The 43,186-nt window shown below is 54.5% G+C and carries 31 protein-coding genes and 15 pseudogenes; 27 read left to right on the forward strand and 19 right to left on the reverse strand.

Features of this window, described 5'->3' with window-relative positions; all coding sequences use genetic code 11:
- The first annotated feature begins 329 nt into the window (after positions 1 to 329).
- Both DJ73_RS21150 and DJ73_RS19970 read left to right on the forward strand, forming a co-directional pair.
- Positions 330 to 587 carry a VanZ family protein gene (locus DJ73_RS21150; protein WP_254921716.1) on the forward strand — a complete coding sequence of 86 codons (258 nt, stop codon included), beginning with the start codon at positions 330 to 332 and terminating at the stop codon, positions 585 to 587.
- A 122-nt stretch (positions 588 to 709) separates the two neighbouring features.
- Positions 710 to 1,657, forward strand: a complete 948-nt coding sequence (locus tag DJ73_RS19970) for a hypothetical protein (protein WP_141212996.1) — start codon at positions 710 to 712, stop codon at positions 1,655 to 1,657.
- 85 nt (positions 1,658 to 1,742) lie between these two features.
- On the opposite strand, the pseudogene DJ73_RS21155 reads toward DJ73_RS19970, so the two are convergent.
- A pseudogene (locus DJ73_RS21155) lies at positions 1,743 to 2,185 on the reverse strand (RNA-guided endonuclease TnpB family protein); the annotation flags it as partial.
- A 148-nt stretch (positions 2,186 to 2,333) separates the two neighbouring features.
- Positions 2,334 to 3,158, reverse strand: a complete 825-nt coding sequence (locus tag DJ73_RS19285) for an IS5 family transposase (protein ID WP_094558785.1) — start codon at positions 3,156 to 3,158, stop codon at positions 2,334 to 2,336.
- Between the two features lie 365 nt (positions 3,159 to 3,523).
- On the opposite strand from DJ73_RS19285, the gene DJ73_RS19290 reads away from it, so the two are divergent.
- Positions 3,524 to 6,823: a CARDB domain-containing protein gene (locus DJ73_RS19290; protein ID WP_094558786.1), complete on the forward strand. Its 3,300-nt coding sequence runs from the start codon at positions 3,524 to 3,526 to the stop codon at positions 6,821 to 6,823.
- A 504-nt stretch (positions 6,824 to 7,327) separates the two neighbouring features.
- Here the strand turns inward: DJ73_RS19290 and DJ73_RS19300 are convergent.
- Together DJ73_RS19300 and DJ73_RS19305 are read right to left on the reverse strand one after the other, a co-directional pair.
- Entirely contained in the window at positions 7,328 to 8,155 is an 828-nt protein-coding gene (locus tag DJ73_RS19300) for an undecaprenyl-diphosphate phosphatase (protein ID WP_094558787.1), read from the reverse strand.
- Between the two features lie 454 nt (positions 8,156 to 8,609).
- Positions 8,610 to 9,788, reverse strand: coding sequence for a tubulin/FtsZ family protein (locus tag DJ73_RS19305; RefSeq protein WP_094558788.1), 1,179 nt, complete (start codon positions 9,786 to 9,788; stop codon positions 8,610 to 8,612).
- Between the two features lie 295 nt (positions 9,789 to 10,083).
- Between DJ73_RS19305 and DJ73_RS19310 the strand changes: the two genes are divergently transcribed.
- Together DJ73_RS19310 and DJ73_RS21160 are read left to right on the forward strand one after the other, a co-directional pair.
- Positions 10,084 to 10,566, forward strand: a complete 483-nt coding sequence (locus DJ73_RS19310; RefSeq protein WP_094558789.1) for an aminoacyl-tRNA deacylase — start codon at positions 10,084 to 10,086, stop codon at positions 10,564 to 10,566.
- A 259-nt stretch (positions 10,567 to 10,825) separates the two neighbouring features.
- Positions 10,826 to 11,008 (forward strand): hypothetical protein, encoded by a 183-nt coding sequence (locus tag DJ73_RS21160; protein WP_254921717.1) that lies wholly within the window; start codon positions 10,826 to 10,828, stop codon positions 11,006 to 11,008.
- A gap of 42 nt (positions 11,009 to 11,050) precedes the next feature.
- On the opposite strand, the pseudogene DJ73_RS19320 reads toward DJ73_RS21160, so the two are convergent.
- The 3 genes and pseudogenes from DJ73_RS19320 to DJ73_RS19330 all read right to left on the reverse strand — a co-directional run.
- Positions 11,051 to 11,323: pseudogene (locus DJ73_RS19320) on the reverse strand (zinc ribbon domain-containing protein); the annotation flags it as partial.
- Positions 11,324 to 11,756: 433 nt separating this feature from the next.
- The gene (locus DJ73_RS19325; RefSeq protein ID WP_254921719.1) at positions 11,757 to 12,434 is read right to left on the reverse strand and encodes a hypothetical protein; all 678 of its coding nucleotides are present in this window, start codon (positions 12,432 to 12,434) and stop codon (positions 11,757 to 11,759) included.
- Positions 12,435 to 12,513: 79 nt separating this feature from the next.
- Complete coding sequence (locus tag DJ73_RS19330; RefSeq protein ID WP_094558790.1) at positions 12,514 to 13,608, reverse strand: DUF4330 domain-containing protein; 1,095 nt, start codon at positions 13,606 to 13,608, stop codon at positions 12,514 to 12,516.
- A 1,228-nt stretch (positions 13,609 to 14,836) separates the two neighbouring features.
- Here DJ73_RS19330 and DJ73_RS19340 point away from each other — a divergent pair.
- Positions 14,837 to 15,406 carry a hypothetical protein gene (locus tag DJ73_RS19340; protein ID WP_094558791.1) on the forward strand — a complete coding sequence of 190 codons (570 nt, stop codon included), beginning with the start codon at positions 14,837 to 14,839 and terminating at the stop codon, positions 15,404 to 15,406.
- Positions 15,403 to 15,849 (forward strand): hypothetical protein, encoded by a 447-nt coding sequence (locus DJ73_RS21410; RefSeq protein ID WP_094558792.1) that lies wholly within the window; start codon positions 15,403 to 15,405, stop codon positions 15,847 to 15,849. The genes DJ73_RS19340 and DJ73_RS21410 overlap by 4 nt, the downstream gene beginning before the upstream one ends.
- Positions 15,850 to 16,108: 259 nt before the next feature.
- On the opposite strand, the gene DJ73_RS19355 is transcribed toward DJ73_RS21410, so the two are convergent.
- The gene (locus tag DJ73_RS19355) at positions 16,109 to 17,515 is read right to left on the reverse strand and encodes an ATP-binding protein (protein WP_094558793.1); all 1,407 of its coding nucleotides are present in this window, start codon (positions 17,513 to 17,515) and stop codon (positions 16,109 to 16,111) included.
- Between the two features lie 154 nt (positions 17,516 to 17,669).
- On the opposite strand from DJ73_RS19355, the gene DJ73_RS19360 reads away from it, so the two are divergent.
- From DJ73_RS19360 to DJ73_RS19380, 5 genes are all read left to right on the forward strand, one after another.
- A complete protein-coding gene (locus DJ73_RS19360; RefSeq protein WP_254921718.1) occupies positions 17,670 to 17,813 on the forward strand; it encodes an NTP transferase domain-containing protein in 144 nt (47 codons plus the stop codon).
- 55 nt (positions 17,814 to 17,868) lie between these two features.
- Positions 17,869 to 18,117: a UPF0175 family protein gene (locus tag DJ73_RS19365; protein ID WP_094558794.1), complete on the forward strand. Its 249-nt coding sequence runs from the start codon at positions 17,869 to 17,871 to the stop codon at positions 18,115 to 18,117.
- Entirely contained in the window at positions 18,114 to 18,593 is a 480-nt protein-coding gene (locus DJ73_RS19370) for a DUF3368 domain-containing protein (RefSeq protein WP_094558795.1), read from the forward strand. The genes DJ73_RS19365 and DJ73_RS19370 overlap by 4 nt, the downstream gene beginning before the upstream one ends.
- Positions 18,594 to 18,668: 75 nt before the next feature.
- On the forward strand, positions 18,669 to 19,040 hold the full coding sequence (locus tag DJ73_RS19375) for an NTP transferase domain-containing protein (RefSeq protein ID WP_176451175.1): 372 nt from the start codon (positions 18,669 to 18,671) through the stop codon (positions 19,038 to 19,040).
- A 400-nt stretch (positions 19,041 to 19,440) separates the two neighbouring features.
- A complete protein-coding gene (locus DJ73_RS19380) occupies positions 19,441 to 20,058 on the forward strand; it encodes a glycosyltransferase family 2 protein (RefSeq protein ID WP_094558796.1) in 618 nt (205 codons plus the stop codon).
- A 220-nt stretch (positions 20,059 to 20,278) separates the two neighbouring features.
- Here DJ73_RS19380 and DJ73_RS19385 read toward each other — a convergent pair.
- Positions 20,279 to 20,524: pseudogene (locus DJ73_RS19385) on the reverse strand (type II toxin-antitoxin system PemK/MazF family toxin); the annotation flags it as partial.
- Positions 20,525 to 20,736: 212 nt separating this feature from the next.
- Between DJ73_RS19385 and DJ73_RS19390 the strand changes: the two are divergent.
- The gene (locus DJ73_RS19390; protein WP_094558805.1) at positions 20,737 to 21,996 is read left to right on the forward strand and encodes an RNA-guided endonuclease TnpB family protein; all 1,260 of its coding nucleotides are present in this window, start codon (positions 20,737 to 20,739) and stop codon (positions 21,994 to 21,996) included.
- 76 nt (positions 21,997 to 22,072) lie between these two features.
- On the opposite strand, the pseudogene DJ73_RS21165 reads toward DJ73_RS19390, so the two are convergent.
- From DJ73_RS21165 to DJ73_RS19405, 4 genes and pseudogenes are all read right to left on the reverse strand, one after another.
- Positions 22,073 to 22,177, reverse strand: a pseudogene (locus tag DJ73_RS21165) (type II toxin-antitoxin system PemK/MazF family toxin); the annotation flags it as partial.
- A complete protein-coding gene (locus DJ73_RS19400; protein ID WP_094558797.1) occupies positions 22,174 to 22,545 on the reverse strand; it encodes a helix-turn-helix domain-containing protein in 372 nt (123 codons plus the stop codon). The gene DJ73_RS19400 and the pseudogene DJ73_RS21165, both read right to left, overlap by 4 nt.
- A gap of 1,175 nt (positions 22,546 to 23,720) precedes the next feature.
- A complete protein-coding gene (locus DJ73_RS19980; RefSeq protein WP_141212997.1) occupies positions 23,721 to 25,715 on the reverse strand; it encodes a hypothetical protein in 1,995 nt (664 codons plus the stop codon).
- Positions 25,712 to 28,099 carry a hypothetical protein gene (locus DJ73_RS19405; protein ID WP_094558798.1) on the reverse strand — a complete coding sequence of 796 codons (2,388 nt, stop codon included), beginning with the start codon at positions 28,097 to 28,099 and terminating at the stop codon, positions 25,712 to 25,714. The genes DJ73_RS19980 and DJ73_RS19405 overlap by 4 nt, the downstream gene beginning before the upstream one ends.
- A gap of 265 nt (positions 28,100 to 28,364) precedes the next feature.
- Between DJ73_RS19405 and DJ73_RS19410 the strand changes: the two genes are divergently transcribed.
- Entirely contained in the window at positions 28,365 to 29,003 is a 639-nt protein-coding gene (locus DJ73_RS19410; RefSeq protein ID WP_094558799.1) for an IS6 family transposase, read from the forward strand.
- Positions 29,004 to 29,364: 361 nt separating this feature from the next.
- Complete coding sequence (locus DJ73_RS19420) at positions 29,365 to 31,170, forward strand: ABC transporter ATP-binding protein (protein WP_094558800.1); 1,806 nt, start codon at positions 29,365 to 29,367, stop codon at positions 31,168 to 31,170.
- A gap of 18 nt (positions 31,171 to 31,188) precedes the next feature.
- Here the strand turns inward: DJ73_RS19420 and DJ73_RS21170 are convergent.
- Together DJ73_RS21170 and DJ73_RS19425 are read right to left on the reverse strand one after the other, a co-directional pair.
- Positions 31,189 to 31,611: pseudogene (locus tag DJ73_RS21170) on the reverse strand (IS5/IS1182 family transposase); the annotation flags it as partial.
- 120 nt (positions 31,612 to 31,731) lie between these two features.
- A pseudogene (locus DJ73_RS19425) lies at positions 31,732 to 32,037 on the reverse strand (IS4 family transposase); the annotation flags it as partial.
- Positions 32,038 to 32,617: 580 nt separating this feature from the next.
- On the opposite strand from DJ73_RS19425, the pseudogene DJ73_RS19430 reads away from it, so the two are divergent.
- The 5 genes and pseudogenes from DJ73_RS19430 (at position 32,618) to DJ73_RS19445 (ending at position 36,724) form a co-directional block, all read left to right on the forward strand.
- A pseudogene (locus DJ73_RS19430) lies at positions 32,618 to 33,406 on the forward strand (IS5 family transposase).
- Positions 33,407 to 33,552: 146 nt separating this feature from the next.
- On the forward strand, positions 33,553 to 34,650 hold the full coding sequence (locus DJ73_RS19435; RefSeq protein ID WP_094558801.1) for a glycosyltransferase family 4 protein: 1,098 nt from the start codon (positions 33,553 to 33,555) through the stop codon (positions 34,648 to 34,650).
- Between the two features lie 138 nt (positions 34,651 to 34,788).
- Positions 34,789 to 35,064, forward strand: a pseudogene (locus DJ73_RS21175) (IS5/IS1182 family transposase); the annotation flags it as partial.
- A 136-nt stretch (positions 35,065 to 35,200) separates the two neighbouring features.
- The gene (locus DJ73_RS19985; RefSeq protein WP_141212998.1) at positions 35,201 to 35,500 is read left to right on the forward strand and encodes a hypothetical protein; all 300 of its coding nucleotides are present in this window, start codon (positions 35,201 to 35,203) and stop codon (positions 35,498 to 35,500) included.
- A 180-nt stretch (positions 35,501 to 35,680) separates the two neighbouring features.
- Positions 35,681 to 36,724 carry a polysaccharide pyruvyl transferase family protein gene (locus tag DJ73_RS19445; protein ID WP_217900462.1) on the forward strand — a complete coding sequence of 348 codons (1,044 nt, stop codon included), beginning with the start codon at positions 35,681 to 35,683 and terminating at the stop codon, positions 36,722 to 36,724.
- Here DJ73_RS19445 and DJ73_RS19450 read toward each other — a convergent pair.
- Positions 36,714 to 36,893: pseudogene (locus tag DJ73_RS19450) on the reverse strand (transposase); the annotation flags it as partial. The gene DJ73_RS19445 and the pseudogene DJ73_RS19450 overlap by 11 nt on opposite strands.
- Before the next feature lie 204 nt (positions 36,894 to 37,097).
- On the opposite strand from DJ73_RS19450, the gene DJ73_RS19455 reads away from it, so the two are divergent.
- Together DJ73_RS19455 and DJ73_RS21180 are read left to right on the forward strand one after the other, a co-directional pair.
- Positions 37,098 to 37,919 carry an IS5 family transposase gene (locus DJ73_RS19455; protein ID WP_094558803.1) on the forward strand — a complete coding sequence of 274 codons (822 nt, stop codon included), beginning with the start codon at positions 37,098 to 37,100 and terminating at the stop codon, positions 37,917 to 37,919.
- A pseudogene (locus DJ73_RS21180) lies at positions 37,912 to 38,462 on the forward strand (IS6 family transposase). The gene DJ73_RS19455 and the pseudogene DJ73_RS21180 overlap by 8 nt, the downstream one beginning before the upstream one ends.
- Positions 38,463 to 38,498: 36 nt before the next feature.
- Here DJ73_RS21180 and DJ73_RS19465 read toward each other — a convergent pair.
- Positions 38,499 to 38,932 (reverse strand): annotated as a pseudogene (locus tag DJ73_RS19465) (transposase); the annotation flags it as partial.
- On the opposite strand from DJ73_RS19465, the pseudogene DJ73_RS21185 reads away from it, so the two are divergent.
- Positions 38,912 to 39,025, forward strand: a pseudogene (locus tag DJ73_RS21185) (IS5/IS1182 family transposase); the annotation flags it as partial. The pseudogenes DJ73_RS19465 and DJ73_RS21185 sit on opposite strands and share 21 nt — an antisense overlap.
- Positions 39,026 to 39,136: 111 nt before the next feature.
- On the opposite strand, the gene DJ73_RS19995 reads toward DJ73_RS21185, so the two are convergent.
- On the reverse strand, positions 39,137 to 40,231 hold the full coding sequence (locus DJ73_RS19995) for a glycosyltransferase (protein WP_141212999.1): 1,095 nt from the start codon (positions 40,229 to 40,231) through the stop codon (positions 39,137 to 39,139).
- The gene (locus tag DJ73_RS20000; RefSeq protein WP_141213000.1) at positions 40,228 to 40,467 is read right to left on the reverse strand and encodes a hypothetical protein; all 240 of its coding nucleotides are present in this window, start codon (positions 40,465 to 40,467) and stop codon (positions 40,228 to 40,230) included. The genes DJ73_RS19995 and DJ73_RS20000 overlap by 4 nt, the downstream gene beginning before the upstream one ends.
- Positions 40,468 to 40,610: 143 nt before the next feature.
- Between DJ73_RS20000 and DJ73_RS19475 the strand changes: the two are divergent.
- From DJ73_RS19475 to DJ73_RS20695, 4 genes and pseudogenes are all read left to right on the forward strand, one after another.
- Positions 40,611 to 41,189, forward strand: a pseudogene (locus DJ73_RS19475) (IS6 family transposase).
- Positions 41,190 to 41,257: 68 nt separating this feature from the next.
- Positions 41,258 to 41,892, forward strand: a pseudogene (locus tag DJ73_RS19480) (IS6 family transposase).
- A 153-nt stretch (positions 41,893 to 42,045) separates the two neighbouring features.
- Positions 42,046 to 42,864, forward strand: a pseudogene (locus DJ73_RS19485) (IS5 family transposase).
- 134 nt (positions 42,865 to 42,998) lie between these two features.
- Positions 42,999 to 43,186: hypothetical protein (locus DJ73_RS20695; protein WP_217900464.1), on the forward strand; the 188-nt coding region annotated here is incomplete at its 3' end.

Here is a 43,186-nt window from a genome sequence, read left to right on the forward strand (position 1 = left end):
TTAGCGTCTAAACACAGCCTGCGGCGAGTATTTATCGAAGCTATCAGTTATACAATATGAAGTCACAGACTTGCGGCTTGTATCCTAGTGATAGCAATAAACCCCTAAATACATACGCGTACAGCCAAGACCGCTCTACAGATGCGCCGACTCCGGCTTCCATTGATTCCCAATAGCATCCGGTGGAGTGCCGTGATCGCAGTTGCGGGAACCATTCTGTATTATTCAATCCAAGCAGGGCCGGGGACCCAAACGTTCGAGACGGGACCACTTGGACTAATCCCGTACTCCGACTGGCTGCATTTTTTGCCTACGCTTGTCTGGCAGTTATGTTTGCGTATGCGCTCCATGACTCACGCCTGTCGGAGTGGCAGGTGTTCCTTCTCGTGTTTGTATGTGCGGTTAGCTATGGGATGGCGATTGAGTTGTTACAGTCACGGCTCCCTTCGCGGACATTTGCGGTTGGGGATATAGGCGTTAATGCGACCGGGGCGGCCGTGGCTGTAGTCTGCTGGCGAGGACTCGTGCGGTACGTCCAGTTTTATCAGGCAGCGCGGCCAACTGATATTGAATCGCCAGTCAGCTAGGATCGGCACAGTCCCAGAAAATCGGTAGCAACTAGATATAAGAGCCACAGCGGTGTGGCCATGTCGAAAAAGTATATATCGGTTGTCAGCGTTAGTATAAACTGAGCGAACAGAATGTACAAATGATATCCCGTCTCACAGGCACAGAGGTAGCTAACACGTGCGGTGGGTTGCTCTGTGACGCTACAGAGACGATCGTCGCTTCATTCGAGCTCGTCTGGATACTCTCTGTTGGACTCACGATGCTGCTCGCGGTTGGGTACGTACAGGACGGCATTGAAACATGTCGAGAAGAACAAAAGCGTGTGATTTCTGAGCGAGACGCTTTCCAGACGTTTTTACGTCGTGTGCGGTCAGTTGAGCCGGTTAAGACTGATTCACCAACCCCAGCGTCTGTTGACACCAGTGGGACCTCGCATATATCATGTACAAATACGGCTCCGGGAGATGCCACATTCAAACACGTTCTATCAGCGTACGAAGAGACCGTCCGGTCAGTCCCGCATCACACAGAGTATGATGAAACGCTAGCTGAAAGTCTCGCTTCTGAGCTTGGTGAAGATATTGTTACGGCACTGGCCACAAATAAGATCCTTGTGCCAGCCACGCAGCGTGCACTGATTGAGCGCAGCCAGCAGGCGATCGAGAGCCGAACAACGCTTGCAAAGGCGATCACCACCGAGATCGACGCACTCACCGACGCACGAGTAGATCTCGACGCCATCGAACGACAACGGTATAATCTCCGTGCGCATCTTGACACCGTTGAGAGAAATCGGTCGGAAGCAGCGTTTGACGTGTGGTGTACACTAAACGACCTCAAAGCCGAGGCCGATGACATTGCACAGCGGCGACAAGAGACATTACAAACCACACCGACGGGAATAACCCCAACACCAACTGACGCGAGCGATGATGTTGATTTTTATGAGTACCTTCATGGGATAGAAGGGACCCCGCGCTATCCAGTACTATCGGCTGTTGCTACACTTGGATCAGCGATTCAAGCAGACCGAAAACAGATTGCTGGATACATGTCAATGCCCCTCGAATCAACTCCCCCACGGTAAGCGCCTCGGCGGTTTGAGGGTGGGAGTTGGCCCGCCAGTTCTGCCTCGAAAACCTTTGGGTGGGCGGTGACTCTGCACTCGGCGTCACAGTTCCAGACTTCAGGGCGAGCTGATTGTCATCTTTCGATCGGCGGAAGCCGATGTGTACAACGCAGTCGCCGTCACGGGCGGTGAGCGTATTTTCCGTGAGGCCCCACCCGTCGGAATCGATGTACTGTCGTTGGTAGCCATCGTCGGCGTCGGGAAAAGCAATCGGACATCGAACGCGGCTCTCCGTTGTGGAGAGCGACAGCGTCTCGTCGTCAAACATGGTCATCGTCCGTCTATCGCACTTTACCGTCGGAGCGCTGATCGTCGGTTGCTGACTTTCTTGCCTATCGAGCAGGGTTTGAGACAGCCGGTGATGGCTTGAACTGCTTGCTAGGTGGCGAGATCAGGGTGCTGACTCCCGGAGTCAATATGTTTGCGAACGTCGCCGTAAGCGAGGGGCCGTATGTCGATTTTTACGTTACACGTCACCCACGCCATGTCGGTGACGAGCTAGCACCCACGATTTCACTCGGAGATCGGCTCTTCGAGGAGGTCGCGTTGTTCGTCCGTAACCTCAAGACAAGTGACTGCCATCTGATGCAAGTAGTCCTCTACACTGCTGTGTTGAATAGATGCTGAGTCACGGTTACAGCGGTTCACACAGCGGTTCTATGTTTGTGATGGCGAACAGCAAGACGATTTCACGGAACTGCCGGTACCAGCCGAGCGCTCGCACGGCGTCGCCGAGCGAGCGCTTCGTTGTCGAGTACGATGTTTCGGCCATCCACCGCTGAGAGTAGCCGTTTGCTCGGCTGAGCGCGTTGTTCACGGCTGCTTTGGCTGACAAACCGCGATAATGAACGAGGTAATCGATGTCGTGTGCGGCAATTTCGTACTCGGTATGCCAGTCTTGGAAGCCGTTGTCGGCGGCGACGGACTGCAGGTCGTCCGGCGAAACGCCGACGACCTGCGGTCCGGTCTTCGTATCGTGCTTCCACCGCGCTGTGATGTGAACGTCAAGCACAGCCAGCGATTCCACATCAGTCAATGTCGTCACTTTCAGCGTCTGTATCGTCCGTCCTGCCCGCTGGCGAAAGTACGAGGACGCACGTCGCCGGTCGAAGAACGTGCTATCGAGCGCAGCGTGGCCGGACTGTGGGTGCTGCTGCGCGGAAACGCGCAGCAGCGCCCGCCATACCCACATTTTCAGCCGATCAAACGATTTGTAGATCGTGCTGTAGTCTGGGAGATCGTCTCGATCTAAGCCGAGGACGTTACGAATCTCAGCCATGTACTTCAGCCGATTCGGCGTTTCACGATAGCTGTGGCCGTCTTCGAGCCGAAAACAGTGTAGCACAACGTGTTTCCAGCGGGCAAACCCGCCGCTGGCGGGTTCGCCCGCGTGCTTTCCCAACGCTTGTTTGACTAGGCGACGACACTGTTCAGCGAAGTCGAGGAGATCGACTTCCATGGACAGATTCGATTTCCCCGGCTTCGTCGTTCTACCCCGTGATACTAGTCGATTAAATCGCTATTCAACACAGCAGAACCTCTCGCTCTCAAAGAATTTCGACAGAGCCTAGAGGTTAGGAGTTACAGTTTCCTAATTGTTACTATGATCGGAATTCGTGGAACAAGTCATGAAAATAGATTGCTGACTGTGACAACTATCTGGTACGCTTCTCTCCGTCCATCTTAACCAAAGACTTGGAGTTGCGAAGAGGCACCGGTGGCGTTGTTTCGGCGTCAAGAGCTTGAACCGACGTATTCGCTGTAAGGATATCTTAATTCAGATTGGGCGGCTATTACAATCCCTCTTGATTGGGTAGGAAACCTATGTCCGGCCGCAAAGGCGCTGCCATCTTGGTCTGTGCTATAATGAGTATTTCAGCGGTGACCCTCACAGGAGGTGTCGGCATAGGACTCTCCGCTGCCGCGACTAACGCTGAGTTTCAACTGACGGACGCCTCACTTGAGCAAACGGAGATCGTCGAGGGCGAGGCCGCCACGGTCACAACGACTGTCGAGAACGTCGGCAATGAGGCGGGAACATACAGGGCTGAACTTGAAAGCGATGCGGATGGTGTCATCGACACCAAAGACGTTGAGATTGGAGCCGAAGAGATGAGGGATGTCGACTTTACTCAGTCGTTCGAGACGACGGGAACGTACAATCTCAGCGTCAACGGAGAGTTTGCAGGCGCACTCACCGTCACAGAACCTGCATCAGCAGAGTTCGAAGTGACAGGCCTGACGCTGTCTGATAGCGTGATTTCTGTGGGAGACACGGTCACTGTGACAGCAGACATTACAAACACCGGTGATGCAGAGGGCACATATACTGCTGATCTTGCCGTTGATGGAACTGTCGAGGAGTCCAATTCCGTTGACGTCGACGCTGGCAGTACAGAGACAGTCAGCTTTATCCCTTCACTCGAAACGGCCGGTGACTACACGATCAGTGTCGGTGATGGGCCAACGCGAGATCTCACCGTCGTTGAACCAGCGCCGGCAAACATCTCTATCAGATCTGCAACGCTGTCAGAGACGACCATTGATCCAGATGAGTCGGTAACGGTCACAGCAACTGTCGAAAACGAGGGTGGGACTGCAGGCGAGATCACTGTCGATCTCGAAGTTGACGGAATAACGAGTAACTCCAAGACGCGCACCGTTGATGCCGGCGAACAGACGACTATCGATTTTACCCCGAACTTTGGGGAGGCGGGAACGTACGGCATTACCGTCAACGACGAATCGGCAGGTATCCTCACAGTTGCCGAACCCGCAACGTTTGAGCTGTCAAATGCATCGCTTGGTGATAACACCATCTTAGCGGGCGACACCGCCGCCGTGTCCGCTGAGGTAACAAATGTCGGCGGCGCTGAAGGAACATTTACTGCCAAATTCCGCGCGACCGGTCAAGATGGAATCCCCGAGACGGTCGATACGCGTTCGGTGACGCTTGCAGGCGATGAATCACAAACAGTCGAACTGCGCGGGACCTTTAAGCAGTCTGGCGAGTATGACGTACAGGTCAATCAGACGACTGCTGGGACACTGACAGTCGAATCACCGGCAAATCTAACAGTCACGGACGCGGAACTTGAGGAAGACGTTGTGGATGAGGGTGAAGGGGTTACGGTGAGCGCCACCATCAAGAACACGGGCGACCGTGAGGGCACGCTATCAGTTTCGGTAGCCGCCGATAAGGACGTCAAGACTACCGAAGAGGTGACTGTCGGCCCTGGAGAAAATGAACAGGGACGACTCACCTACACAACGACAGCCGCCGGCGAGTATGAAATCACAGTCAATGGGACGAGTGCCGGAACGCTTACTGTGATCCGGCCGGCGACGTTCCGAACGACAAATCCAGATATTGAGCCAGAAAGAGTATTTGAGGGCAACTCAACTAAGGTGACCGCAACCGTCGTGAACGTCGGGACCGAGCCAGGAACACACACTGCAACCTTGGTCGTCAATGACGAGGCAGTTGAGACTCAAAAGTTCGATATCGGTCCTGGCGACGACGAGACAGTTGTATTCTCACGGGCATTCAGTGAGGCAGCCGAGTACACAATCGCTGTGAACAACGAATCGGCCGGCACGCTTAGTGTACTCAAAGCCGCAAACGTCTCGATCAGTGACACCGCCCTTTCCGCCGAGACGATTACCGCTGGTGAGTCTGTCATGGTGACCGTCGAACTTGAAAATGACGGCGACGTTGAGGGTGAGTTCACGACACAACTTCGAGACAGCAACACCACGCTCGAAACCGACACCCGGGCGGTCGGTCCCGGTGCAAATGAGAGCGTCCGGTTCAATCGGACGTTCGAGACGACTGGCAAATACAATCTCACCGTTAACGATGACGCTGTCGACACCCTAGCCGTGCTTGAACCGGCCGATATCGCACTCGGGAAAACAACGCTTACTCCCGAATCAGTGGAGGTCAACGAGTCGGTTGAACTCAGTATTGAGCTGCAGAACGACGGCGAGGCTACGGGGCAACAAGAAGTCAATATTACGATGGGTGACGGTACTACTGTCCAACGTACGACCGACGTGCCCGACAACGGAACCACACTCACAATCAGTCACCCGTACAACGCCACCGGCGAGTACAGGGTCACAATCGACGATACAGCAGTCGGTAACGTCACGGTTGTCGAAGAGCAAGATAACGACGGATCAGGTGGCGGCGGTGGCGGCGGAGGCGGGAGCAGAGGAGGGTCGTCGGGTTCAGCAGGGTCGACTACGGCGAGCAATGCGGAGCCAACCGTGGTCCGGTCAGAGTCAGAGGAAGCTGTCACTGTCAGTGTCGACGACGCACCCGACGAGCGCTACGAGATGACCGTTGATCTTGTCGGTCCCTCGGACTCGCAGCCCGCGGTGTCGGTGTCCTCGGTCGGGATAGATCCAGCGGGTGACCCGGAGATGTACGAAACGACGATTGGACGACCAACGGCCGAGCCAGACGGCCCCGACCCCGTTTCTCACGGGATCGCCCTCGGATACATGGAGTTCAATTCGTCGCTAGGTGCAGCCAGCACAAGTGCGGCGACGCTCCACTTCACTGTCGACGAGGAAGAACTCCCGGATGGACTCAGTCCAGAGAATGTCGCCGTGCTATGGTATGCCGACGACGAGTGGACGATGGCGAACGTCACGCACAACGTGGACGGAGAGACGCATAGAGCGACCCTGCCACACGCGATGCCCGTAGCGGTTGTCGCAATGGAACCCGGACGCGTCAAAATTCTCGATGGTGTGCTGCCAGCCGAACAGGTTCGCGTGGGGTATGAGACAACGCTACGTACGACGGTTGTCAACCCCGGTGACCGGCCGGCGACCCGAAATATCACCGTTAGCATGAATGGCGAAGCCGTCACGGAACGGAAAGTGACACTCGATCCGGATGAAAATACAACCGTCCAGATCGAGTTCGAGCCAGCCGAAAGTGGAGCAGTATCGCTTGAGGGGACCGAGGTGGGCGAAATCACACTGTTCGGTGACAAAGATAACGACGCGACGTCGACAGACGCTGAGACGGACGATGACATTCCGGGATTCGGTGTGCCCGTCGCGGTGCTTGCCCTCCTCGTGACTGCACTAGCTGTCCGGAGGGGATGATCGTAACTGGGAGTAGAACACTGGTCAACTACCTCTCGTACGCGGAACGAACACCGTCAGGATGAGTGAAGGAGAGTTGGGCAGTTCAATTGGATTATTTGTCGTTTGAGAAGGAACTATCCGTTTGAGTCGAAGCGGTGATCGCGGTGTTCCGCAGTTACAGAGATGAGTATCAATACGTCAAGAAGCGCTGTGGCGATCAGCTTCGAATCGCTCGAATCGAGTCGGTCCAATATCCGATGGAACCAAAAGAGATCTATCAAGAGAGGTGTGATGGAATGTCCAGAGTTGCTGTTGGAACACCGGACTCACCCAGTAGAGATCCGGAAGGATCGCCCACCCACCGCCCGCTAACGGGAGCGTCCGATAATACCGCACAGCCGGCAACACGTACGTAATCGAGAAAATCGTTATCGCTGCTCCGACTGCGGATGTTGCTTAAACTGGCAATGAAAAGGATGACCGTCCAGCCAGCAGTCTGGAAGCCAGAAGAGGCGGCGTATTTCATACAACAACCGACACAATGCCCCCACCGACGATTGCGAACCCTCCAAGCCCGAAACAGACGGCCCAAAATGGAACTCGCTCAACGACCCGCATGAGCGCGTCGATCGTGAGGTATCCCACGACGGCGCTCACAGCGAGAGCGACGGCCGCAGCTGTGGGGCTAATCCCGGGGAGGCCACCAGCGCTAAGCAGTGTAAGGGCGGCAGCACCGAGACTCGCCGGGATCGAGAGCAGAAACGAGAGTCTGAAGGCAGCCGGTGGCTCGTAGCTGCGGAACAGAAAGGCACTGGTGGTCATCCCTGACCGCGAAATACCAGGGAGAATGGCGATACCTTGCACGGCGCCGACGAGAAGCGAGTCGGTGAGTGTTGGGGCCGTGTGTCCACCCATCGAGACGGATTCAGATGCGAGTTGAAGGATGCCGGTTGCAATGAGGAGAAGACCAATGGCGGCAATGAAGACGCCACCAGTGAGTTGGCCGGCGAGATCGACGACAAAGATGTAGAGGGGTATCCCGACGACACCTGTCATGATTGAGGCGACCACGATGTACGAGGTGATCGCGTTGTCGCCCTCGTAGGCTGCTCGGGGACGCCAGCCTGGCACCGCCGCGAGTGCCGTCCAGAGTTCGGCTCGATAATACGTCGCCGCCGAGAGGGTGGTGCCGACCTGCAAAAAGAGCGCGAGTTGGAGCGCAACCGCGGGGTCGGTGCCGACCAGCGTCAACACTAACGAGAGGTTCCCCTGGCTCGAGACGGGGAGCCACTCAACGATACCCTGTACAATACCGGCTAGAATCGCAATCAGCAGATCGGAGAGCGTCACTGTCTAAATTTGATTGGGTGGGTTACTTACTTGGCTCTGTTGAAAATTATAATGAGCACGACAGACGACTTTACCGCGGCCTGTACAACTGGGTATATCTGTTCTCAACATCAGCTAGACACGTAATTGAGCAGACTCAGGAGTCCGCTGCTCCTGAGCAGAGCAATATAACGCAACACACCAGCGAATACGCCCGACCCGGCCCCTGCAAGAAGGCTGAATTGGAAGGTGTTCCCGTTCATAAAAAAATTGGCTGTAAAAATACTCAGCGTGACGGTCCCAATAAACCAGTTGTGGAAGGCTCATTCCCAATCACCGGTGGACGATGTCGGCTGCGGGCCTGTTGGATGAGGTTTCTCACAAGGAGCAAAGGCGAAGGCAACGACATCAGTCGTAGGGCAGTGGCACGATATCAGGTTATGGTCAGTCCTCACGAGCGAACGCCTAAGCCCAATTAAAACAGAGACTCTAAATCATTGTCATCGCCAAGCAGATCTCGTCGCTTCCCCTCACTTTCATCGTCAATCTCGTCCATATTCTGTTGGGCTTCGATAGCCACTTGCTGAAGTTCTTTGACGCGAGGGACATTCGTGACACCTGCAAGTAAGACAACGGTGGCGACGACGCCACTGCCTCGCCGTGGATAGTCACCACCACGGACTTCCATCGAGCCGGTCTGTTCTTCAAGCCACTTGCGGCTATGCTCGATTCCTTTCCGATTGAGCAGTGGCCCCGCACCGGCGACCACGAGCAGTGCGCGTTCGGTGCCTTGGACCTCACAGGGAAGGATGAGTCTCCCGAGCGTCGCCTTCCGAACGAGGCTGGTGATCCGATTCGTGGTATCGGTACTGTCGAACAGCTCGGCATCTTTCCCGCCACCTGAGAGCCGCGAGAGGAGCCCCTTCCGCTTGGGCTCGTCAACAGCAGATTCTGCGTAGCCAAGCGTCGAAATGCCCCCGCCAGCCAGCGTGTTGATGATCTCCGAGGAGTCGACGACGCTCTCGGCGACTTCGTTGCCGGCTTGCATCTCACCGGCGCTAAACAACAGCCCGAACCGCTGGACAATCTGCTCGTTAATCGCTGCAAATCCTTCTGTGACGGATTCAGAGGTTTGCCGCCACGCATCATTGTCGAACACTAAGAGATTATCCACCTCGCGGACGAACGTCTGCAGCGACCGAGCCGCATTGAGCGTATAGATGCCACCTTCATCACTGCCCGGGAGGATCCCAAGCCCGTAGACGGGCTCCGTGTAGATCCGCTTGAGGTATTTGGCGATCACTGGTGCGCCACCAGAGCCCGTACCGCCGCCGAGGCCGGCAACGACGAGAAACGCATCAATCTCGTGGGACGGAACCATATCAAGCGCTCCCTGTATTTCGCCCAGATCGCGTTCAATGACCTCGGCGCCGAGTTCGTTGTCGGCGCCAACGCCGTGGCCTTTCACCTCGGCCTGGCCGACGAGGATCCGCCGATTCTCGGGGATGTGTTTCAAACCACGCAAGTCTGCTCGTGCGGTGTTGACGGCGACCGCACCGCGGACGATCTCCGCGCCGTGTGTTTTGTCGTACTCGATGAATTTGTCGACGATTTTCCCGCCAGCTTGGCCGACGCCGATGAGTGCGAGTTTCATTGGAGGAATGCGTCTGACACGTTCTTTGAACCATACTAACATAAAACCGGTCCATGAACGGGCAATAGAACACGCCAGCAACGGTCTACTGTGGCCATCAGCGACTGCGCCGTGAACCGATGAATGGCTGTAAAACACTCACAGCGTCGGGAGAACGCGCCCTCGTATGGACCAGATCCGTTGCCGTCGCACGGACACGTGACGAGCCAGCGAACTTGGAGCGGTAGCCGGTCACTACAGTCGAATTTTAAGATACACTCGCATTCAAGACGACATCAGACAATTTGTGGGTACAATGAAAGATACAGCGATTACGGCGTATCTCCGTGACCAGAAGATCGACTACACCGTGTTAGAACACGATACAGATGCGTTCACCTCAGAGAGCGCCGCTACAGTCCGCAACGTTCCACTCGCAGAAATGATCAAGTCAATGGTGTTTCTCGACGATCACCGCGACGTCGTCGTGGCGCTCGTACCCGCTGAACAGAAGGTTGATCTACGCGCACTCAAAGACACGGCGAACATTAGCAGCCTCAAATTCGCCGATGAGGTGACGATCGAAGACGAGCTCGGATACACTATCGGTGCCATTCCGCCCTTTTTCCCCAAGAATGACCCGCCAATCTACGTGGACACAGCGATCCTACAGAACGACACGGTCAATTTCAGCAGCGGGCGACCGGATGCAGGTATTGAGGTGTCTGTAAGCGACTTTCGGAAGATACTCTCGGCGTTCACCACTGAGACGGCATCGATCGGAACGGCAGGTGAATGATTACAGGCCAGCGACGGATTCCCACACCGCGGCTCTAAGCAAGGATACCAGCGATAATCCCAGTGAGTGAAATGACGCGTCAACGACCCACCACTATGCGACGGTCCATTCGATTGCCCTCTCGGCGGCTGTCGGTCTTGGCGTGATGGCACTGACAGTCGTCGTCAACGGCAGTCACAACAGTCTCGTGGCGTTGATCCCGACCACATACGCGGCGACGACGGCACTTGTGCTCGATAATATTGAAACAATCTGAACCATGCACAACAAGGGCAGCTCACGGAAGATCGGGATGCTCGGTGGAGGTATCGGCGCAGGAAGTACGACCGGCCTACTCCACCAGTCGTTCGCGGTGGGCATTCTGGGCTACGGGCTATTCGTCTTCGGGATGGCACTGGTCACCGCAGAGCTCAGCAGCCAGTTGACATCCTCCTCCGCGTGAACGCGGAGGAATCCCACGGCACCGTACCGCTGGATTGGGATACTAGGATTTGCAGTCTACCACTTGATCCTGCGGTTGGAATCCGCTGGACAAGTCATGAAGGTAGACTTCAGGCTATGCCAACCAGCCGGTACTCCTATCATCACCCGAACTGAACGGAGACTCAGAGTTACTTTGGTTCATGTCGAGACGGATGTTCTCCGCCCCATTCACGTCCGCATTGAACGCCGCATCGCATTCCTCGCAGACGTGCAACCCGCGTTCAACGCGCTGACTCTTGTCTTCTCTCCCACAGACACAACACGTCTTGCTCGTGTGTATATAACCGAGTAACTCCTCGTGGTGACGAGTTCAACTGAGCATCAGAACCGGTTCCCCAGGCGTGGGATCGATCAGAGTTAGCCAAAATATACGCGTTCGTGACCGTACAACACCGTACAACGAGACCTTGTATCGATTCGCCACCAAAATTGCACTCTCGAGATTCTGTTGAAATCTTCTTCGAATATACTCTCAGCTGAAATAGCCAATGTCGACTATTGGGTCCTGATACAGAGACCGCTTTCAAGAAAGTTACTTATTTCGGAGATAGCTGGACTGGCCGTGCGTCGGAGCAGCCCTATATGCTAGTGAATCAGTTATCCAAGCATCCGAACTCCTCGTTGCGGTGAACACTACTGGGAGTCACCAGTGAGAACAGTCACGTTTCGGGATCCACGATGAATGGCTAATCGTCGTCTGGAGCCACCTATTCAGCACCGTCGGACGAATCATCTACCCGCGAGTTAGGTCCGTCGGAATCAGCAGAGGGAGGCGTCTCGTCATTCGGTTGCTGGCGAGCGTCTGACTGTGCGGTCGCATCATCACCAGCTGCAGTATCCGGCGGGTCCGGTGGTTCCAGCGCGGCAATTGTGAGTGCGACGGGGCGGGTCTCACGTAGCGTGTCCCAGTCGCGGTCGTCCTGCATGGCGACCACCCCACCGATGGCGAGGCCGACGCCGACAGCTAGCTGCGTCATCGAGACGCCACCCACAAGGCCACCTCCGGCGACAGCGAGTCCTAGTGTCGCCATCATAAGTCCGCCCACACGAAGTGGCGCTGCACACGTCGCAGTGACGCCACGCTGGGCGATCCCGACAGCGCGCGAACCACCCGCAGCATCAAAAAGTTGGTCGACGGCCCAGTCGAGTAGACGCACGAACGGCCCGACAGTCCATGTCTCGCGTAGATCGATGACGATTACTTCCGGATCGGGCTCGGCGGTGAGCCACTGATACAGCGCCGAATGTCGCACCCACAACCCAACGCATGTGGTGGCCGCGCGAACGGCCGAAACGATGCGGGAGCCGGCCAGCGTGGCTGGAAGCTCATCGTCAGCCGACGATCCAGGCGTGTTCGATGCATCGGGCCCATCTGTCGCGCGCATGGTCACTTCGCGTGCACCTCCCTCGATGGACAAGAGGAGGGCAAATGTCGGGTGGCAACGGGGCGGGCGCCGTCGATCATTATCTGATACTCACAACTTCTGTCTCGATGATGCGCGTCCCAAGGTCGAGGGTAATGTTCGTGCCACCACGAAGCGGCTCGCCCTTGAACTGGACGCCCGTCGCTGTTTCTCGGACCTGGAGTTCCGCCGTGATCGTCACATCCCGATTAACCGGGTGATCAACGACGTTGACGCTGCCGTCTTCGCCCGTCGCGATGATGAGCGACGGCTCGGTCTCGACCGCGGTGATCTCCGCAACTGGATCGGTACTCGAGCCTTCGCTCATCCCCGGGCGGATGGCGTCCGCGGTGTCGGCACGCACCTCCGTCATCCGGAGCGTGACCTGTCGCGTCGACGTCTCTCCCAGCTGGAGGTTACCGTTTACACTCTCGATCTGGCCGTCGATCGTGTAGTCGGCAGCCGGGAGGGTGAGCGACTGCCCGCGCTGGAGCGGAACTCCGCCAAAGCGGGACTGACCACCCTCTCGGTGGGTGGCAAGCGTCGCCTCAACGAGCACACGCGTCTGGTCGGGGCTGTCCGTGGCGTACGTGGCGACTTCCTCAACGGTCGCGACCGTGCGCCCGGCAAGCCGAATCTCGTCGCCCGCAGTGACTTCAGTGGCGGTTTCGGCATCAAGCGTGTCACGAAGGATTACCTGTTGGCTGTCGCCGGCCAGCGTGTCTCTATCACCGACGTCCCGCACCTGGCCGCTCACTTCATACTGTGATGTTTCAATGGCCAGCGTTCGGCCGAGCCGTGGTGGAGCGTTCGCATACGTGATGGTGTCGTCGTCGGTCTCGCCTTGGAGTTCGGCGCGGAGTGTGACACCGATCTCGGTTCCGCGAGGGGTGAGGTGGACATCGGTGACCGTGAGCGTGGAGCTGTCGTCCGGTTCGTACATGTCGCCCTCGTTGATCGCCTCCACGATGTAGGCAGGCTGTGTCCCCAGATCGAGCGTGGCGTACGTTGTGTCAGTGTCCGGTTGGGGCGCCGGATCATCTGCAAGCACGAACGCCGCGCCCGCGACAACAACAGCAAGCACCACGAGCACTACGAGTGCGTCAACCACGTTGACGGCGCCAAAGAGATTGCCGTCATCATCGATTACCTCCATTGGGGACCACCCGAGCGTCGCATTATCTCGTGCAAATTGGGCGGGGAGTAAAACGATTCCCCTTTTGAGAGTATGCGGATTCGGTCGTGCGAGCCTTCGTGGATAGGTCAATGCCGCAGATGCGTAGTTAGCAATGTGTACGGAGCGTTGAACCGGTAGTCGGCCACGACCAGAGGCGGTGTTTCAATTGACGAATCGACACAACGGAATAGTGGACATTGACACGCTGGTGTCGGCAACCACTCCCCATTTCGTCTGTTCTTTGGAGCAGTATGCAGGTGAACCTGGTGAGGCACCCGCCGAGCCAGTCGGTCGGGTCGCCGAGGGATGGTCCAGACACACCCCTCAGTTCGTCTGTTATAAACAGATGTTCGGTACGTCTTCTCTCGAAGACGGATTTCCATCGGCTCCTCGGCGATCGCGAGGTAGAGCGATATTACACCGAGGAGGATTTCGCGCTCACCGTCAAGGACGCGTGAGAATGACGGTCGTCTCGAACAAATCAAGCGTCTTTGTCGACGGTTTTAAACAGGGAATTTCGATCCAGCTCAGAAAATCGGTAGCCATCATGCTCTCGTAGCTCTTCGACGTGAGTCGACAACTCTTCAGTCGTGGCGATTACGTCGCGGTGGATCGCCGCTCGTAACAGCAGTACGAGATCACAGACCTCCACGCCGAGTTGTTGGCCACGTGTGCCGGCGTGAGAGTCATCAGTCACGAGTAGAGCTCGCGTTGGGACGCGATGGCGAGGTACCGCACATCTGTCGAAGAGAGCACGTTATCGACGATGTCATCCGCCAGCTCGATTCAGCCCCCGTCGGAGTGGCGATTTCAAGCCAGCCTTCATTGTACGATTTGACCGCGTCGATGCGAGAGACAAACTCGTAGCCGTCAACTTCAGCACGGTCGAGTTCGTCGATAACTGCGGCGGTGTCTCAACGGTCTCAAACACCGACGGTAGCAGGTCCAACCGGTCGATCTTGCCAAGCGAACCCAAAATGGTGTTGTCAACAAGCGCCGTCCGCCGACTTACTTACGGAAACTCCCCAGTAGGTCCTCTCGGGAGGAGTCGTCCAGAAAGCCAGCGTCGCGGGGCGACCCCTGCTCGCACATGTGTTTGAGACGCCGATCGACACTAGGGTCAACGAGGTAGCCGTCGTCTCCTGTACTTGAAGTGGAATAATCCGTCCAAGAAAGTTTTATCACGTTTTGAGCCGCATGGTGGGATATGGAGAATCCGGGTTCGGATATCCAAGCCGACACCGACGAACGGGCGCCGAACTTTGACGCGCTGACCCCGCCGGAAGAGGTTGTCCGTGGTGATCGAACACGGGACGACTTTTTCGATGCCGTGCTTGGACTCGACGATCCGGCGACAGCCAGCGAGGTTGCCGAGCGTGCGGGACACGGGGTCGACGCCGCACGCGAATATTTGGACTGGTTCGAACGAATGGGCATCGTCACTCAGGTCACGGAATCACCGGCCACCTACGAACGGAATCAGGAGTATCTGAACTGGCGACGCGTCCAAACGCTCCGGCGTGAATACACGACCGAGGAGTTGCTTGCCCTGCTACAGTCGGAATCAGAGCGGGCGGACGCACTCGCAGTTGAATTTGACGCCGAGTCCCCGGCGGGCGTCTCGATCACGCAGTTTGCCGCAGCAAGCGACCAGTCAATCGAGGCGGTTTGGGAGCAACTCTCGTCGTGGCAAACCGCTCTGCGTCGTGTGTCCCTCTTGGAACGTGCGCTCACTTCTACGTCCGGCGAGGCTACAGATCGCGAATCCGCGGCATGACTGCCGGCGGCGAGGATGAGACGAGAGGTTCGATTTCCGGTGGGCCGATCGATTTCGACCGGCTAGCGGTCATTCGAGAGCGTTTCGCGACAGACGATCGGTTCACCGAAGTTGATGACCAGCCTAGCTTCGCGCCCGAACGGCTGGTCTGTCAGTACAATCGGCAACTCTACCCTGAGCGGGTTCGGAGCGCCCGTCTAGAGATTGTCTGGTTCGAAAACGGAGATTTCTCGCTCCATTATCACGAAACTCACGAGACGGGGGCGTTCGATCACCGGTGGGACAGACATCCGTCTGGGCACAACACTCGTGACCACATCCATCCGGGACCGGACGCACCGACACCGGGAGACAATACGACACACCCGACCGACTGGCGTGACGTCCTCTCGACGGTGCTGTCAGAGATCGAAGCCCGCCAACGTGGCTTCTGGACCCGATAGTTCCGTCGATGGGGGTAGGTGACCGGCGTGTGGGGTCTCGCGTATGGACGCGGTGACCCCGGCTGCCGGGCGAGGCAGTCGACTCGGCGAGCTGACGACAGACCGACCGAAGGGGCTCGTCGACGTGGCGAGATGACCCGTCCTCGCGCACATCTTCGAGACGGCGGTCAACGTCGGGGGCGACGAGCTGGTCGTGATCGTCGGGCACGAGGCGGGTCGGATCGTTGACCGGTTCGGCGACGCTTTCGAGATGAAAACATCACTCAGACAGTGCGTCAACGACATCAGCAACAGTAAACAAACCGAGGTCGTCCCTCTCGTCGGCTGCTTCCTCCAGTGACGACGCGAACCCGCTTCGGCTGAATAGTGCGTACTCGTAGTTCACGTCGCCGTCGGTCGGCGACCACTCGATCTCGGGCGCCTCCTGTTCGAGCTGTGCGAGAACATCGTACCCCAGCGGTTGCTGCTGGAACTTCGCTTCCCCGACCAGTAACGTGTCGCCGTTCGTCGGGGCCACGATATCGATCTCGCGTCCGTCGGTGTCCCACCACTGACCTGGCGATTCCGTGAACGTGTACACGTCCCCGTACTCGTAGAGAACTGCCCGCTGGCAGAGGCGTTCGAATGACGAACTGACGAAGTCCGGGAGATGTGGTTCGACGAGTTCGTCGTACGCATCCGCCCCGAACACTTCGTAGCGGGACGAACGACCGTGGACGAACCGGAACCAGAACGCGAACAGTTGGTCCCGGATTCGATACCGGCTGTTCCGACTCCGGGAGGGATCAACGGTGACTGGGTACTCCTGCTCGATTATCTGGAGCTCCCGCAGGCGAGAGAGATAGTAACTCGCACTGTTGGCGTTGATGCCGGCAGCCTGAACGATCTCGTTTCGCTTGTGGTTCCCCTCCGCCATCGCTTTCAGAACGGCGAAATACCGATCCACCTCGTCCAGTTCCCGGTACAGAACGTCTTCGGGCTCCTCGTGGAGGCCGCCATCACGGAGCAGCAAGGTTTCTGTAATATTCCCTTTGAGTGACTGCGTGTCGTCTACAGCCCGGAGGTATTCCGGCGTCCCTCCGAAGATACCGTATGCGATCACCTGCTCAGCCGGCGCGTAGTTCGGGAAAAAGGTCATTGCGGCACCGAACGGTAACGGGCCGATCTCGAGTTTCCCGTTCGGTCGTTTCGAGATCCGGCCATACAGTGGTGAACTTCCGTCGATCGCGATCTCGTGTATCATCCCGATCGCCGAGCCAGTCAGCACGAAGGTCGTTCCCGTATCGGCGACGTTGTGATCCCAGAGCCGCTGGATGAGAGAGGGGAGCGCTTCGTTTCCGTCTACGAGATACGGGAACTCGTCGAGGATCACGATCGCATCCTGTTCGGCGAGATGCGTGAGAACGTTCTCCCAGTCTTTCCGAATCCGGTTGATCCCCGGAAACACCGTTGCAGCATCAGCGATAAATGAATCGAGTTGCTGCTCCGTCGTCCCGTGTACAGCCTGATGGTACACCGCGTCATCACGATCTTCGATGGATTTGACGACGAGTGCTGTCTTCCCCATCCGCCGACGTCCGTAGACGACGCTCAACTCCGCGGAATCACTTTTGTACAGCTCATGGAGTCTGTCGAGTTCCCGTTCTCGGTTGACGAACGTGGGCATATGCTCACCGTCGGCTCCCCGGTACATAAAACGCGCAGATAACGTAGTTTAGACTATCGTAGTTTGAACTACTGTAGTCTGGACTACTATAGCTGAGAATATATGATTAGGGCTGACCAACGGATTGAGATTGGTGGTGCGTGCGAGTGTTGGTATGGACGCGGTCATCCCCGCCGCAGGCCGAGGGAGTCGACCCGGCGAGCTGACGGCGGAGCGACCGAAAGGGCTCGTCGACGTGGCGGGGCGACCCGTCCTCGCGCACGTCTTCGAGACGGCGTCAGGACAACAAGCGTCGTGACCGAAACGAGTGGACGAGCGGCGTTACTAAGTAGCACGGCGCCGGATCTAAAGACATGAGCAGCATCGATCTCCCGTCGGACGTGTTGGACGCGATCGCGGCACCGCCAGAGGATCGCGAACCGATCGTCCGGCAGGAGCTCGCGGTGTCGCTGTACCGGGAGAGATATCTGTCCTTCGGAAAGGCACGAGAGCTAGCCGGTCTTTCGAAGGCGGCATTCCATCGGCTCCTCGGAGAACGCGGGGTAGAGCGACACTACACCGAGGAGGATCTCGTGATCGACGTTGAGTACGCGCGAGAATGACGGTCGTCTCGAACACGTCACCGCTGTTGAATCTAGCACTCATCGAACGCCTTCACCTGATCGACGCCCAGTTCGGTGAGGTGGTCGTTCCGGCGACGGTCTGGAACGAGCTCACAGCCGGGTTCGACGGCCACGACCGCATCGAAGCGTTCCGCGATCAGGGTGGGATTCGAGTCGTGTCGCCGGAGCCAACCGACCTCCGAATCGAGTTTGAGCGGGAACTCGATCGCGGCGAGGCCGCGGCCATCGCGTACGCCGTCGACATCGACGCGGACCGGGTACTCATCGACGAGCGTGAAGGCCGGGCGACCGCCACGCGTCACGACGTACCGGTGACCGGCGTTGTCGGGATCCTCCTCCGTGCGTCCGACCGGGGAGATGTCGACCTCGAAATGGAACTCGACGCGCTCCGCGAGGCGGGCTTTTGGATATCGGACGCGCTGTACGACCGCGCGCTCAAGATTGACACTGGGTGAGCACGGTCGCTCCCGGCTAAGACGCAGGTCGACAATAGGGACAACGTTGAAACGCCCACGCGTGGCGTCTCGCGTATGGACGCGATCATCCCCGCCGCCGAGCGCGGCAGTCGGCTCGGCAAGCTGACCGACGACCGACAGAAGGGGCTCGGCGACGTGGCGGGGCGACCCCTCCTCGCGCACGTCTTTGAGACGGCAGTCGAGGCGGGGGTCGATGAGCTGGTCGTGGTCGTCGGCTACGAGGCAGGCAAATCTTCGGCCGGTTCGGCGACGCCTTTGAGCGGACTCCTCTTACGTACGATCTACCAGCGCGAGCGGCTGGGACTCGGGCATGCGGTGTTGCCAGTTGTTCGAAACGAAGATTCTCGCAGATACGTCAAACCGGTGAACGACACCACCGATCGCTCAGATGGCTTTTTATCATACCTCATGGCGTCAGCACAGTAGCTCACAGGCCAGCCAGCAGATCGCACAAGAACCCACGAATTGAGTCGTTTGAGGGGGGGGTTTACACAGAATATCCGATTAGGGGGTCAATTAGCGGGTTGTAACGTATGTAGAACTTAGATGAGTGGGATATTGCTGAAAATCGCATGACGTAGGACCGTTACCGGGTTCAGATACGACTGATAATAGTAATAATAAGAACAACTCACGACAGTTGTGAGTACCGTATCGATACCTCCCAGCACGGAGGCGCGTCTACCCACAACCACGGTGGACAGATCAGCATACTACCACTGAGAGCTACTGCTGAGCGCTACGACTGCTCACTGCTACCGTTCCCATGGTTCGCAACTCACCGGACAGACAAAGTGCTGGGTACACCGAGCGTTGAGTAGCACCTATGCCAGCGACCCCGGTCGTCGTCCCAGCGTACAACGAGGCAGGCCGGATTGGCACGACGGTTACAGAACTCCCGGATGAGCACTCAGTGTTGGTGGTTGATGATGGCTCCACAGATGCCACTGTCTCGGAGGCTCGATCCGCAGGCGCAACTGTCGTCGAACAGCCACACAATAAGGAGTACATTGCCGCGTTAAAGCGAGGGTTTCGCGAAGCCAGCACCGACATCATCGTGACGTTCGATGCCGATGGAGAACACCGACCGAGCGACATCAAGAAACTCACCAGGCCGATCGCCGCCGACAAATTGGATCTCGTGTTGGGCGCGCGCTCGACAATCCCCCGACCGTCAGAACGACTGCTGAACAAGTTGACCCAACTCCGGCTTGACGTCCAGGATTCGGGCACTGGCCTCAGGGCGCTTCGCCGATCGCTGGCCGTGGATCTTGCACTCGACACCGCATGTACGTGTGGCACCTTCGTGTTGGAAGCCGCAGCACGCGGCGCACGAATCGGTGACGTCCCAATTAAAACGCGCTCCGTCCAGAAGCCGCGCGGGATTGCCTGGAAGCATGGGGCCCAGTTGTTTCACGTCCTTCGGTACCTGCTCTTTTCATAAACTACCTAATCAGGAGTTTGAGCTCTAGGTGGACCCCCCAGGTCGGATTCGAGACTTCCGATGGTCACTGTGTCTCTCTCAACCACCTCATCCACTGGGGACTCGCATACGGTTTCTCCTCGCCGGGCTCTGGTTCGATCGCGGCGTGGACGGAGTGATCCCTTCTGTGAACAGACTCCGTCGTTGGTAGTTGGCTCCCACCCGGTTCCCGATCGGTCGGCTACTGTAGCTCTCCGACGAGGGCGGCAACCGCTTCGTCGACACGGTCGCTCTCCACCCGGCCCTGCCAGAAGTCGATATCTTCGATGTCGATCGATTGGACGCCCCATGGAACGATTCGACTCTCGTCGGGTGTCCCACCACGCAGCCAACTCTCCTCGGGAATTTCGATCAGCCCGTCCATCCAGGATTTCGTCGTCAACGTCAGCGCGATATACTGCTCGCCGTGGAACGGACGGGTTTCGTGATAGAGATACGAGCGCATACCCCCGCCTTGCCGTGAGTGACGAGTGTTCCGACACTGTGTCGGAACCGAGGAACGAACAGGCGGGGGTCGAGCGGACATCATAGTGTGACAAGCCACCGTTCTATTGTAGTGCCGGATTTCCCACGGGTTCACTTCCACTCCGGATGGCTGAGATATATATCTGCCACAACCAAAATCTTCGTACGGCGACGATGGGCGAACTCACAAAAACCCTCGAACTGAAGCTTGTGGACCCGAACCTCCATAAGCGACAGAAACTTCGTGAGACACGCGATGCCTATCAACGGGCGCTTCAGGCCGCCTTTGACACTGGTTGTGACACGCAGTCAGCAACCAACGATGTGGTTGTCGAGTACGACCTGAGCGGCTACGCGAAAAATGCCCTCAAGAAGTACGTCCCACAACTCTGTGGGAACAGCTACGACGCCAACGAGATCCACGACGACCACCCGGTGCGGTTCACAAACGAGGGCCTACAACTCGACCACCAGCCACAGAACGCTATCGAGTGGTACGTCAAAATCCCGCACCACAAGGATTACCACCTCTGGATACCGGCACGCGCCAATCCCGACCAGCGGGATTGGATTGAAGCGTTGTACGCAGACGACGCCGAGATGGGTGAAAGTCGGCTGTTTGAGCGGGACGGAACGTGGTATCTCCACGTCACCGTTACCTGCGACGTGGAGGACGAATCTGAAGCGTCCGCCGACAAGTGGACGCCGATTGGTGTGGACCTCGGAGAAGCGAGCCTCGTCACGGTGTGTCACCGCGACGGCTCCGGTTCTCCGGTTCGCCCCCGCCTGTGGGCCGCCGACGGCAAAGCCGTTCGTCGGCTCCGAAAAACCTACTTCACCGCCACAAGACGGCTTCAGAAGCGTGGTAGTGAGCGAATCGCAGAGTCCTACGGTGACGCACTGTGGGACCAGATTGACGACGTTTTTCACCGTGTGACCAGCGAGGTCGTGGACTACGCCGAGTCCGTCGACAACCCAGTGTTGGTGCTGGAAGACCTGAGGTACATCCGCGAGAACATGGACAACGGTGAGTACATGAATCGGCGGTTACACGGGTGGGGCTTTGCCAAGCTCCACGCACAGATTCGCTACAAAGCCGCCGAGAAGGGGGTTCCCGTTGAGACGGTGAATCCCCGGAACACGTCGAAAGCGTGCCACGCCTGCGGTGAACACGGCTACCGGCCACGACAGGCGACGTTTAGATGCTCGAACGACGGCTGTTGGGTCGGTGAGTATCAAGCCGACGTGAACGGGGCGATAAACATTGCAGACCGCTACCGTAGTGGAGAGAGTCACCGCCGAAGCGACCGGACTTCCCGGCAGAAGCCTGGTGACGATGACTCGGCTACGGGTGGGGCCTCTTTGACCGGGCCACAAGACAGCCAAGCCGATGCTGAAACCCAGCAGACGACGCTTGGAACGTATGCGTCTTGAAACCAACAGGCCGCTTCGCTCGGCCTGAAATCCCGTGGTGGGATTCCTCCGCGTTCACGCGGAGGAGGAGGTCAATGGAGAGAATGAGCCACGGTCGGGCATCATCCTCGTCTTTGAACGGGTCATCACCGTAGACTACGTCGCCCCGCTCAAAAATTGGGGTTGCGTTCTCGTCAGTCACTGCTCGCTTTCCACACTCGGATGTGGCTCGTTGGGGGCGTGTTCGCGCCACGACTCCTTGTCTTCGTCACCGAGTTGCTCGTTGAACAGAGCGGTCGCCCGTTCGTAGCCGCTATACCCGCCTAGTCGATCGTTGTCGTCAGTTACGGCCCAGTACGTTGCCTTGTGGTCGACCAAATCCCGATCCTTCAGCCGCGAGAGCGCAGTGCTGACAGCGCCTTCGTCAATGCCGATCTGGGAGGCGATTTCCTGCGCTTTGAACGCACGATCGTCGTGGGCAGCGAGAAACCCGAGAACCTGATCCGGGACAGAAAGGTCTTCGAGTTCATCCTCGCTCGTGTTCTCGAAGGTGTCTCGGTCGATGGACATCTTAGACTAAGATACGCCACCCACTGTGAAGAGTGTTAAGACTGAAAGCATTGAAGCCTTCGAAGACAATGATACAACACTGTCAGCGAGTAGAATTGACTTCATCCCACGCGTTAAGATGCGGGTATACAGTTGAACCATATATCACCGAAGTGTTTCGCCTGTGTGTGCCGGTCTGCTCAACAGAGATACACCAACGTCTCCAAGTTGATTTTGGAAGGTGGATTGGAGTGGATGCTGGTAGTTAGTTAGGCCGGTGGAGAGGTAACCAAGCAGGTGGCTACCTCAGTATAATGAACAGGAGTCAGTAGAAGACTCGGTAGCGGTTCACGGACGCTGCTAGTTATAAAAAGAACTCTGACATATTTTGCGAGCAGGTGAGGGTAGCCTGTTCACAGCAGAAAGTGGATCTACTCACCATGGCTCCGCCCCGAAGGTGGTTCCGCTGGTCTCTCAACTCCCGTCAGTGGGAGGGTTATTATTACTATTATCAGTCGGACTCGTGGCCCCATCATGGCCGCGACGTCTTGTGATTAGCCCCCTCATTAGCCCCCTGATACCCCTCATTCACGACCTGGCCCACTCATCTGACCCACTCATTCACAAAATCCGCTCGAAAGCGGCGACGTCTGCGACAACAAACACACCAATCGACTTGTTGAGCGCCGATCGGAGATGACCAAATATATACAACTAATCAGACATATCGGCGGCAACGCCTCTGGGTTGTGGAGGGGACACTATCCATCATGTAGGGGCTACATCACCCGCCGCGTGGAGGTCACACCATCCGCCGCGTGGAGGAGACACTACCCGCCACGCGGAGGTCACACCATCCGCCGCGTAGAGGCCACACCACCCGTCGCATGGATGGTCCACCACTCGCCACGTAGAGGTCACACCACCTGCCGCATGGATGGTCCACCACTCGCCACGTAGAGGTCACACCACCTGCCGCATGGATGTTCCACCACCCGCTACGTAGAATTCACACCACCCGCCGCATGGATGGTCCACCACCCGCCACGTGGAAGTCACACTCCCCGTCGCATGGATGGTCCACCACCCGCTACGTAGAAGTCACACTCCCCGTCGCATGGATGGTCCACCACCTGCTACGTAGAAGGTACACTACCCGTCGCAAAGACGGGCCACTCTCAGCACATGAAATCACACTATCCTTGTGCGGGTTCAGATGGATACCGCCACGCCCGTTTTTGGAGGTCGTCGCTGTGCCTGCTTGGGAGTGTTCCAGGGAACGCAGACTTCAGACTCACAGAAAAATTACCGTGGATTGGCTCCTCGGTTTGGTGACGAAGCCATGAGATAAACGCAGTTTCGACATCAGCGTAGGTGAGCGAGCGATCGGGATCTGCAACGGTGTACGTCGCAAAAAATTCGGTCGCAGCCACCCGATCGCGAGTCGTGAGCTGGGGAGTATCCCACTGAGCGTTGGGCTGGTATTCAGAGACGGTGTCGCCGTCTTGTAGCAGAACCGTAGCGAACGCAAGCCCGTCTACAAGCCACGATGGCACAGCTGGCGGGTAGACAAACTCGAACTCTTCGAAACACGATTCATTCGTTTTGTAGATTCGCTGGGCGCCATCGGACGGCTTTGTGACAGTGAAGAGGCCATCACGATGAGAGACCTGCGGGAACCCGGCCGTGATCGTCTCGAAGGTCTCGTCGGGGCTTGCGCGGGCACTGACTGTCCCGCCCTGATGGTATTCCAAGTCGCCTGTGGGCGTGAGTATCCACTCGCTCGTTGCTGGGAGTCGATGGACTGGCGCGTCAAGCGTCTTCGGTAGTCGCATCGATTTGGTGTACAGTCGCGTCTTCCCGTCGTCGGTCCGGATGAACGGGCGTTGGAGACAGTTCCGTGCCCGAGACGCAACGTCAGTTGTGTCTGTGAACACTGTGAGCCGATCAATTGTGGATGACTGATGGATGTCTGTGGCGACCGAAACCAAGTCGCCACGGATGAACGCTGGGTCCGTCAGGATGACACAGTGATGTGTCTGGTTTGGGTACGCCGCCGTGAACTCTTCGAACGGACTAGCGTAGTCGTCGGTGACGTTCGCGCCCTGTTCGCGGGCCCACTTGAGGGCGGTTTGACCGAACGACGATTCAATCTCGAGTTCCCCAGCAGTCGGACTGGGATCCGATGGCGGCGGCGAGGCTGCCGGTGGCTTTGGCTCTCGCAATGTGTACTGCGGGGTGATTCGTGGTGGTGCGCGACCAAAGTGTTTCCACGGCGAGACATGATACGTGTGGGCTCGCAGTCCACAGAACGCTGGCAAGAGTTCGACATCGAGGCGAACCCATGGAAGCACCCTATGTTGGGCGTACGTCGGTGTGAGTGGGGCCGCAGGTGGGTCTTCAGAGAACAACGCGGTATACTCTGTTGGGGTCCGTGAAAGGTCGCGAGCAGACGCAAGTGTTGGGACCTTCACAACCGCGCCGTGTTCGCGTGTCACCATCGGAACGGGTGGCCCAGACAGGCGGGTTTCTGTGTGCTGTTGCCAGCCGTGATCGAAGATGAACGCACGGTTTGTCGTGAGATTGAATGCCTCAAAGGGAGCAGCTATATCGGGCGCATGCTGGTGATAGTGGGCATCACCGACAGCCGTGTGGGTAGCCACCGCAGGTGAGAAATCTGCGACGCGGAGGCTCACTTCAACGGACTCACCCTCGAATCGACTGACGATGAGTTGGATCGCATGTGGGCGCATACTGGTCGCAATCTTGAGGAGTTGTTCGAATGGAGTCGGCGTCGATATCTGCGCGCGCGTGACTGGGTGATCGCGTGTTGTGAGCAGTCGGTGGACGGGCACAGGGGTGACACCGAGCGGTGCTGGATCAACTTCGACCATCGTGATGCCGACCTCAAGTGGGAGTTGGTCGTTGGCAATACTGGCAAGTTTCTCGGTACGCTTTCTGGAGTGTGTGGTCGATCGTGACCGGAGCAGGTACCGCTCACGGTGGTGTCCAGACACCGCGAGCAACGTGACCGCGGTGAACCCCTCGTCGAAAAGCGCCCGATAGATCACCCGCGCGAGGAGTCGTGAGACGGGCGTGTCATGGTAGTCAGTTGGTGACTTGCTGGTGGTGACGAACTCAACAGCAGACCACGGCGAAGCGGGATGGCTCCCCGTTGTAATGTGTTTCATTCCGCCTCGTCGGTGTCAATCTCGACGTCGGCCACCGACGTCTCTGTGAGCGTTTCGGTGAGGTCGGTAAGTCCTTCTTCAACGCCGGGGCGATGCGGCGTGTCGATCTCTGGGGGGATGACCCAGTCGTATCCCGGGTAATGCGGATTGCGGTTGTTGGTGCCGCCTTTCTTTGCGTCTTTGATTTCCTCGGGGAGTGCTTGGACGATGATCGATCCCGGTGGCGTGTCGTGGGCTGAGGCGGCGGTGTAGTAGTGTTGCGCCCACGTTTGGAGTGCTCCTGACGAGATGCGCGCGTCATCGCGTTCACAGATGAGTTGATCCGTGAACCTTTCGAGACAGCCACGATGTCGCTTCATTTTGCCGGCGCTGTCAGGCGTATCCCAGCCCGGGGGATCAGAGTAGACGTCAATGCCACCTTCTCCGGTGCGGTACGCAACCGTTGCAAAATGAAGGTAGTTCCCACAGATGGGAATGTGTGGGAGTGGAATCTTTGTCCATTCTGAGGTGAACGTCTCTTGTTCGTTGTACGTCTCAATGACCGCTCCGTCTGTATCCTCAACGCGGTGGACGCCGTCGACCTCCTGATAGAAGTGGGTGTCCCACGAGAACTCACCGACATCGCCGCCGGGTGTGCCGCCTGCGATACGCTCACCGTTGACGCGAGCGACAATCCGATCGCGACCAAACAGTTCCCAGGTGGTTGTGGTACTGCCTTTCATCACCGGAATGCGGTCGTCGGGACACCGCACTGGCTTTGTGCGGTTGTATAGCCGAACACCGCCATCATCTCGGTCTGAGAGGTTGTCGTTGTACGGCTGGCTGAGATGGGTATATCCTCGTTTTGCACTTTTCCGTGAGCCATAGACGAAGATGACGTGGCGACCCATGGCGTAGGCGCGATCAGCGTTGACGAGTGTGGTCGACGCTTTTGTCGTGTTCTTATGTTCAGCTTCAACAGAGACGTATGAGGCGTCAACAGTCAGCGGGATTGTACTAATCTCACCGCTCTCTGTGTGGAGTTCGATATCCGGCAGCGACTTGCTGTTCTGGGTGATTTCGTAAATCTCATCGCCGCCTTCGGTGAAGATGTCAATGATCGACTGGACGTGTCCTTGGTGTCCAGGGCTGCCCGTGTTTTCTACTGTCTCGTCGGGGACGTGGATGAACTCATCATTGTCGCCATAGTTTGGCGCCGTTGAGCCGTATGTGTTGAGTATCTCTTCAGTGTGGAACGTAGGCGCGTCACGTCCCGGAACGACCGCCCACGGGTTGGTCTTCCAGCGTAATCGGACAAGGCCCGTGAGTTGTGGTAAGAACGGTCCTGAGATCGTGAATCGCGCATAGCGGTTGAGTTCGTCTTCGAGCAGTGAGTCCCACGTTGCGTTCGCAGACACCATATGCCAGTAATCGGATTTGCCAAGCACGATGTCTTTCACTTTGTTTGCCTCACGCCGCGTTTGCGCTTTTGATCTGTACGGTGTGACTTTCTCGTCAGTGTAGCTTGCGCTAGCTACGGGCTCACCGTTGATTTTCTCGGTGTACTCAGTCTCCCAGTACTGCTCAGTGAGTCCGCGAAAGTTGGACGTGAAGTTGTACTTGCTAAACGTCGTCGCCAGATCAAATGGGTGGCCGCGTTCAGCGATCTCAGCGAAGCCCTCTCGACCGGTAAAGACGAACTGAGGTGGATACGTCGCAAGTCGAACAGTGGCAGTGTACTGGTCGTTCTTTGCCGGCGTAAAGAGTGTTTGATATAAGAATGCTACTGAGTGCTCACGAAGCGTCTCAAACGTCGTCGCCAGCACGTCGACACCGCTCGTGCCAACGGGATTGGCCACGTGGGTATTCTTGAGATGAAGCCGAGACGCGTTGACCGGGGTGTTACCGAGTGTGGAGAGGTCAAGGGTCCCACGTTCGACAGTACATTCTTCAGGAACGTATTTTTGAATCGCTTTGGTAATTTTGTTGACGCCAGGCAGATGGGTCTTGTCTATGAAATCGTCGATCGTGCTCTGGTTGATGCTTCGGCCGTCGTTCCGTTTTGGCTCAATGCTCAAGATGAGTTCCAAGCCAACTGGGCCGGGGAACTGGAGCACTTCGAACTGTTTGATTCCACCGGCGGTTTCCTTGCGCGCTTCTTCGATGACTTGGGTGATACACCCACGGATGTAATCGGGAAGCGTTTCGAATTCGTCTTTGATGATGGGGAGTCGAATCCGAAAGGCAGAGCGTCGTTGAGGCTTGTCTTCAGATGGCTCGAATCGAGCGCGTGTGCTGGGTCCGAACTTCTCGTCCGGCAGGGTGTCTGCGGTTGTGGAGTCGTCTTGGTCGTCTTCAGTACGGTCGTTGTCGTCGGTTTGGTGAGATTCTGGGGTTGCGGCCATTTAGCGCGGGAGGGTGTGGTCGCTTGAGGTGGCAGTTCGAGATGTGGAGTGTGGGTTTTGTCGTGTGTAGCTCACGGTGAGTCTGTGTTGGGTGGTCAGCGGAGTCGGTGCGGTTTGTGTGTTCGTGTCGAATGAGGAATGTAAATTAATTGTTGCTCTCAAAATATCGGGGGTGAGAAACGGGGAGGGGGTTGGGTGATAATGGTGGAGATTCTGGGGGGCGATGTTAACTTAAGAATGAGGCGGTCGGTGTTTCGAATGGTCAATGTCCGAATCCAACCGCCTCAACGGCTTTACTGAGTGGATAGACTTGGAGTTTGTGGAGCGAGAGCGGACACCCCACGAGATCATTGAAACCGGTATTCAGCTCCACCTTGCTGGCCTGTCACTTTCGAATACCAAACAGTATCTTGAGAGGTTGGGTGTCAAACGGAGTCGAAAAGCAATTCACAACTGGATTCAAAAGGCCGATCTACAGCCATCCGACGGTGTAAGCCCGAATCGCGTTGCGGTCGATGAGACTGCGATTCAGATCGACTCAGACAGATTCTGGCTGTACGCCGCTGTGGATCCTCAAACAAACGAGTTCCTCCACGTGGACGTATTTCCCGTCCAAAACCAACAATTCACCCTGGTGTTTCTCCGCGATCTCAGAGAAAAACACCACGTTGACGATGCGCTGTTTCTCGTTGATGCTGGCGGACATCTCACAGCTGCGCTCTCACGTACCTCGCTCCGATTTCAAATCACTCGTCATGGAAATCGGAATGCTGTCGAACGTGTCTTTAGAGAAGTAAAACGACGAACCTCTTCATTTTCAAATACGTTCAGAAACGCGGAGCCAGCGGCGGCAGAATCATGGCTCCGAGCCTTCGCCGTCTGCTGGAACCGATGCTTAAGTTAACACGACCGCTCTGGGGATGTATCGATGGTACCCTGGAGTACAGCTTACAGAGGGCGGCTCGTTCAGTGAACAGGGCAAGTTCCATGCCTGTGCGTTGCTCCGGCCGTCGGCCGAAGGCGAGTATCAGCTGAGCGAGGCGATGAGCCTGTGATGCGGGCGGGCTACGAGGTGGCGACGGTTCGCGTCGGTAGACGTGTGAACGTGAACACGCCCGCGGACGTGGAACGGGCGAGCGAGTTGGTTGGTAGGGAGTAAGAGCTGGCAGTGGGTGTTGGGTGAATGTACGCGGATCGTGAGGAGATTGTGAGACGAGACCGACGACATTATTCGGGTCGCCGCCAGAAATCGGACAACTCCCTGTATGTCATCGTCAGATCCCGAACCGGTCTCCAGACGCGAGAAACTCGACGCCCTCCGCGACGTCGCGCGGTACAATCCGAAATATACGGCGGCAGTCGTCGTACTCGGGATCGTCGCCGCGGTGCTTGAGGGCGTGGGACTGAGCTTCATTCTCCCAATCGTCGAACTCGTCCAACTCCAGGATCCTGCCGCGGAGGCGGATGGGGTACTCGCGGTGTTCGTGACCGTGTATCAGGCGTTCGGGATTCCGTTCACGCTGGGGTATGTCGTGGTCGGCGTGTCGGCCGTGATGGTCGCGCGGTACACGACCAGTTTCGCGGTCGCGTGGTTCCGAGAGGCACTACGGACCTACTACATTCGGGATCTCCAGACACGGGCGTTTCGAAACGCGCTGAACGCGCGCGTGGAGTACTTTGACAAGGAAGGATCTGATGATATTTTGAACGCAATCGTCACGCAGACGTACTACGCTGGGCGAGTAATTTCACGTGGGATCAAGTTTTCCCAGCAACTCTTTTTGGCAGGTGTCTACTTCCTCGTTGCGTTGATCATCGCGCCTGTGCTGACGGTGATTACTGGAATCGTTCTGGGTGGTTTCTCAGTCTTCTTTCGGCGTGTACTTGATTCAGGATACGATGTCGGAGATCAAGTCGCCGAGGCGAACGAGATGCGCCAAGAAGCAGCCCAGGCTGGGACGCAGGGCATTCGGGATGTCCGAATCTTTGGGCTCGCAGACGAACTCTTCGAGGACTTCTCAGAGGCAGTCAAACGGTACACAGACTCCCGTATTACTCTACGTAGGAATGAGACCGCGATCAACAACTTCTACAACCTCGTCGTTGCCGTATCGGTGTTTGTATTAATATACTTGGCGTTGACATTCGCCTCGCTCTCTGTCGGTGAATTGGGTGTCTTTCTTTTCGCAATGTTCCGACTTGGACCGCGGGCGAGTCAGGTGAACACGCTATACTACCAAGTAGAGAATGATTTACCGCACTTGGTACGAACCCAAGAATTCATCAAGGAGCTAAAGGCGTATGAGGAGCCGAACGACTCAACCCAAGAAGTTCCTGAGGAGGTTCGCGAGATTGAATTCGATGATGTTTACTTTTCATATGACGGCGAGGAGAAGGTCCTTTCTGGGATCAATTTTAGAATTAAAAAAGGCGAATTCGTCGGGTTTGTCGGGCAATCGGGCGCAGGAAAATCGACAATTGTCTCACTGCTCGCTCGGTTGTACCCGGTGGATGATGGCGAGATCAGAGCAAACGGTCTCCCGATCGATGAGATGGATATTGCTGAGTGGCGTGACCGAATCTCGATGGTTAGACAGGATCCATTTATATTTAATGACACGCTACGATACAATCTGACACTCGGCAACCGCGACGTGGCCGATGAAGAACTCGATCGGGTGTGTTCTATCGCGAAGGTTAACGAGTTTGTCGACGAGTTACCAGACGGCTATGACTCATTGTTAGGTGACGACGGGGTTCGACTGTCAGGTGGCCAGCAACAGCGCGTTGCGCTTGCGCGAGCACTTATTGAAGAAGCTGATGTTTTGATCTTTGACGAGGCGACGAGCGATCTTGACTCGAATCTAGAAAGGCAAGTACAAAAAGCGATCGAGGAGATGGAACGCGACTATGCAATTATTACTATTGCACATCGGTTGTCAACAGTGAAGAATGCGGATCGCATATATACTATTGAAGAGGGCCGAGTTACCGAGACAGGCCGACATGACGAACTTGTTGAGGAAGATGGCAAGTACGCAGAATTACACGAAATCCAGGCAGACAAATAAGACAAATAAGTACTAACCTTTGATCTGCTGAATCGAGTGTTCAGCTCGTTTCGTGTAATGTTTCGAGGCGTAACTGCGGTTGAATCCTGCTACATTAATTCCAACGCCGCCAAGTGTCGGGAGTAGCCGTGAGAGTTAACATGACACCTTATACGGACATATCAAGCCGATCAATCACTCTACAGAGCGTTGATCGCGTAGGAGGTTCGGCAAATCCGAGAGCACGACGAATGTGTGGCATCTCGATCAACTCGTCAAGCAGACAATCATAGTCGTGTTCTTTCGAACTTTGAAACACAGCAGAACAACGTGCCGTGAAAGTGCGTAGCGTTGTTCGGAGAATTACAAGGCATATCGGGAGCCCACTCGGCGTGCCAGATGGACCGTTTTTTCAGTAAAGCGGAAAATATGCGAATTTGGGAGGACATCATTTGGTGGAATTACTGGACGGATTTGTAACTCTTTGACGATTTCAGCAGAGCTATCAGAGCCACTAATTTGTGTACCAGGCCCATCGGTGTTCGGTTTAGCATTAGACGGCCTCATAAAGGCTTCAGCCACTCATTTGCCTAGTAAGAAGCGTGGTTTCTCTGGTTGGCGGGCATCACAGAACATTAATTAAGCTAAGTTCGGTGGCGGGTACCCGAGCGACAGGGGTAGATCTTTAAGGATGAACTGGGCGACAGATCGAAAGGTCTTCGCTCAGCGTTCTCGCGGAAACACCGTTTCAGGAAACCGCTCTTGAAACATACCCAGCAAGGCTCTGCTGACCATCAGCGTCAGCAGAGCCGCCACTACCAGCAGCTCCACGATTGCTGGGTCGCTTTTCTGGAACTTATCAAGGTCGTACAGCGATTTTAACTTTCGGATGCTCTGTTGACTCGATGGAAACGCTGCTATCCCTGGAGAACGTGAACCAAGATATGGGGCGCAAGAGACCGATAAGGATTCCGTGCCATCGAGCACGTTCTGTTGACTGGTCCATGCGCGAAAGAAGTCGAGCCATGGGCGCTACAGCCCGGATGCCGCGCCCCGCGGCATCCGGGAAAGCCCGAATAGGTGAATCTCTACTTCACGTGCTGGCGTCCCGAGTCACACGATCGCCTCTCCGAACGATGATGACCACTGGCCGGGCAGACAGACGAGGGAGCTGAGGGCAGCCAAACCGGCGGCCCTCAGCGGTCGGTCGGAGCCTTTCTTTAGCATCTGCTATCGCTAGGCAGCGACCGCACCGCACACACGTTTTGACCGCCTACCGGCTGTGAAACGAACAGATCCCCGGACAGCGTAATCATTTTGTCGCTAGACGTGGTTTGATCGGCTAGCAGCGTTTCCATAGGTGAATCCGCAGAAGGCGGCGGGATAGCGTCGCTCTGAAGGTGGAAGCGAAGCGGAAGAGCCGAATGTGCCTAAACTACTCTTCCGCTTCGTTAAGTAAGCCGCGTCGCTGGCTCAAAAGCGCTGTGCCGCCAGTCCAACGGCGGTGAGTGATCCGACTGGCAACGGATTTCCCGGCTGGAAGCATGTTACGCTCCACTTTTTGTAGGTTCATATGGATGCGACGTACCGCGAGATTGTTGACTGGGCGAGTGAAATGGATCGGGTTCGTGGGCTGTTACAGCCCGCTCGAACGGCATTTCCCGCACCCTCAACACTGTACCGGTCGTTTGAGAGGGTGCCCATGTCTGTGTGGCGCGGCTTCCTTCGTGGGTCCGCGACCATCTGCGATCCGGGCTCGCACGGTGCCATCGATGCCACATTCTTCGACCGCGAAATGGCGTCGAGACACTACCAACACCGCTCGGATCGCCACATACGCACGCTCAAAACGACGGCACTCATCGATACAGACTCGTGTGCCATCCTCGATCTTCACTGCTCGGCACACTGGCCCCACGACACCAAAACTGGCCGTCGAGTTGCCCTTCGTAACACCGAGAAAAATCGAGAGTCTCGCCGGCGACAAAGGCTATGACGACCAATCTCGCCGGGACGCCCTCCGTTCAGAGGGCGTCCGGCCCTTGTTGCGGCACCGGCTGTTCGCGGCGTACGATCACGCGCACAACGCACGGTTGGACAGCGAGCTATACGGCCAGCGGTGGATGGCCGAGACCGCCTTTTCGGCCATCAAGCGTCGGTTCGGCACCGCTGTCCACCCTCGCGCTTGGTACCGCGAATTCCGCGAACTTGTGTTGACCGCCCGGTCTACAACCTCGAACAAGCGCTCAAACAGTGATCCCAACGCCGTCATCGGGTTCAACAAAGCATACCGGACAGAAGCAACTCAACTTAATCATCCTTCTTAAATTTAAAAATGTAAAAGTGACATCAGAATTATATAAGAGCGAATGATTGATACAGGGTCGTTACGAACATCAAAGTATGAGAATTCACCTGATTACAAGTAATTTTCCGCCTGAAGTTGGTGGGATTGAAACACATGTATACCAACTCGCAAAAAATCTGGCAAAAGATCATGATGTGGAGGTATTGTGGATAACTGAAAGTAATAACACACCACAACATGAAGAATTATCAGTTCAAAAAATACCTCCATACACATATACAAAACGTACAATACCAAACGTAATGTTACGTGGAAAGAAAATATTAGAAAATATTAATACGTTTGATCCAGATATAATTCATAGTCACAATATCGGGCATAATATTTCGATCTCTCTTATTAACCCAGATGTGCCAGTCGTGTTTACTAATCACTCTTCTCAGTTTCTGAGTGAATTCTATAGAGGTAGATATAGGGATATGTTAAAATTCAAATTATCTTTTGGATATGCCGACTACTGTATTACACCTTCAGAAGAATTGCGAAAGGCAACGAGAAAAATTACAGAAACACCAGTCATAGAGATACCAAATGGTGTTAATATAGAAAGATTCCATCCCAAAGCCGAAGAAGCGAAAATACCGGAGTATAGTACCGAGGATTTCATAGTACTGACGACTAGGAGATTCGAGAGAAAGAACGGAATGAGGTACTTAGCAGAAGCTATTCCTAGAACTAATAAGCAGATTAAGTACGTATTGCTAGGTGATGGAGCAGAAAGAGAAAAAGTCCAACAATCTATTGAGTCAAATAATGCAATGTATAGAGTTTCTATGCCGGGAACAGTACCGAACGAGCAGATTCATAAATATTATTCTAGGGCAGATGTTTGTATAATGCCATCATTAAAAGAGGCAGTCTCAATATCTGCCTTGGAGTCTATGGCTACAGGTACCCCATTAATTGGGACAAAAGTTGGCGGTCTTCCTGAGATTATTTCCGATGGTGAGAATGGATTATTAGTACCACCAAAGGATCCTGAAGCGATTTCCAAGGCAATTAATGAGTTATATTCGTCACCAAATATATTGGACCGAATGAGCAGAAACGCCAGAGATACTGTCAGAAAAAGATATTCTTGGGAGACAATCACCAAAAATACTATTGAAATTTATGAGAATGTATTACAGTAAGTTCTGTAGCACCCCAGACATATTAGATCATATATAAATATGATTATAACTACTACATTATATATTGCTCTGTTGAATCCGCAGAAGGCGGCGGGATAGCGTCGTTCTGAAGGTGGAAGCGAAACGGAAGAGCCGAATGTGCCTAAACTACTCTTCCGCTTCGTTAAGCAAGCCGCGTCGCTGGCTCAAAAGCGCTGTGCCGCCAGTCCAACGGCAGTGAGTGATCCGACTGGCAACGGATTCCCCGGCTGGAAGCATGTCACGCTCCACTTTTTGCGGGTTCATATGGATGCGACGTACCGCGAGATCGTCGATTGGGCGAGTGAGATGGATCGCGTTCGTGGTCTGTTACAGCTCGCTCGAACGGCATTTCCCGCACCCTCAACGCTGTACCGGTCGTTTGAGAGGGTGAGCCACATTACAGACTGAAAACTCGTCTACTGTGGCGATATTAACATCAGATCAAACATTGCCAAATGATACGTTTACTAAAGTCCAATTTGATGGGACGGAGATCAATCAAATCGGGTTTGATAGTTCGAATAATCATGTGCCGGTGCCCGAAACGGGGACCTACTCAATATCATTACAAATAAGAATTGAGGACGGAGTAATTGATGAGGAACTCACATCACGGATTTTAGTGAATGGTAGTGCCATCGGCGAGAGTCGAGTCGATGGGACAGATTTGGAGACGCCTTACACCCAAGGCACGCCGACAGTAGATGTCGAGCTTGACAGTGGAGACAAGATTACAGCAGACGTGAGGCAGGTCAACAGCAATAACGCTGATAGGCAGATTCGCGGAGTAGATCTGTTTTACACTTTCCTGCGGGTGAGGCGTGTCTGATCGAGTTGTATATGACGGGAAATGTGGCATACTTCGCTGTATACCCAGAGTGGGTTGATGGCGAATATCTAGACAGTTATATAACCGCTTTCTCGGCTAGTGGTGAACTGAAGTGTGAAGTGTGTCTAAAACAGGTTATCAAGCGGTAGTTTTATCGACAATCTGTTTCAGGATGTTGGTATGCCTGTTAATCCTCTCTCAAAAATATATAACATGGTTCAATATCCCCACCGGGCACGAATAGCTCTCGGTAAGCGGATGTGTGATTATAAAACCAATCTTCCACATGATGTCGGTGTCAAAGGCTCGTACTACACCGGGAATATCGGCGACCGCGCGATCGGGGAGATAATCAAACAAGAGTTGGCAAACAGGGGGTATCGATCTCAGTTACTCTCCCGCGGCAGTTTTGATAAACAGTCAACACACAACATCCTCGGCGGTGGAGGAGTCATTCACGACTGGCAGGATCTTGAAAAATTACACGCCCGACTCGACTTTTTATCATCAGGTGATATGATTTTAGGGGTAGGCGCGCCAGGGCTACAATCGGATACAGCTCGCCAGCTGGTTCAAGACTGTCTCAGCGACTTGAGCCTTATTACTGTGCGAGATGAGCGCTCAAAACGCGTTCTAAACGATGTTACCGATGCTGAGATACATACCACAGCGTGTCCGGCTTGGTTGTACACTGATCCAAATGAGAAAACTAAACAACTCACAGGCGTCAATTTCCGTCCCTGGTTCGACATGTCTAATGACCTGTTATCTGGATATTTCGGATATAAGAAGGGAATTGACACAAATAGATCTAAAGAGGCCTATTTAGACAATATTCATCAGATTGTGGATGGAGTGGATAACCCTGTTTTTATCCCATTTAAGCAACAGGACGAGGAGTTTGCGAAAAAACACCTAGATATAGACATCTTTGAGTATGAATTCTCAGTTTCGAAAACACTCAAAAAGGTTAGTCAGGTTGACCAGATGGTCTGTACCAGATATCATTCGCTTATTTTCGCAAGTCTGTGTTCTAAACCAGTCCTCCCTATTGCATACGCGCCTAAGGTATCCTCATTGACAGACCGTCTTGAACTTCCGGCGTATAAACCGCACAAAGACATCCCAGTCGAGTTTACAACCCCAGATCATGTGAATGAGATGAGATTGCAAGCGCGGCGCAATTTCGATCTCATGGACGATGTTGTCAATACTGATCGTTGAACGTGCGGTCGCAATCCTTACACAGATACCGCTGAAACACGTGATAGCTGCCGTGCCGAATCACAGATTCGCCACGGCAGCGTGGGCAATAGACGCCGTCGCGCCAGCGAACCTGTTCCAGCAGGTTCGCGGCGCGACGCTCCGAGACGAACGTCTTGATAGGGAATATTGTTCGTCGGGTGACGCGGTCGCGTCACCCTTGCCCGCTGTGACTTCCAGTTACTGCTGAGAACTCACCAACAATCCTCTACCTAAGAGCAAAAAGGGTATTCGCCACCATCTCGCTGGATTATCACTTTTGGGCTCTGTAGTTTCGCTAGACGTGAAGCCGACGACTCCGTTATTGCCGTAGAAAGCGAAGAGACAGATCGGTGTGAGATCCGAAATCCGTCTCTTCACGCGTGTTACGGTGGCTAAGGCTAAATCAGTTGTCGCTAACCCGGACGAACCCGCCGACCCCGAAGGGGGAGGCGGGTTCGCTGAGTGGGCGATGCTCACCGTGCATGCACTCCGCATCGAGTTGGGCAAATCCTACCGCGTCGCGGTGGATTTGCTCTCAGAAATGCCCGGCGTCCTTGAAGAGATCGGCCTCACCAGACTTCTGCACTACACCGTCCTCCGCACGTGGTTTGAGCGGATTCCCACCGCGACGTGGCGTGCGTTTCTCGGCGCGTCAGCCGAGAAACGCACCGGCCGCGCTGCTATCGATTCGACTGGCTTCGACCGCGACCAGCCTAGCCGCCACTACGCCAACCGCACGAATTACCGCGTTCGAGCGCTGAAAGTCACCGCTCTCGTGGATGTCGAAACGCTATACATCACCGACATCCACTCCACAACGAGCAAGAAACACGATGCGAAGATCGGCCCGCAGGTCGCTCGGCGCAACGCCGGCGACCTGCGGAGCCTCGCCGCTGACCGCGGCTACGACGCGAAATCATTCCGCGACGAACTCCGCGAAAACGGCATCAGACCACTGATCAAACACCGGATCATGAACCCACTCGATCACGCCCACAACGCCCGCATGGACGGTGATCGCTACCACCAGCGCTCCATGTCAGAAACCGTCTTCTCGTCGATCAAGCGCACTCTCGGCTCCGCCGTGCGTGCGCGAAGCTGGTGGCTAGAGTTCCGCGAAATCCTACTGAAAGCCACCGTCTACAACCTTCGACGGAGCGTCCGATATCCGTGAAATCCGCCGCCGTGTACCGAAACTACAGAGCCCACTTTTGCATACAGTTATTCTTCTTGAGGAATTGGGTGTCGACCGAAGTCGTGTTTCGGTTCACAATTGGGTACAGAAAGCCGATCTACAGCCAGCTGACGGTGAGTGCCCGGACCGCGTTGCGGTTGATCAGAAGGCGATCCAGATCAACGACGAGGAGTACTGGCTGTACGCTGCTGTCGATCCCGAAACGAACAGAGTCTTTTATTGCGGCTGTTTCCAACGTATACAATTCCGATCGCACGAGAATTTCTCACTGAATTAGCTGAGAAACACGATGTCGAAGACGCGCTGTTTCTCGTCGATAACGCAGGCGATCTGATCGGTGGTCTCCGCCGCGAAAATTACAGCTACCGCGTCGAACAACACGGCTTCAGAAATTCTGTCGAACGCGTCTTTAGAGAAGTAGAACGGCAAACCTCTTCATTTTCAAGCTGTTTCAGCCACGTCGCTCCGTCGACCGCGGAAACGTGGTTACAAGTTCATGCCGTCTGGTGGAATCATGCTTAAATTAACACGACGCGTGAGAGTGTCATAGCATTCTCCTCACACCGTGATGATTGTGCTTCGTAGATTATCTCACGTTCGTGGTTGGTGATTGCGACCTGGCGAAGGGACAGCGTGAGGAACACCTGCGCCCGTATATGAATGCAGCCTGAAGCGCGTGTTCACCCGAGGCCGCAATCCTTGACTGATTCGTTGGTTCGTTCAACGCCACTCCGCCGGTTGTGCTTTTCGCCTAACGTTAATTTCTTCAAGTGAACATCCTCGCTGTGTTGTTCGATGCTGTCTTCGACTCTGTATTCGATATGTTTCGGCTTGTCGGTGTTTGGCGTGTTGTACGGAGCGACTGGCACGGCCCCTGCGGCCAGTAGGTGGTTTTGCCAGTCGAGCGTGACGTAGGCGCTATCTCTAGCCATCCACACCGGTTTGGGGATGGCGGGCGCGTCACGCGTGACGCGCATCGCCGTCTTCTCTGGCTCGCCGTGCGAGTGCAGTCATGATTCCGTGAGTTCCGCGAGATCGCGCTGATATGTGTCGTCCATAACATCAAACGCTTCGTCACACAGTGAATCTCCCCGCCTTACAGCGATTCAATACAGCCGTTCTATGACACCTTATTAGGATGTGGTAATATAACAATAATACTCCAACTGAAAATTCAGATTATCAAGGATCCGTAATTAGGTAAGACTTAACAGTAATTGTTCATACTCGTCTATAATTTTTTCTTGAGAGAAATCTTCAGCCCTACTCCGAAGTAGTTCACGATCTGTCGGACAATTTATACTTTCTATGATTGCTCTTGCCAGCTCGTGAGGGTTTTCCGGAGGTACCAATCGTCCATACCTACCATCAGCCAAGATTTCTGCGGGCCCAGAGGGACATCTGGTAGCTACAACACTTGTTTCACACCCAAGTGCTTCTACAATAGCATTTCCGAACCCTTCTGATCTTGAAGATGAGACAAATACATCGGCATTTGACATGTATTTGTATGGGTTTTGCTTAAATCCTGGAAAATAAACACACGATTTAATTCCAAGATCTATTGAGAGTTGTTCCAGGCGTTCCCGTTCTGGCCCCTCACCTAAAATCACGAGATTAGCTTCTCGTTGGTCTATAATTTTTTTAAATGATCGGAGCAATATATCATATCCCTTAGCAGGGACTAATCGTCCGACTGAGAGGACTATATCGGATGACTGATCAAAAGGTGAATGGTTCACTGGCTCTCTTGAACCAGATTGTACCCTCGTGTCATATACTGGGTTATATATAACACTTAATTTTTCTTTTTTGATTCCGAATTCATCTATGAGTTGATCGTTTAATCCCTTGGAAATGGCAATTACCTGGTCTGAGTTGTTAAACAGCAGATCTGAGGCAATATATATGGCTTTTCGTTTATATTTGCTTTTATTAGTCTCATATTCTGGAAATTTGGGAACACGGATGACAACTGGGGGTGAATTTTGAAGTAACGAAGTGGTCAGTACTGCTACAATATTTGCTCCATTAATTGTTGATAGAAGAACATCAGGATCTCTTCTTTTAATATATTTTGCTAATGAAATTGGTGAGTATCGGATTCTATCGGTTTCAAGTTCAATTATATTTACTTCATCATCAACTAATGAATAAAATTCTCCCTCAGTACGCAATAAAACTAACTCGACATCATAGCCTCTATTGGACAAAGAATTTACAACGGTAACTATAACTCGCTCTGCGCCACCGCCATTTAAACTAGGACAGAATACTGTTACCCGGTTCATTCTTGAGCACTTTCCGAGCGCAACCAGTAAACAATATGTGGTGCTGTGTATTCTATATTTTGGGCTGCTTCACTCTTTGAACCGTTTAATCGTCTAATTGTTCCACACTCTTGTAGCGTTGAGTACAACTCTTTTAAATCAGAGTTTGAAAAAAATATCTTGCTGTGGATCTCAATCAGAATATCGTCAATAGAATCAAGGTCCATGTTTTCAATTACGTCCTTCTCTACAAGCACAGCGTCAATCTTGATAAAGTCTACCCTTATCTATTGCCTCGTGTTCAGATAAGTATGAAGAGTGAAGCGGTGTGTTTTCTGAGTGATCTATGCCCGAAAACACACGCCTCAGCGGTAGAATTGACCAGATCTAATTAGATTTTGTGGAACGAGAAGCGACACCGATATTGCTCATGAAACTCGGTATCCAGCTCCATCTTGCTGTCCTATCACTTTTAAATACAGTTTCTATCCTAGAATATTCGGCGTCAAACGTGTTCGATCAACCGTTCATAATTGGGTTCACGAGGCCGATCTACAGCCCGAAGCCGGGCAGTGTCCGGATCACGTTGCGGTTGACAAGACGGTGATCCGGCTCAACGATGAGCAGTATTGGCTGTATGCCGCTGTCGATCCCAAGACAAACGAATTGCTCCACAAAGCTTGAACCGACGACAACGAATGTTCTTGCTCATTCGTTTCTGACGGAACTCTGCGAGAAATACGACACCTCCGACGCCGTGTTTCTCGTCGATGGATCGCACTCGTTACAAGATGCGTGTCACCGCCACGGCTTCGATTTTAGATACGAGAAACATGGAAATCGGAACGCTGTTGAACGTGTCTATAGAGAAATAAAACGTTGAACTGTCTGCTTCTCAAACTGTTTCAGCAACGCCGAAGCAGAAACCGCCGACGACTGGCTCAGATCGTTCAGTTTCGCATGGAATCAGCTCATCTGAACACGATGGCGAACGGCAGTGTTCAGATAAGGATTGAAAGGTGAGGCAGTGCGTTTTCAAAGTGATCTATGCCCGAAAACGACCGCCTCAGCGGCTGTTTAGACGAGATCAACTTAGACTTTGTGGAGCGAGAGACAACACCGCGACTGTTGATGAAGCTCAGTATTCAGCTTCATTTAGCAGGACTATCGCTTTCGAATACTGTTTGTTTCTTGAGATATTCGGTGTTGAACGAGTTCGGTCCACCGTTCATAACTGGGTCCACAAGGCCGATCTACAGCCGGTATCTGGGCGGAGCCCGAATCACATTGCGGTCGATGAGACAGTGATTCGACTTGACAGTGAACAATATTGGCTGTACGCTGCTGTCGATCCAGAAACGAACGATCTGCTCCACACACAGCTTGAGCCGACGACAAATAATGCTCTCGCAGATCGCTTTTTCGCAGATCTCCGTAATAAACACGATATCTATGACGCAACCGTTCTCGTCGATGGATCAGCTTCACTTCAGCGAGCCTGTCGCAACCATGACCTCGATTTTAAATACGAACGACATGGAAATCGGAACAGTGTCGAACGTGTCTTTCGCGAGATAAAACGCAGAACTACCAGTTTCTCAAACTGTTTTAGCAACGCCAAAGCAGAAACTACTGACCAGTGGCTTAGATCATTCGCTTTCGCATGGAATCAGCTTATCTGAACACTACGCCGCGAACGATATAGGCGTTGTATTTGTATGATTGATTCGGATCGTGTATTTACAATACTGGTTCACAGGCTGTGTTGAATCACCAGACGGCGTCCGGACGGGTCGGTAAACCAGAGGAGTTGAAACAGGAGGCTACCGTTATTCATGGCAAGAAAATTTACTTCAGTAGACAGTGTGTCTCGATCGGCTGAACATTTACGGGAGAGAGGCTCCGCTGCTCTGGAAGGTGGCGGATTCGCTGATTGCGCCTACCTTTCCTCTATTGTCTCCAGATTCGCCCTGACACATCCTACTGCATGAACATCAATTTAATGGAGGAGATACCGCGAATAACGTGAGAGATCGGACTTGGAGCGTTCGATGCCCCCACAACGTCCACGCTATGTAATGCGTTCAACCGAATCAAGATGAGTATATACTGAGCGCTGCTGCGCCATTCGGCACCGCTACGCGATCCCTCTGAGAACGGTGTAATTGATACGACCTACTACGAACGGTGTGATACGGTCCGTCACTACTACAATCGAACAAGTTACCGGGTGTAGATGCTGGGAAGTCACAAAACTTGTCGATATAGACTCTCAAGTCGTCCTTGACGTTCACTGCTCAACGAATCGTGGAGGAAGCACTGGCCTTACTGAGCAGATCGCCCGTCGGAACGCAGGCTGTCTGCGGTTTCTCGCTGTAGACAAGGGCTATAACAAGCAAGCGTTGCGCGAATCCCTTCGTAACCTCATGATTCGTCCGCTCATCAAGCACCGCATCTTCGTTCCATACTATTACGCGCACAACATGCGAATCGATCAAGAACGCCACAATCAGTGTTCAATGACTGAAACCGTGAACTCTGCTGTGAAGCGCTCCCTCGGCTTCTCCGTGCGAGCGCGTTCGTGGTTCCGCGAGTTCCAAGAAATCACTCTGATGTGTATCGTCTACAACATCAAGCGCTCCGTCAAACAATAAATTCTTACCCCTTACAGCGATTCAGCACAGCCAGTTCTTAGGAATATAGTTAGTTACTTAAATAGATAGAAATATGATAACACAACCCATCGAAAAAGTGAATAGTATATTATATAATAATGCTAAAGCCGAATATGAGCGAGCTGTACAAAGAAAAAGAATTAGGTGAACTCGCCGTCTATGAAATTCTGACTGTGTCGAACCTGACTAGTTCTATAGTGAAAGAGCAGTCACCAATAGCAGTACTGTACTACTCTTCACTAGTTGGCTATTTAGCACTATACGATCTGCTCGCAATTACATTACCAGCCGGTATTATGAT

The sequence above is a fragment of the Halorubrum sp. Ea1 genome, assembly GCF_002252965.1.
Classification (GTDB): Archaea; Halobacteriota; Halobacteria; order Halobacteriales; family Haloferacaceae; genus Halorubrum.

Bases quoted from the DNA above. Each gene is read 5' to 3' on its own strand.
- DJ73_RS19360 (WP_254921718.1), top strand. From the start codon at position 17,670: ATGGACGCGGTCATCCCCGCCGCAGGCCGAGGGAGTCGACCCGGCGAG.
- DJ73_RS19290 (WP_094558786.1), top strand. From the start codon at position 3,524: ATGTCCGGCCGCAAAGGCGCTGCCATCTTGGTCTGTGCTATAATGAGT.
- DJ73_RS19340 (WP_094558791.1), top strand. From the start codon at position 14,837: ATGGAGAATCCGGGTTCGGATATCCAAGCCGACACCGACGAACGGGCG.
- DJ73_RS19380 (WP_094558796.1), top strand. From the start codon at position 19,441: ATGCCAGCGACCCCGGTCGTCGTCCCAGCGTACAACGAGGCAGGCCGG.
- DJ73_RS21410 (WP_094558792.1), top strand. From the start codon at position 15,403: ATGACTGCCGGCGGCGAGGATGAGACGAGAGGTTCGATTTCCGGTGGG.
- DJ73_RS19410 (WP_094558799.1), top strand. From the start codon at position 28,365: ATGTCCGAATCCAACCGCCTCAACGGCTTTACTGAGTGGATAGACTTG.
- DJ73_RS19305 (WP_094558788.1), bottom strand. From the start codon at position 9,788: ATGAAACTCGCACTCATCGGCGTCGGCCAAGCTGGCGGGAAAATCGTC.
- DJ73_RS19445 (WP_217900462.1), top strand. From the start codon at position 35,681: ATGCCTGTTAATCCTCTCTCAAAAATATATAACATGGTTCAATATCCC.
- DJ73_RS19375 (WP_176451175.1), top strand. From the start codon at position 18,669: ATGGACGCGATCATCCCCGCCGCCGAGCGCGGCAGTCGGCTCGGCAAG.
- DJ73_RS19325 (WP_254921719.1), bottom strand. From the start codon at position 12,434: ATGCGCGCGACAGATGGGCCCGATGCATCGAACACGCCTGGATCGTCG.
- DJ73_RS19365 (WP_094558794.1), top strand. From the start codon at position 17,869: ATGAGCAGCATCGATCTCCCGTCGGACGTGTTGGACGCGATCGCGGCA.
- DJ73_RS19330 (WP_094558790.1), bottom strand. From the start codon at position 13,608: ATGGAGGTAATCGATGATGACGGCAATCTCTTTGGCGCCGTCAACGTG.
- DJ73_RS19355 (WP_094558793.1), bottom strand. From the start codon at position 17,515: ATGCCCACGTTCGTCAACCGAGAACGGGAACTCGACAGACTCCATGAG.
- DJ73_RS19420 (WP_094558800.1), top strand. From the start codon at position 29,365: ATGTCATCGTCAGATCCCGAACCGGTCTCCAGACGCGAGAAACTCGAC.
- DJ73_RS19980 (WP_141212997.1), bottom strand. From the start codon at position 25,715: ATGAAACACATTACAACGGGGAGCCATCCCGCTTCGCCGTGGTCTGCT.
- DJ73_RS19285 (WP_094558785.1), bottom strand. From the start codon at position 3,158: ATGGAAGTCGATCTCCTCGACTTCGCTGAACAGTGTCGTCGCCTAGTC.
- DJ73_RS19370 (WP_094558795.1), top strand. From the start codon at position 18,114: ATGACGGTCGTCTCGAACACGTCACCGCTGTTGAATCTAGCACTCATC.
- DJ73_RS19310 (WP_094558789.1), top strand. From the start codon at position 10,084: ATGAAAGATACAGCGATTACGGCGTATCTCCGTGACCAGAAGATCGAC.
- DJ73_RS21150 (WP_254921716.1), top strand. From the start codon at position 330: ATGTTTGCGTATGCGCTCCATGACTCACGCCTGTCGGAGTGGCAGGTG.
- DJ73_RS19970 (WP_141212996.1), top strand. From the start codon at position 710: ATGATATCCCGTCTCACAGGCACAGAGGTAGCTAACACGTGCGGTGGG.
- DJ73_RS19405 (WP_094558798.1), bottom strand. From the start codon at position 28,099: ATGGCCGCAACCCCAGAATCTCACCAAACCGACGACAACGACCGTACT.
- DJ73_RS19390 (WP_094558805.1), top strand. From the start codon at position 20,737: ATGGGCGAACTCACAAAAACCCTCGAACTGAAGCTTGTGGACCCGAAC.
- DJ73_RS19435 (WP_094558801.1), top strand. From the start codon at position 33,553: ATGAGAATTCACCTGATTACAAGTAATTTTCCGCCTGAAGTTGGTGGG.
- DJ73_RS19400 (WP_094558797.1), bottom strand. From the start codon at position 22,545: ATGTCCATCGACCGAGACACCTTCGAGAACACGAGCGAGGATGAACTC.
- DJ73_RS19995 (WP_141212999.1), bottom strand. From the start codon at position 40,231: ATGAACCGGGTAACAGTATTCTGTCCTAGTTTAAATGGCGGTGGCGCA.
- DJ73_RS21160 (WP_254921717.1), top strand. From the start codon at position 10,826: ATGCACAACAAGGGCAGCTCACGGAAGATCGGGATGCTCGGTGGAGGT.